Raw genomic sequence first — 56,636 nt, 5'->3', positions numbered from 1 at the left:
GGACGTCGCGGGCGCCGCGGCGAAGATCTTCGGTCCGCTCAATGAGAAGCACATCGTGGTGGACCTCATCGTTCAGAACCCGTCCAAGGATGGCCGCACGGACGTGACCTTCACCGTGGGCAAGACGGACTTCGTCACCGCGCAGGAAGTGGTGCGGAAGGTCGCCGAGGAGATTGGCGCGTCCGGCATCGAGACGGACGGGGACATCGCCAAGGTGTCCATCGTGGGCGTCGGTATGCGCAATCACTCGGGCGTGGCGGCGCGGATGTTCCAGGCGCTGTCCGCCGAGGGCATCAACATCCAGATGATCTCCACGTCGGAGATCAAGGTGTCGTGCGTGGTCCACGCCAAGTACACGGAGCTGGCCGTGCGCGCGCTGCACACCGCCTTCGGGTTGGATCAGCCGATGCCGCCGGAGGGCGTCTCCGCCGTCTCCGAGACGGCGGCCCTGATGGGCGAGAAGGTCTGAGGGCGTGGCGAGCCGCACCGCCGCGCTCGCCGCCGTGGCGCTGGGGGTGTTGGGCGTGGGCGTGATCGCACGCCTGCGCTGGCCGGATGCGGCGCCCGCGTTGGACTGCGCCGCTGCGTCAGTGCGGATCCGTCCGGATGGTGTGGCCGTCTGCGGTGACGGCGCGGTGCCGACCGGGGCGCAGGCGCTGGCCCTGGGGCGTCCGTTGGACTTGAACTCGGCGACCGAAGAGGAGCTCGCCCTGCTCCCAGGCGTCGGGCGTTCCCTGGCGCGGAGCCTCGTGGAGGCTCGCGAGGCGCAGGGCGGGTTCAAGAGCTGGGATGACGTGGATGCCGTTCGTGGCGTGGGTGCTGCCAAGTTGCAGACCCTCCGGGCGGCCGCGGCGCTTGGAGCGCCTCCGGACGCCGGGCCCGTGTGGTAAGCACGTCGGGTGCAGATCTCGTGCCCTCAGTGCTCGATGCAGTACGTCCTCGACTCCCGCCTGCTGCCACCGGGCGGCGCCTCCGTTCAGTGCACGCGCTGTGGTCACGTGTTCAAGGCCGCGCCACACGGCGCGCCGCCGCCCTCGCTTTCAACGCCGGCGGTGACGGGCGGGGCGGCGCCCGCGCGCTCGAGCATGAAGTCCACGCAGCTCTTCGGGGGGACGCCCCCTGGCGCCACGGCGGGTGCGTCCGTCACGACGACGACGCAGGTGTTCGGCGCGGGGGCCGCGGAGCGTCCGGCGCAAACACCTTTGCCGGGGGCGCCAGCGGGTACGACGCAGTCGTACGGTGCGGTGGCCTCGAAGGGGCAGGGCGCCGACAACGCGACGCAAGCGTTTGGAGCGGTGCCTCCCGTTGGAACCCCGCGGACCGTCGGGGCCGCTCCGGCAGCGAGCAACGCGACGCAAGCGTTCGGGGCGGCGCCCCCAGTGGGCAGGACGCAGGCCTTCGCCGAGGTGCCGGGCCCGCGGCATGCAAGCAACGCGACGCAGGCATTCGGCGCGGTGCCTCCGGTCGCCTCCGAGCCGCGGACGCAGGCGTTCGGGACAATCCCCTTCAGGGGACCGGCGGCCGATGCCGGCGCCTCGCCGCAGGGCGGGGCTCCCGGAGCCGGGACACAGGCGTTCGGCGCGGTGCCTCCGGTGGCACCTGCGATTCCCATTGTGGGAAGGACGCAGACCTACGGCGCGGTTCCCGGACAGCAACCTGGGTCGCCAGTGAGTGCCGGACATGGCTCCGTGGCACCAGGTCACGCGACCCAGACCTTTGGTGCGTACGCTCCCGCGCGGGCTGGCGCCTCCATGACGCCAGACCCGGGCTCTGTGCCCACGCCTCCTCCCGTGAGCCCGGTTCACGCCGCCGGGGCGCAGGTTGCATCCCAGGGCGCCGCCTCGCCGGACGGCGTCCCTGTTGGATTCGCCGCGCCTCCCGCGAGTGATTCCGTGGCGCCGCTGGGGCGCAGTCAGACGTTCAGCGCCGTTCAGCCGCCTGCCTCCGAGGCGCCTGTGGGGTCGAAGCGGGTCTTCGGCTCCGTGCCGCCCGTTCCCATGCCCGCACTCGATGCCGCCGAACCCTTCGCGGGCGTCCGGTCGACGAGCCCCTTCGGTCTGTCACCGCTGTCCGGCGCTGATGGTGGCATCCAGCTCCCTCCTGAAGCGGAGCCCGCCGCCACGCCGGGCACGGGGACAGGGGGGCCGAGCTCCCTCGACGACTCCAGAGGCTCGGACCTGGGCCCTCTGGCGGGAGCCGCGTCGCGCCGGGCCCCGCTGGAGCTCCCTCCGGACCTGATTGCGTCGACCCGCCTGTCGATGGACGGCGCGCGAGCGTTCGAGAACGGCGGCGCTCAACGAATCCGTCCCCGAGTTGTGTTGGCCAGCCTGTTCGGGCTCCTCGTGGTGGCCTCGCTGGGCTACGTCGCGCTGAAGAATCGCGGGGTGGAGATTCCCGCCACCGTGGTGGAGGCGACGGACCGAGCATCGGTGCTGCTCCGTCGGGATGACGCAGCCTCTCGCGAGCAGGCCATCGAGCGGCTGCGAGTCATCGCCATCGCGAATCCCGGCTACGTCGACGTCCAGGCCGAGCTGGCGGTGGCGCTCACCCTGAAGCTGTCCGACGTCCAGGCCGATTCCGAACGGCTGCGGCTCCGGGGCGATGCCATTGCCCGGGGGCTGGAGGCCGCGGCGAAGATGCGCGTCCTGGCCGAACAGGTGGCTCGCCGCACCTCGCTCCAGCAAGAGCAGGAGGCCAACGCGCGCGACATGGCGTCCCTGCGTGTCACCACCGATACGCTGCGCAAGGAACTGGACGTGCAGTTGTCCCAGTTGAGCAAGGCGCCGGAGTCCGAGCCGCCCAGCGCCGCGGCGGCACGGCTCAAGGCTCGCGCCCTCCATGCCGCTGTCCTGGCGGCGCCGGACTCCCTGGCCCTGGCAGAGCGTCTGCGCAACGTGGAGCGCGCACCGCATCCGTGGAGCACGCTGGTTCGGGCCGAGTACGCGATGAGCGCCGGGTCGCCGCCGGAGTCGCTCGAGGCGGTGGCCAAGGCGCTGGATGCGCTGCGCCAGGCTGACAGCACGCTGCTGCGCGCCTACCTGCTCGGCGCGCGCGTGGCGCTGAAGCTGAAGGACACGGCCACCGCTCGTTCACTCCTGGACGACGCCGTGGCGCTGAACCCGAACCACCAGGCGGCGGCTCGGCTGATCGCGCAGATTGACGCGGACGCCGCCTCGCCCTGAAACGACGACCGCGTCCTCAAGCGCGAGGGCTGGAGAAAGTCCAGTCCCGCACCCAGCGCCGAGCCCTCCGTGGCGCCACTGCGTGTGATTTCAAGTGCGTGGAGGAGGCACGCCTCTTGCTGAACCCGGACCCGTTTCGAGGACTGGGTGCTTGGGAGGCAGGGTTGATGGCGGAGGTCTTCTTCTGGAGTGCGGTGCTGCTGCTCGCGCACACTTACTTTCTCTACCCCTTGAGCCTTTTTTTGCTCGAGGGGGCCGCGCAGGTGCTCAAGAACGCCCGCGATGTACGGCGCGCGGAAACAGTCAAGCAGGGCTCCGGCGGGCAGCGGGCGTTGCCCTCGGTGAGCCTGGTGGTGGCGGCCTACAACGAGGCCTCGTGCATCCAGCAGAAGCTGGAGAACAGCCTCGCGCTGGCGTACCCGGCGGAGCGGTTCGAGGTGCTCATCGGTTCGGATGGTTCGTCGGACGGGACGGATGAGCTCGTCCGCGGCTGCTCCGACGCGCGGGTGCGGCTGTCGCCGGCGCCTCGGGCGGGCAAGACGACGGTGCTCAACCGCTGCATCCCCGTGGCGCGGGGGGACATCGTCGTCCTCTCCGACGCCAACACGATGATTGAACCCGAGGCCATCGAGCGGCTGGTGCGCCACTTCGAGGACCCGGAGGTGGGGGCTGTCTGCGGCAAGCTGCGGCTCTACAACCCCACGAAGCAGGACTACGAGGAGAGCGCGTACTGGAGCTACGAGTCGCTCATCAAGATGTACGAGGGGCGGCGCGGCGCGGTGGTGGGGGCGAACGGTGGCCTCTATGCCATCCGGCGCTCGCTGTTCACCCAACTGCCGCCGTCCACTATCGTGGACGACTTCGTGATTCCGCTGCGCATCCTGGAGCAGGGCTACAAGGTCGTCTACGAAGAGCACGCCGTGGCGCACGAGGAGACCACGGAGGATTACGGCAAGGAGTTCGGCCGCCGGGCGCGCATCGCCGCGGGCAACTTCCAGAGCATCCGCATGGTGCCCGGTCTGCTGCTGCCGACCGCGGGCTTCCCGGCCTTCGCCTTCTGGTCGCACAAGCTGCTGCGCTGGTGCGCCCCCGCGTTGATGGTGCTGGCGCTGGTGGCGAACCTGTTCCTGCTGGACCGGCACTTCTACCAGTTCACCTTGTTCAGCCAGGCGCTGTTCTACGCGCTCGCGTACCTGGGGAAGACGGGGGTGCTGAAGCGGGGCACGGCGAAGAAGGCCGCGTCGGTGGCGTACTACTTCGTGACCATGAACCTGGCCATCGTCGTGGGGTTCTGGCGCTTCCTGCGCAACTCGCAGCGCGCCGCGTGGGACCGGACGGCGCGCGCGTAGTCGGAGTCCAGGAGCCCGTTACCGCAGTGCCACGGGGACGGGCTTCTGGGCCTTGGGGTGCTTGGGCAGCACGCTGCCGTAGCCTCCGAAGAGCTGCCCGGTGAGGACGGGCGCGCGGTTGGGGCCCGGGTGCCGGAGCATGTCATTGAGCACCTCGCCCGTCTTCGGGTCCCTCCGCAGGTGCGGGCGCTCCAGGTTCATGCGGTAGCGCACGACGCCGCGGCGCACGCGGTGGATGACGGTGACTGTCCCGCTGGCGCTCACGTTCTCCACGATGCCCACGTGGGTGAGGCCGTCGTTGCGGCGCCCGTCGCGGTTCTGGTCATACGTCTCGTTGAAGAAGACGAGGTCGCCCGGGGTCGGCCGCTCTTCCGAATACACGCGGCCTCGCGAGCGGGCGAAGCGGTACATGGCGGTGACGCCGTTGTCGCCGGGCCGCACCGTCCCCCGGAAGGTGACGCCGGCCTGGGCGTAGACGCCTTCGATGAGGCCCGTGCAGTCGGACGGGTACTTCCGGCCGTTGAGCGAGACCTGCGTCTTGCCCACCAGCGAGCGCGCCGTCGTCACCACCCTGGCGCGGGCGTCACCGGCCACGGGGGTGGGGCGCGTGGCCCGGGCCGGCGTCGCGCGGGACTTTCCACCCGGCGCCCTGGCCGGGCGGGCGGCCACCTTGCCGGGACGCGCCGCGGGCGCCTCGCGGTTCGCCGTGGCCACCTGCTTGGACAGGGACTCACGCGGGAAGGCGGGCGGGGAGGCGGAGCGGTAGCGAAGACTGTAGGAGTCCAGCCATGGCTCCAGCGGCGCGCCCGTGGTGGCGCAGCCGGTCGCCAGCGTGGCGAGGATTCCCATCAGCGTGACTGTCCTCATGGTGCGACCTCCCTGTAGCGTCCTGGGGGCACATGGTCCGCCCGGGACGCTGTGTCGTCAAAAAACCTACCCAGGCAACCGTCCGTCCAGGCTCGGGTTTCCGGGTGGGCGCGGGTGCGGTATTGCTCCAGGGACATGGCCTCCTTTCGCCGAGCCCTCGCCGTCCTGTTACTGGCCACTGGCTGCCTCCCCTCGCCGTATGACCGCGCGGCGAAGAAGGACACCATCGACGGCTATCGCGCCTTCCTTCGCGAGTATCCCACGCACGCGGACACCGACGCGGCCGAGGCGCGGCTGGAGGAGCTGGAGTTCGAGGAGGCCAAACGCCTGCACACGGTGATTGCCTACAAGCGCTTCCTGGAGGCGTACCCCGACGCGTCCCAGGCGCGCACGGCGAAGACGCTGCTGGAGGGCCTGCGCTTCAACGGGGCGAAGGAGACGGACTCCGTCGCCGGCTGGCGTCAGTTCCTCCAGGAGCACCCGGAGGGCGTCCAGCGGGAGGAGGCGAAGCGCCTGCTGGCGGAGGCGGAGGCGCGCGAGCTGGCCACCACGGAGGATCCGCGCAAGCTGGCGGAGTACCTGCGCGCGTCGCCGGATGATCCCCGCCGCCAGGACGTGGAGGCGCGCCTGGATGACCAGTCGTTCGCCCAGGCGAAGGCCTCCGGCGCGACGAAGCTCTTCGCGTACCTCAAGGAGCACCCGGCCGGCGCGCACCGCGAGGAGGCGCGCGTCCTGTTGCTGCAACTGGAGGTGGAAGGCCTGCTCGTCTCCGGCCTGGTGGACGAGGCCGAGGCCCGGGTGAAGGCCCATCCCCTGGGCCCGAAGCTCACGGCCTTCCCGGAGCGGCTCGCCCGCGCCCGCGCCGAGCGCGCCGCCCTGGCCCGGCCGGAGCCCGCGGCCCAGGCGGCCCACGTGGGGCACTACCTGCGCGGGGTGGAGGACCTGAACCGCGCGCTGGTCGCGCCCGACGCGCTGGACCGTTGGCAGGCGGCGGAGGAGCTGGGCCAGCACGTGTCGGTGCGCGTGTTGGATCCGCTGCTGGAGAGCCTGCGCGCGGCGCGCAACCCGCTGATCCGCCAGCACGCCCTGGAGTCCCTGCGCACGGTGCTGGCGGCGCTGCCCAGGCCGGTGGCGGAGTACGAGGTGTCCTCGCGTCTGGACTCCCTGCGAGAGCGCGCCAACAGCGCGGAGATGTACCTCACGGTGGCGGTGCTGCTGGACCTGTCGGGGCAGCTGGCCCAGGCGTCCACGGAGTACCAGCGCGCCGCCGAGTCGGGCGTGCCGGATCCGGTCATCCTTCGGCGCTGGGTGCAGATTCGGGAGGAGCGGCGTCAGCACTTCTCCGCGGCGGTGGCGGCGCGGCAGCTGGCGCTGTGGTCGCTGGAGGTGGCGCAGGAGGAGCCGGTGACGCCCGAGGGCCGTGTTCCCCTGGCGTCGGCGCGGCAGCTGTGCGCGGCGGCCGTCAACGCGAACTTCGCCGTGGCGGCCATTGCCCGCGCCCGGGGCGCGAGCACCGAGTTCCCTGAGGACCTGGCGGAGTTCGAGCGCAAGGCGATGGACGCCAAGCGCCTGGCGGACGCGCGGCTGGCCGACGCGGAGTTGCTGCTGCGTGAGCAGACGCCCGGCGTGAAGACGTGCGCGGACCGCGGGGTGCGGGACCGCCTGGAGAACGGCGTGAAGGAGCGCACCGCCGCGCTGGACTCGGTGGCGACGAAGCTGCCGGAGGTGGGGCGGCTGCTCCTGGAGGTGGCGCGGGCGCGGGACCCGTCGCCCCAGGTCCGCGCGGCCGCGTCCGCCCGACTGACCGCGCTCAAGCCCGTCCCCTGATCCGGGTGTCCCGGGGCGCCGGGGCGGTTAGAGTCTGCGCCCCCATGGCCTCCCGCACCGATACGCTCCAGGCTCCGGCCGCGACGCCCTCGCCGCGGATCGACTACGCCGCCCTCCTCAACGAGGAGCAGCTGCGGGCGGTGGAGGCGGGGGAGGGGCCGGTGCTGGTGATTGCCGGCGCGGGCTCCGGCAAGACGCGAACGCTGACCTTCCGGGTGGCGCGCATGCTGGAGCGGGGCGTCCCCCCCGAAGGCATCCTCCTGCTCACCTTCACCAACAAGGCGGCGCGGGAGATGACGCGCCGGGTGGAGGCGCTGGCCGGCGCCTTCGTGGACGTGCGGCGCATCCTCGGTGGCACCTTCCACCATGCCGCGCACGTGCTGCTGCGCCAGTACGCGGGCGTGCTGGGCTTCTCCAGGAACTTCACCGTGCTGGACCGCGAGGACGCGCGGGACTTGATGGTGACGTGCATCGCCGAGCGCCGCCTCAAGAGCGACAAGCGCTTTCCCCGGCCAGACCTGGTGCTGGACCTGGTGTCCCTGGCGGCCAACCTCCAGCAGCCCGTGTCACATGTGCTGATGGACCGCCGGCCGCAGATGTTGCCGCTGGCGCCCGAGGTGCTCGCCGCCGCCGCGCGCTTCCAGCAGCGCAAGGCGCAGATGCACCTGATGGACTTCGATGACCTGCTGGTACACCTCAAGCGCCTGCTGACGCACCACCCGGACGTGAAGGCGCAGCTCACCGAGCGCTTCCGCTGCGTGCTCGTGGACGAGTATCAGGACACCAACCGGCTCCAGGGCGACCTGGTGGATCTGCTCGCCGGGGAGCGCAAGGACCTCACGGTGGTGGGGGACGACTGCCAGTCCATCTACAGCTTCCGGGGCGCGGACTTCACCAACATCATCGGCTTCCCCGAACGCTACCCGGGCTGCTCCGTCCACGCGCTGACGCGCAACTACCGCTCCACGCCGGAGATCCTGCGGCTGGCCAACACCTCCATCGCCCTCAACACGAACCAGTTCCCCAAGGTGCTGACGGCGGCCCGGGCTCCGGGCGTCAAGCCGCTCATCGTCCCCGCCCGGGATGCCGGGGCGCAGGCCGCCTACGTGGCCCAGCGCATCGGTGAGCTCCGGGAGCAGGGCCTGTCCCTGGAGGCCATGGCCGTGCTGTACCGGGCCCACAATCACTCGCTGGAGCTCCAGCTGGAGTTGACCCGGCGCGGCATCCCCTTCCGGGTGCGCTCCGGCGTCCGCTTCTTCGAGCAGTCCCACATCAAGGACGTGCTGGCCCACCTCCGGCTGGTGAACAACCGGGGGGATGAGCTGGCCTTCAAGCGCGTCATCCGGCGCGTCCCAGGCGTGGGACCGGCGACGGCCGAGCACCTCTGGACCGCCCTGCGCGCCTTGCCGGAGGGGACACCCCTGGCGGAGGGGCTGGCCCATGCGGACGTCCGCGCGCACCTGCCACGCAAGGCGCGGCAGGGCTTCCAGGCCTTCGGTGACCTGATGGGGCGGCTGACCCGCCCGGAGGCGCCCCCCTCACCGGGGCGGCTCATCGAGGACGTCCTCGCCGGGGGCTACGCGGACTTCCTCCGGGCGGAGTTCTCCGAGGAGGAGCACCGGGAGGACGACGTCCGCCAGCTGGCGGAGTTCGCCGGCCGCTTCGAGGACGTGGCGCGCTTCCTGTCGGAGATCGCCCTGGTGTCGGAGTTCGCGGCGGGGGAGGCCTTGAGGGAGGGGGCGCCTGAGGCGTGCCTGACGCTGTCCACCGTCCACCAGGCCAAGGGGCTGGAGTGGCGGGCCGTCTTCGTCCTCTGGCTGGCGGACGGACGGTTTCCGCTGTCCCTGGCCACGCGCCTGCCTGAGGAGGAGGAAGAGGAGCGGCGGCTGTTCTACGTGGCCCTGACCCGGGCGCGGGACACCCTGGCGCTGGTGTACCCCCAGTCCGTGCTGCCCCGGGACGGGGAGCGCATCCTCCTGCGGCCGTCCCGGTTCCTCCAGGAGCTGCCCGGCGGGGAGGACGCTCCGTTCGACCGGTGCACCCTGTCCACCCTGGAGGCGGAGCCCGAGGGAGCCATGGGGCAGCAGGGTCCCCCTCCGGGTGGATCGGACCCGGCGGACTGACACCGTCGCCCAGAAACGCGCACTCCCGTGCGCGACGTGATAGACAGTGGAATCAGGGGCGGCGTCTTCCGGCACGAGCCCCCTCACTTCATGGCGGACAGACCTCGCATCATCGGGATTGACCTCGGCACCACCAACACGCTGGTGGCGTCCGTCCGCAACCGCATCCCGAAGATCGTCCCCACCGATCGCGGCAACCTCACGCTGCCCTCCGTCGTGGCGCTGTCGGCGCGCGGCGACCTGTTGGTGGGCGGGGTGGCCAAGGATCAGATGGTCACCAACCCCAAGAACACGCTCTGGGGGACCAAGCGGCTCATCGGGCGGAAGTACAACTCCAAGGCGGTGGACGACCTCAAGGGGTACTTCCCCTACGACATCGTCGAAGGCCCCAACGGGGACGCCGCGGTGATGATGGGCGGCAAGCTGTACTCGCTGCCCCAGGTGTCCAGCTTCGTGCTGGGCCAGGTGAAGACCATCGCGGAGCAGTTCCTGGGCGGCCCCATCGAAGGGGCGGTCATCTCCGTCCCGGCCTACTACAACGACAACCAGCGCAACGCGGTGAAGGAGGCCGGCCGGCTGGCGGGCTTCGACGTGAAGCGCATCGTCAACGAGCCCACCGCCGCGGCGCTGGCCTACGGCTTCAACCGGGGGCTGGATCAGAAGGTCCTCGTCTATGACCTGGGCGGCGGCACCTTCGACGTGTCCGTGCTGCACCTGGCCGGCAACGTCTTCGAGGTCCTGGCCACGGGCGGCGACACCTTCCTGGGTGGCGCGGACTTCGACAACCGCATCATGGAGTACGTGCTGGAGCGCTTCCGGGAGGAGACCAAGTTCGACCTCGGCACGGAGAACCCCATCGCGCTCCAGCGCATCAAGAACGCGGCGGAGGCGGCGAAGATCGACCTCACGCTGATCCCCAACGTCGTCATCGACCTGCCCTTCATCGACGAGCGCAAGGGCAAGCCGCTGGATTTGCGCATCCCCCTGACGCGCGAGTTCCTCAACAGCCTCACCGGCGACCTGGTGGACCGCACCTTCGAGATCTGCGACCGCGTGCTGGAGGAGAAGGGCATCTCCCGCGCGGAGATCGACGAAATCATCCTGGTGGGCGGCCAGAGCCGCATGCCGCTGGTGCAGCAGAAGATTCAAGCGCACTTCGGCAAGGCGCCGCGCAAGGGCGTCCACCCGGACGAGTGCGTGGCCCTGGGCGCGGCGCTGCTGGGCGACTCGCTGGGCAGCATCGACGCGGTGACGCTGCTGGACGCGCTGTCCATGCCCATTGGCTACGCGATGCCCAACGGGCGCGTGAAGCGCATCATCGAGAAGAACTCGCTGATCCCCATGGTGAAGAGCTTCCGCCTGCCTCCTCCGAAGGAGCCGGGCTCGCCCTTCATCGAGCTGGACATCTACCAGGGGGACAGCGACCTGCTGGTGGACAACGAATATCTGGGCACGGTGCGCGTGCCCTCGGCCGCGGCTGGCCGGAAGATCGACTTCCGCCTCACCGAGGAGTGTCTGCTCCAGGTGACGGTGGAGGAAGCGAGCGGCATGCGCAAGGTGGACCTCGCCACCCGCGACACGCCGGAGCAGCTCAAGCGGGCGCTCCAGGAAGTCGCGTCGCGACACTCACAGCAGGTGCCCAGCTCCAGCAGCAGCGGGAGCGACGACCGGGGGCTCTTCTCCAGTATCAAGAGCATCTTCCGGAGGGGCTAGGAGTCCAGATGGCGAAGTTCCCGTCGAAGGAGTGGGTGGACGAAGCGGTCCGCCTCACCAATGAGGATCCCGAGTGCGCCATGGCCGGCAGAGGCTGGAAGGGCGACTTCGGGGCGGTGGTGGAGGCCGAGCCCGGCACGCTGGCGAAGGCTTTCGTGGTGCACGTCGTCCCCGGTGACTGCCGCATCGAAAAGGCGCGCGTCCTCGCGGATCCGGATGACCTGGAGGAGCTGGAGCCGGTGTATCTGGCGCGCGCGCCCTACAGCGTCTGGAAGCAGCTCCTCAAGGGGACGCTGGACCCGGTGGAGGCGGTGCTCAAGCGCCGCATCTCCATGAAGGGCGACCTGCAGCCGCTGATTGAGCGCATGAAGTACAAGGGCATCGCTGATCGCGTCTTCGCGCAGCTGCAGACGCAGTTCATCGACGAGCCCTGAGCGGGAGACACCTCATGGGAATCAAGGACGACCTGAAGAAGCAGGCCCTCAACGTGTCGGGCAAGGCCATGGAGAAGCTCATGGCCGACGACCGCCGCGCCATGGCCATTGCCAACGCCATTGGGAAAGCCCAGCGCGGCAAGCAGGCGCTCGACCGGGGGCAGGAGGAGCTGATGAAGGCGCTGAACTTCGCGCCTCGCAGCGAGTTCAAGAGCCTGGGCAAGCAGCTCTCCGGCCTCAAGCGCCGGCTGCGCGAACTCGATGAGAAGCTCGACGCGCTGTAGTCGAAAATGCGTTGACACCTGAGCGGGCGGATGGCATCTACACCCGCGTTCGCGGCTGGCAACACCGGCGGCGGGCAGCAGAAGGGCGTATAGCTCAGCGGTAGAGCACTGCCTTCACACGGCAGGGGTCGCAGGTTCAAACCCTGCTGCGCCCACTCAAGAAAGGCCGTGAGTCCGAATCGGGACTCACGGCCTTTCTGCTTTGCGGGCTCCGTCTCCGCCGCTGCGCCGGACGCAAGAATGCCCACCCCGCATGCTGCGCGGAGTGGGCTTCGTGAGATTGCGGCGTGAGGCCGCGGCGCGGCTCAGAGCTTGGGCACGTCAGGCACGTCGACGGCGGGCGTGTGCCGGGCCTTGATGAGCGACGCGGCGATGCTCGCGCCCAGCAGGCCGGCGATGATTACCAGGGACACCGCGGGCGGCACCTTCACGAAGTCGATGATGGCCATCTTCGTGCCCACGAAGACGAGCACCGCGGAGAGGCCCACCTTCAGGTAGCTGAACTTCTCCACCGCGCCGGCCAGCATGAAGAACATGGAGCGCAGGCCCAGGATGGCGAAGATGTTGGATGTGAAGACGATGAAGGGGTCCGTCGTCACGGCGAAGATTGCGGGGATGGAGTCGAGCGCGAAGAGGATGTCCGACGCCTCCACCAGCAGCAGCGCCATCAGCAGCGGCGTGGCCAGCTTGCGGCCGTTCTCCACGGTGAAGAAGTGGTGCCCGTCGAAGTTGGGGGTGGAGGGGATGGTCCGCCGGGCCAGCCGCATCAGCGCGCCCTCCTCCGGGTTGTCCTCCTTGTTGCGCTGGAGGAAGAGCTTCACGCCCGTGAGGATGAGGAAGCCGCCGAAGACGTAGATGAGCCAGTGGAAGCGGGCCAGCATCGCCACGCCCGCGAAGATCATGATGGCTCGCAGCACCAGCGCGCTGAGGATGCCCCAGAAGAGGACCCGGTGCTGGTACAGCGAAGGGATTCGCAGCGCCGAGAAGATGACGACGAAGACGAAGATGTTGTCGACCGAGAGCGACTTCTCGATGAGGTAGCCGGTGATGAACTGGAGGCCGGGCTCGGGCCCGAACTTCCACCAGACCCCCGCGCCGAAGACGAGCGCCAGGCTGACCCACACCGCGCTCCAGCCCAGGGCCTCCTTGAACTTCACCACGTGGGCTTTGCGGTGGAAGACGCCCAGATCGAGCGCCAGCATCGCGATGACGAAGGCGACAAAGCCGGCCCACAGGCCCGGACTGCCGACGCTTGGGAAGGTATCCATATGGTGGCGTCAGATAAGAGTCATCCGAGCCTTCCACAAATAGGAATTCCAGCCGTAATCCATCTGGAAAACCGAAGAACCCGGGCAAACTGCGGCAGTGCTCTCTCCGTGGGACAGGAGGCATACGAGCAGCCAAAAACATCCCGAATGTTTGGGAAGTGGTTTTGACGGCGATGGGTTTGGAACCGTCCCGGTTGGAAAAATCAAACACGGGGCTATGAGACCAGCCAGGCGTCACCGTCCCTGAGGGCAGCTACTCCTCCCGACGGAAGGACGCGTCGAGCGCACTCCAGGCGATAGGCGCCTGGGGGCTCGTCACCCTCATGCCTCAAGCAGTAAGGACGCTATTTTGACTCGGAATCGTTTTCTGTCCTCGACGTGTGGTGCGCTCTTCGCTCTGGCCGCCATCACGGGCTGCGGGAATGAAGCTGGCAACGAGGATTCGAACACGCCAGGGCAGACCGAGACCCCTGGTCAGTCTCCGCAGGTGCCTGCTCCCTCTCCGTCCGAGCAGCCTCCTGGACAGCAGACCCCCGGCACCCCGGCGCCTGGGGATTCTGACACGTCGCCGGATGAGCCGGTGACCACCTTGCCGCCTGACGACGAGTCCGAGCAGCCTGGTGAGCCCGAGCCGCCTGGCGAGTCGGGCGCGGACAAGTTCGGCGTGACGATGATCCACCCGTCCGTCTCCGGTGGAGAGCAGTGGTTCCTGGCCGACGACGCGATGTCCGACAGCCGCTTTGATCCGCAGGACGACCTCACGCGCAACTCGGACGGCTCCTGGAATCTCAAGAGCGACAAGGTGCGCATGAACGTCTTCACGTCCACCGGCTACAAGCCGAGTGAGATCGCCACGTATGACCGCGACGTGCTCGTCAGCCGTGGCTACATGCAGTCGCCGAATGACTGGAAGAACATCGAGATGACGGGCTTCGTGAAGCTCAACTCCGCGTCCGATGAGTCCGACAACTTCGACATGTATGCGCGTGGCGGGAAGCACAACGACGACCACGAGGGCTGCGAGGGCAGCAGCTACAAGGGCGCGCTGCACTTCGATGGCCGGGCCCGCTTCCAGAAGGAGGCGTGGCACGTCTCCTACGAGCAGGCGCCTTACGAGCAGGTGACGGAGCCGCTCACGGGCCGCTGGGTGGGCTTCAAGACGGTGATGCGGAACACGCAGGTGAACGGCAAGGAGGCCGTGCACCTGGAGATGTACCTCAACGAGAACGCGGACAAGGTCTCCTGGGAGAAGATCTACGACTTCGTGGACGCCGGTGACTGGGGCGGTGACGCCGAGCACTGTGGCGGCGCGGATGGCGCGGTTCCCCTCACGTGGGGCGGCCCCATCGCCACGTTCCGTTGGGACAGCACCGACGACGTGGACTTCAAGTGGCTGTCCGTGCGCGAAATCGCGCCGGAGCAGTGAGCCGCTGACGCCTGGCGCGCCCGCTGACCGGGGGCGCGCCTGAGCGCAAGTCCGCAGTCCCACGAGGGCGTGGGGGACCCGACGAGGTCCTCCGCGCCCTTCGTGCGTCCATGGACGGGAAGGTCCACCTCCCGGGCGGGTGGCGCGTGTGGCTTCGGCCTCCCCACCTTGCGGGCGCCGACGCGCCAGCCAGCCGCCGGCAGCCCTGTGTCGTCGGGGCTCGGCGTTCAGGCCGGCCCACTGGCTGTCAGAGAGGAAGACTTCCCATGCACATTACTTTCCTGGGCCACGCCGGGTTCATCGTGGAGACGGCGGGGGCCATTGTCGTCATGGACCCGTGGCTGTCGTCCCGCGGGGCATTCGACTCGGCGTGGATGCAGCTGCCATGCAACCACCACCTGGCGCCGCTCGTGCGGGAGAAGCTGGAGACGCCCGGCAAGGAGCGCTTCCTCTACGTCAGCCACGAACACAAGGACCACTTCGACCCGGAGTTCCTGGCCACCCTCCGGCAGCGGGACTTCACGGTGCTGGTGCCGCGCTTCCACCGCTCCGAGCTGCAGGACGTGTTCACCAGGTATGGCTGCAAGCGGGTCATCGCCTGCGAGGACGGCCACGAGGTCCCCATCAAGGGCGGCTACGTGAAGCTGTTCGTGTCGGAGCAGGGGACCAACCGCGACTCCGCGGTGATGGTGCGTGGTGATGGGCAGTGCTTCCTCAACCTCAACGACTGCAAGCTCCATGACCGGATGGGGCGCATCGCCGCGGAGGAGGGGCCCATCGACGTGTTCTCCGCGCAGTTCTCCGGGGCCATCTGGCACCCCACCTGCTACGAGTACCCGACGGAGACGTACGCGGCCATCGCGCTGAAGAAGCGGGAGAGCAAGTTCGAGGCGGTGGCGCGCACGCTCGAGGTGCTTCATCCGCGGGCGTACATCGCGGCGGCCGGGCCCGCGGCCTTCCTGGACCCGGCGCAGTTCCACCTCAACTTCGAGAAGGTGAACATCTTCCCGAACGCGACGCAGCTCTTCGCCTTCCTGCGGCAGCGCCTGCCCCAGGGGAAGACGCGCTACCTGGAGCCGATGCCCGGGGACGTGCTGGACGCGAAGTCGCTGGCGTTCGTCTCGCAGGTGGCCGAGCGGGTGACGCCGGAGAACATGAAGGCGTACCTGCACGACTACGCGAAGCGGCAGGAGTCCGTGTTCCGCGAGCGGCGGCGCAACCTGCTCGTCGCGGAGGTGGCGGAGATTCACGAGCGGCTGCGCGTGGAGCTGCAGCGCAAGCTGGACCTCCTGGACCTGCACGAGCGCGTGGGCATGCCGCTCTACGTGGAGCTGACGGAGCTCCCGGAGCAGCTCTTGCGCGTGGACTTCAAGGCGCGCCGTGTCCACGTGGTGGCGAACATCCAGGAAGAGGTCCGCTACACGCTGAAGACGAGCGCGGCCGACGTGGGGCGCGTGTTGGACCGCAAGCTCACGTGGGAGGACTTCCTGCTGTCGTTCCGCCTGCGCCTGAGCCGCAACCCGGACGTATACGAGCCGGTGCTGCACGGCTTCCTGGGGGTGGAGATCGAGGACATGCGCGAGTTCTGCGAGGGCATCCGCTCCACCGAGTCGCAGCGGGAGCGCACGGTGGTGGAGGCCGGTGGGCGGCGCTTCTCCATCCAGCGCTTCTGCCCCCACCAGGGCGCCGACCTGTCCGAGGGCTGGGTGGAGGAGGGGCGCTACCTGGTGTGCCCTCGCCACCGCTGGCAGTTCGACCTGGAGGCCGGGGGCGTGTGCACACAGAACACGTCCTCGCTCTGCGCGGAGCTGCTGCCCGAGCGTGAGCAGGAGAAGCCCCAGGCGCCGGACCCGCGGCCCCAGCTGTAATGCCACGTTCCCTGGGCGCCGCGCGGTCGACGTGGCGCTCATGGGAGGCCGTGCGCCGTGCCTGCGCGCTCGCGGCCGTGGTGGTGTTCGCGTGCTTCAAGGCTGCTGCGTGGAGAGCTGAAGGCTCAGCCGAACGTTGTCCGAGCGCAGGCCCACCGGTGCCTCCGGTGCGAGCGCCTCCTCGGGCACCTCGCCCATCCACGCGAGCGCGTCGTCCGCCCAGACGCGGAGGACCTTGCCGTCGAGCTGGGCCCGCAGCGTGTGGAGCTCGCCTGGCGCGGGCGCTTCCAGCCGGACGTGCTGCGCGGGGCGCAGGATGGCGTAGCCCCGGTTTCCGCACTCGCGGCTGGTGTGCTGTCCCGGGTTGCGCTTGAAGTTGACGACGATGCCCGGCTTGGGCGCCAGCCGCCACATCGCGTAGAGCACGTTGCACGCGTCCACCGCGAAGAGCTTGAGGCCCACCTGCTGACGTTGTTCTCCCGAGGCCAGGGCCACCTGGCGCTCGGAGGGGCCCAGGAGGGTGAAGCGCAGCGCCACGTTGCGTGTCGTGCTTCCATGTACGACCGCGCGCATGCGGGGCCCCTCGACGAGGAGCTGCTCGCCGGGCCCGGGCGCCAGGCTTCCTTCAGTGACTGTCAGCCGGGACAACGGGACGCGCGTCAGCATGTGCCTGCCTTTCTTCCGGGAAGCCCCAGGGGGGCGTGGCTCCTCCCGTTCTTTCGGCGCGAGCCGTGGCGCCACCCCGCCATCCCATCCCCCCTCCGCCGGACCGGCTCCGGCGCCCAGCAGCGCGCCCAGGACGCCGCAGCCCACGAGCAGCCGACGCGGTGTCACGGCGACCGGGCACCCAGGAAGGACTGCAGCGATTCCACGTGCGCGCGCAGATAGGCCTGCTCGGCGCGCAGGCGGACGAGCTCCATCATCAGGTAGCCGCGGAAGCGGCGAATCTCCCGCGTCTGGAGCGCGTCCAGCGATTGGAGCTGTGCCTCCAGGTCCGACACCAGGGTGCTCAATTCGCGCAGGCGGCCCTCTTCGGTGCGGTGGACGGCGCGCAGTTCGGCGACCAGCTCGTTGACCCGCTGGGGAACGCCCGACACGTCGTCAAGCGTCGCGCGGCGGCGGCCCTCCCGCGCGCGCGCGTTGGCCGAGCCCTGCCACAGGTGGCCCAGGTTGAAGGACAGCGTGAGCTGCCCGAAGAGGGGCAGGTCCTGGTCGGCGTCGATGAGCTCGTCGTACCCGCCGCGCAAGCTGACGCGCCAGGCGCGCGAGCGGCGCAGCGCGCCGTTATACGACTCGAGCTGGTCATCCGCGGCGCGCAGCTCGTTCAGCACGCTCTCCAGCCGCTGACCTTGTTGAAATCGAGGCCGCGCCGCCAGCCGCTGGCGAGCGACCTGCGTGCTGGTGGCGAGCTGTCGCAGCCCATCCAGCCGGACCTGCACCGCGTTCAGCTCCTCCAGCGTCACCTGGCCCTGCTTCATGTCGTTGCGCAGTGACGTGAGCAGCGCCTCGGCGTTGGGCAGCGCCTCCTCCAGCACGCGAGCCCGAGCCTCCAGCGCGGCCTGTTCCCCCAGGCCGGTGCCCTGGCGGATGGCGGCCTCCAGCACCACCATCGCGCGCTGCCGGCGGCAGTCCGCCTCCGCGCGCTTGTGGAGGGCGCGGCCGCGGTAGAGGCCGACGAAGTCGTACATCAAACCCGCTGTGATTCGCGGGGTGGGCTCACCCAGCGGCGTGGTACCGGTGCCACCGGTGGCTTCGCCCGCGTTGACCACGCCGAAGGCCCCGAACACCTCGGGCGCCAGCTCGAGCGCGGCCTCCGCGCTGCCCACGCCGCGCACGAAGTCGCAGTAACCGGCGGCCCGGTCCTCGCTGGACGGCGACGTGAGTTCCCCCGCGGGAGGAGGCGCCGGCTGGGCCAGCGCCAGCCGCGCGGCGATTGAAAGCAAGGCGCCACAAGTGACGGTCATCCGCATGGTCGAGTGTCTCCGGCTCCGAGGCCGTCTCCAGGCAAAGGGTGTTTGGGCTCACAGCAGCAGCGGCGGCCGGCCCAGGTGGAGCAGGTCTTCCCGGGCGGAGGGCGCGTTCGTCAGTTGGACCTCCACCATGACGCCGCGGAGCATGTACTGGCGGATGGGGTGCTTGAGGGACACCTCGCCCTCGAGCACGCGCCCGATGACGCCCACCTCGTGGCACCAGAAGACCTTGGCCGCGCACGCGTACAGCGGTGTGCCCTGCTCGGCGTTCGGGATGTTCTCGTACGGGACGAAGGCGACCGTGAGGTCCTTCTCGATGGCCTTGAGGTATGGCGACGCACGCAGCGACGCGATCAGCGTGTCGTAGCGCAGGGCCACCTCGTCCAGGGCGGCCAGGTCCGTCTGGAGGCTCTTCAGCGTCGCCTCCGCGCGGGCCTGCTCCAGGACGGAGTGCGTGTACTCGCGCTCCAGCAGCAGCACGTCGGACGTCATGCCTTGCGGCGTCTCGTCCTTGCCCATGCCGGACTGCACCGCCGAGAGGCCGGCGATCTCCCGCTGGAGCGAATCCAGCCGTGTCTCCAAATCCACCGTGGACTGCGCCAGCGACAGGTTGCTCTGCGCCAACTGCGCCAGGTGGTGGTTGATGGTGAGCTTCTCCTCCTGCTCCAGCAGGCGGGCGTTGTACAGCGCGTCGGCGCGCGTTCGCGCCAGGCCGGCGTAGGCGCGGTTGGACTGCAGGATCTCCGCCCGGGCGCTGCTGTATTCACGGCGCAGGGACGACAGGCGCCGCGCCACCCGGTCCCTGGCGTCGCGCTCGCCGCGCAGGGCGACGAGGAAGCGCTGCTGGAACGCGCGCTCCGCGCCGATGGTGCGCTCGGCATCGGAGATGCGGTTCTCCACCGATCGCCGGTCCGACAACACGTGGTCGCGCGCGGACGTCTGCGCGGCCACCTGGGTGTTGAGCGTGAGGATCTGTGGGTCCGTCGGCGAGATGACCGTGGGCGTCACCCAGCTGCGGCTCACCAGGAAGAAGCCCTGGACGGACAGGAAGGACACCAGCCCGAGCATGATGAGCGTGAGCAGCAGGGAACCGATGAACTTGTAGGCCGAGACGGCGATGCTGTTGACGCGATTGGCGACGCGTTGGTTCATGGCGTGGTGCCTTCACCAGCATGGGTGGGAGGAAAGCGGCCCCCGGAGTCGAGCGGTGACGTCTCGGGAGCGGCGTTGGCGCTGCCCCGTGTCTCCCAGCTCCCAGAGTCCAGCGTCAGCAGGGCCAGCGGTGTGAAGAGCGCGTACGTCACCGGCATCAGCATCGCCATGGGCAGGAAGCTGGCGCCGTGGACCCGGCGGTCCGCGGGAAGGTGCCGCGTTTCGATTCGATAGATGACCCCCAGCAGTCCGATGACCAGGAAGTGGAAGGCGAGGATGTCCCAGAACTCGCCGGTCAGGACGTTGTGCACGATGACCAGCGGGTAGGAGAGGAGCAGCGCGAGCTGCGACACGTAGTGGACCGTCACCACCGGATGGAGCCGCCAGGCGTGGGACAGGCCGCCCAGCAGGTCCACCAGGTTGGAGCGGCGCCACCGGAGCTGCTGGGAGAAGTACCCGGCCAGCGTCGACGGCGCGGCGGTGAAGCAGAAGGCATCCAGCGTGTAGACGGTCTCGTAGTCGTGCTTGACGATCTGCCGCGTGAGGAACCGGTCCTCGCCGTACTTGATGGGGATGCCCGCGATGGCGCGCGCCTCCAGGATGGGCTCCAGCTCCAGCAGCACGTGGCGGCGGTACGCGGTGAGGCAGCCCGACAGGCACATCACCTGGCGGAAGCTGCGCTCCAGGTCCTTGAGCCACTCCTGGGCGAAGTGGAACTTGATTTCAATCATCCGCGTCATCCAGTTCTGATGACGGTTCGTCACGTAGGTGCGGCCGCCCACCGCGGCGATGCGCGGGCTGGCGAAGCGGCGCACGAGCTGGCGGACTGCGGCCTTGTCGACGATGACGTCCGAGTCCACCGACACGATGATCTCCGCGTCCGTGGCGGCCTTCACCGCGCGGTTGATGCCCTTGCGCTTGCCCATGTTCTCCGGGTTGCGCATGACGATGACGTTGGGATTTCCCTCCGCCGCCTTCAGGGCCCAGGCGTAGCTGTCATCCTTGGAGCAGTCATCCACCACCACGATTTGCAGCAGGTGGCTGGGATAGTCCTGCTCCAGGAGACTGCGGACGCCGTGGTAGATGCCTTCGCCTTCGTTGAACAGCGGGATGACGATGGCGACTCGCGGCAGGTAGGTGTCGTCGACCCGGTCGAACTGCCGCCCCTTCAGGCGCCGTAGCAATGGCCCGAGGACATAGCGGTTCATCAGAACCACCATGAAAAGTAACTGAATTGGAAAGAGCTCCATCCGTCCCTGCCCCCCATCACGCCACCACCGCGAATCCCAACACGAGCGAGCGAAAGGTTGGCGGGGACAACGGTGTGTGCAAACTGCCTCGAGGGTCAGCGACAGTGGCCAGCAGTGGCCATGCCACGCGGAAGCACGCAGGAACCAGCATGGGGCGGTGATAGAAAGGAGGCATGCCGACCGACTTCCAGCCCCTCGCGCTGCGTCCGGATGAGGTCCATGTATGGATTGTCGAGCCCGAGCGCATCGACGACCGGCGCCTCCTGGACGCCTACTGGGCGCTACTGGACGCGAAGGAGCGCGACAAGCAGCAGCGCTTCCGCTTCGAGCGGCACCAGCGCCAGTACCTGGTGAGCCATGCGCTGGTGCGGCTGACGCTGTCGCGCTACGCGCCGGTGGCGCCAGAGGCCTGGGCCTTTGACACCAACACGTACGGCCGGCCGACGGTGCGGGGTGCGTGGGGCCCGAAGCTGCGCTTCAACCTGTCCCATACGGACGGCATGGCGCTGGTGGCGGTGGGCTGGGACGCGGAGCTGGGCGCGGACGTGGAGGACGCGCAGCGGCAGGGGGAGACGGTGGAGATCGCGGACCACTACTTCGCCGCCTCGGAAGTGGCGGCGCTGAAGGCCCTGCCGCCGGAGCGGCACCGGGAGCGCTTCTTCGAGTACTGGACGCTGAAGGAGTCCTACATCAAGGCCCGCGGCGCGGGGCTGTCCCTGCCGCTGGACCAGTTCGCCTTCCACCTGGAGCCCGGACAGGCGCCGCGCATCTCCTTCGACCCGCGGATGCAGGACGTGCCGGAGGCGTGGCAGTTCGTCCAGCTGCGCCCGTCCGAACGGCACCAGGCGGCGGTGGCGGTGAACCGGCCCCGTGGGCAGCCGCTGACGGTGCGCTGGCAGTTCACCGTGCCGCTGGCCGGGGACACGCCGCCCCGGTTCCAGGCGGCGTAGCCGGCGGGTTCAGGGCGCGTGGCCCATCCACCGGTTCAGGTCCTCGCTGACGTGCGCGAGGAGGGCGTCCCGCTGCGACTTGATGAAGAAGTGGCCGCCGGGGAAGAGGCGGACGCGGACGTCCTCGCTCCGCGTCTCGTCGCGCCAGCGCTCCAGGTTCGCGGTGGGCACGTGCTTGTCCTCGGGCGAGCCGACGACGGAGAGGGGGACCTCCAGCTTCGCGGGCTGGGGGCCGTCCTCCGTGAAGGCGATGCCGAAGTCGGCGCGCAGCATGGGCAGCACCAGCTCCAGCAGCTCGCGGTGCTGGAAGATCTCCTCGGGCGTGCCGTCGTAGCGCCGCAGCTGCGCGATGAACTCCGGTTCGGGCAGGTGGTGGATGGGCTCGCGGGCGTTGACGGACGGCGGCCCGGCGGCCCCCAGGAACAGGCCCACGGGGCGCGGGCCGTTGCGGGCCTGGAGGCGCCGCGCGAGCTCCAGGGAGATGCGCGCGCCCATGCTGTAGCCGAAGAAGGCGAAGGGCCGGTCCAGCAGCGGCGCGATGGCGGGCAGCAGCGCGTCCACCAGGGTGGGCAGGCTGCCAATGGGCTTCTCCGACAGGCGGCGCTCGCGCCCGGGGAGCTGGACGGGGCACAGCTCCACACCCGCCGGCAGGCCCTGGCTCCACTGGTTGTAGATGGCCACGCTGCCACCGGCGTACGGCAGGCAGAACAGCCGCAGCCGCGGGGCCGTCAACGGCTTGCGAGTGGGGAACCAGCGGTCGGGGGCGTGAGGGCTCGAGTTGGACGCGCTTTGCATGACGTGAAGCCTCTGTCGCATGGCCACGGAAAACGGGTCAAGTCCCGGAGGCCGCGTGGCGTGTTAGCGTTTCGGGGACGCGCAGGGGCGTCGTTCTGGAGTCACCTTGGGGCGTTCGGCGGGCTTCATACTCTGGCTGACGGGTCTGTCAGGCGCGGGCAAGAGCACCTTGTCCCGCGCCCTGCATGCGCACCTGGCCCCGTCCATGCCCGTGGAGGTGCTGGACGGTGATGAGGTGCGCACCTGGCTGTCCCGCGGCCTGGGCTTCACCCGCGAGGACCGCGAGGAGAACGCGCGCCGCATCGGTCATGTGGCCCGGCTGCTCGCGAAGCACGGGGTGGGCGTCATCGCCGCGGCCATCTCGCCCTACGCGGGCTCGCGCGCCGAGGTGCGCCGGTTGGCCGAGGAGGCGGACCTCCCCTTCGTGGAGATCTTTGTCCAGGCGCCACTGGACGTGCTCATCGCCCGGGACGTGAAGGGGCTCTACAAGAAGGCCCTGGCCGGCGAGCTGGCGCACTTCACCGGCGTGTCGGACCCCTATGAGGCCCCCGACGCGCCCGACGTCACCGTGCGCTCGGATGTGGACACCGTGGAGGTGGGCCTGCGGCGCGTGCTGGAGACGCTGCGACAGCGGGGCCTGCTCGACGCCGCCGCGGCGGCGTGAGGCGAGGCCCGAAGGTGGCGGGAGGGCCGCGCACCTCGGGAAGGCCACGGACTCAAGCGAGGATGCGCTCCATCTTCACGTAGGGGCGCTCGGCCTGGATGCCGTGGGTGCGGCAGTGCTCCAGGAACTTGTTCGACTCCACGATCTGCGGGGCCTTGTCGTCGTAGACGAGGATCATCACGTGGCGCAGCCATGGCTCCTGGCCCATGGCGTAGACGTAGACCTCCTTGGGCGACAGGGAGTTGGTGATTTCGATGGCGCGCGCGCTGTCGGAGCCGTTGAGCCGGCGGGCCTGGTCCATCTTCCGGGGCAGGGGATTGCACAGCAGCGGGCCGTACATCCAGCTCATCGGGCCGCCCTCGCACTCCATGCCGAGGAACAGCACGTCGATGGTGCCGACGATGTCGCGCAGGTGCTGGTACATGCGCGGCTCGATGGCGTTGGAGTCCGCGGCCATCAACATGGACTTGCCGCCCAGGCGCACCAGGTGCGCCGTCTTGGCCTGGATGGCCAGGTCGCTGTGCTCGCCCAGGAAGGGCAGGCCGGTGATGGAGCCTCCCGGCACGGGAATCTCCTGGAGGTCGTCAATCTCCACCACGTTCTTGAAGCCGTTGTGGTGGAGCATCAGCCGCAGCGACGGGTCCGCCAGCGAGTTGCCGTTGTTGCGCGGGACGATGATGCAGCCCACCCGGTGCCGCAGCTGGATGAGCGTCTCCATCATCAAGTGGTCGGCGTGGCCGTGCGTGAGGACCACGTAGTCGATGCGCTCGGGCAAATCCGAGTGGGTGAAGCGGGGGAGGTCCGTGGGGAACTCGTAGCTGATGACGGGGTCGGTGAGGATGCTGACGTCCTTCGTCTCCAGCAGCACGCAGGCGTGGCCGAAGTAGCGCACGCGCACGCCTTCACCGGTGTAGCGCTCCGTGCGGCGGGGCTCGACGTCGGTGAAGAGCGCGGCGAAGGCGTCCGCTGCGGAGGCGGGCACGCCGAGCATCTCCGCCACCTGACCGGGCGAGCCCGGCGTGTGGCGCATGCGGAAGAGGGCGTCCAGGCCCTCGTGCTTGTAGGGGACGCGCAGCCACAGGGGCGTGTCCTCCTCCAGGCGGGGCGTGCTGAAGATGTAGGGCCGCCAGTCGCCGTCCACCTGCATGAGCGTCACGCTCTGCGAGGACTCCTTGTGGAAGGGGCTGCGGTACAGGAGCGGCTCGATGTACCGCGCGCTGGCGCGGTTGCTCAAATCGTACGTCAGCTCCACGTAGCCGCGGAGGATGTCGGGCACCTTGGCGTAGAGGCCCTCCAGGGAGCCGCCGTTGTTGGGCGCCATGAGCTGCTCCAGCTCCGCCACCGCCTTGGTGTACGCGAGCATGTTGGCCTGCTCCTTCTGCGTCCGCTCCAGGAGCTCCTTCACGCGCGGGGCCTTCGCCGCCGGGTGGTTGATGAACGGGCCGCCCATCAACATCGGGTTCTTCAGGGCCGCCACGTGCACGTCCGGGTTCGCCACGAAGGACTGCATCAGCTTCTGGTGCAGGTTCGTCACGAACAGCGGAGCCGTCGCCGGGGACAGCAGGTACCACCACGCGTACCACTGGTTGTACAGCGGCTCGATGGCGACGTTCGGCTTGAGGTACATGGGGCGGTCCAGCATGGCGGTCTCCTCCGAGCGAGGTCCGGAAAACGTCGGGAACTTGGCAAACTTGGAGCCCGTAGATACACGGATTCGCGGGGTGATGCACGGGGGCCCCTTCAGCGCACCGCCACCGGGAGGGCGGCGGCGGCCCGCAGGCTGGCCACGGCCTTGTGGTAGTCGGTGAGGGCGTCCACCTCGCGCACGGCGGCCTCGGCGGACGTCTGCTCGCGCAGGTTGACGAAGAGGAGCGTGCTCTCGCCCAGCTCGAAGCGGGTGCGCTCGGACCGCTCGATTTCGCGAGCAAGCGTCAGCTCCCGCCGCGCCACGGTGACGCGCTCCCGAGCTGCCTCCAAGGCGGAGAGCGCGTCGCGGACCTCCACCCGTGCCCGGTCCTTCTGCAGGCGCAGCTGGGCCTCCAGCCGGGCCAGCCCCGCCTCCACCTGCAAGGCGCGGCCGGTGGCGCCCCGGTTGAAGGTGGGGATGTCCAGCAGGAGCCCCACCTCCAGCTCCGGCTTGTCTCTCTTCAGGCTGCCCGCGCCCAGGTCCTTCGCGGCCGCCACGCTCACGTCCACGGCAGGGGCGCGCTGGTTGCGGGCCAACTGGTGCTCCACGCGCTGCTGCTGGCGCGACAGCTCCAGCCGCTGCACGTCCGGCCGGCGCTCCAGCACGTCCTCCAACGCCAGCGGGCCCACCGCCTCCTCCGCGGCCACGGGGATGGGGAAGCCCGGCGGCAGCCACGCCGGCCGCGGCAGCACGGGCTGGCCCTCCGCGTCGCGCAGGAAGAGGGACAGCTCCATGGCGCTCTGCTGGAGCAGCCGCTCGGCGGCCACCACCTGGCCGTCGCGCTGAACCAGCGCCCGCTGGTTGTCCACCTGCTCGAAGGCGGCCAGGTCGCCGCTCTGCACACGCTCGATGAGCTGGGCGTCCCGGGCCTGCGCCATACGCCGCAGCTCCGTGGCGACGGCATACCGGCGGCCGGCGGCCACCCACTCCCAGTAGCGCCACGTCGCGACGCGAGCCGACTCCAGCCGCGCTTGCTCCACGGCCTGAGTGGCGGCGTTCGTGCCCAGCTCGGCGCGGGCCACGGCGGCACGCCGCCGGTCGATGGGGCCGTTGCGCCACAGCGGCACGCTGACGCCCGCGCGCACCTCGCCCAGCGCGTTCGTCTGGTACTGCTCCGCGTAGGTCGGGAACTGGCCGCTGCCCAGTCGCCAGCCGGCGAAGAGGTTGGCGCCCCACAGGGCCGTGGGCTGCTCCACCACGCCCTCCACGCGGGTGTACGGGTAGCCACCCAGCGGTGTGCTCGCCACCCGGCCCCGCAGGACCGGGTCGAACCCGCCCTGGGCCGCCAGCAGCTCCGCCCCTGCCGCCTCCACGTCCCGGCGAGCGGCTTCGATGACGGGGTAGTGGCGCTCCACCGACTCCAGCACCGCCTCCAGGGACAGCGTGTCGCTCCCGCCCTCCACGCGCGCCTGTTCCGACGCCCGCCCCGGCGCGGTCAGCAGGCTCGCCAGGAGCACGGCGCGCAGACTCACCCACGTCATCCCTTGTCCTCCTTCTTCTGCGCATGTGCCGGCTCCGCGCTGTCCACCACTGGCGGGAAGCCGTTGAAGCGGCGCCACAGCTCGAAGCCCACCGTCACCTCGTTGAGGAACACCCAGCCGTTGACGCGGACGCCCTGGCGCAGGTACGCCGCAGAGGGCCACGCGTCGCTCGCCTCGTCCGGTACCACGAGGATGCGGAACTTCCCCTTGCCGTCGTCGGTGGAGTCGATGAGCGCCACCTTGCCGCCGAAGGTGCCCACCGCCACGGACGGCCAGCCGCTGAACTGCACCGCGGGCCACCCCTCGAACTGGAGCCGCACGCGCCGGTCGTCCGCCAGCAGCGGCACGTCGTTGCCCTCCATCCACAGCTCCACCGCGCGCGACTCGGTGTCCGGCACCAGCACCACCAGCGGGTCTCCCGCCTTGAGCATCTCCCCGCCCAGGCCGCCCACCAGCCGCAACACGGTGGCGTCCATGGGGGCGCGTACCTCCTGGGTGCGCTGGCGCGCCAGGCGCACGTCCATGCGGGCCAGCTCCACCTGGGCGGACGCGACCTCGGACAGGGCCGACGCGCGCGAGGCCCGCGCGTCCGCCACGGAGGCGCCCACGTCGTTGCCCACCCGGCCCTGGTCGGCGCGCAGCGCGGCCTCCTCGCTGCGCGCGGCGCTCAGCGCCACCCGGGCCCGGTCCACCTCGGTGCCGGCGCGCACCGCCTCCAGCTCCGCCAGCTCCAGGGCGCGGGTGGCGGTGAGGCCGCCTTCCGCCAGCCGCTTCTGGCGCTCCAGGTTGAGGCTCGAGGTGCGGTGCGCCGCCTCCGTCGCCTCCAGCGCGCGCTGCGCCGCCAGCGTGCGGTCCCTGGCCATGGCCACCCGCGCCTCCGCCGCGGACGTGGCCAGGGTGCGCGAACCGGAGAGCTGCTCCGCGCGCGCCGCCAGCGCCTCCGCGCGCGCCCGCGCCGCCTCCAGCCGCTGCAGCAGCGCCGCGTGCTCCAGCTCCAGCCGCGACAGGAGCTGCGGGTCGTTGTCGGACAGCTCCACCAGCAGGTCGCCCTTCTTCACGCGGCTGCCCTCGCGCACCTCCCAGCGCACCACGCGCCCCTCGATGGGGGCCTCCACGAACTGCTGCCGCTCCACGGGGGTGAAGGCCACCACACGGCCGTGGCCCACCGCCGTCTGCTGCCAGGGCGCGAAGGCGAGCAGCACCGCGGCGCCCACCAGCGCCAGCAGCACGCGCGTGAGGACATGGGCGGCCCGGGGGGCGCGCACCAGGGTGAAGGCGGCGCGCTCGGCGCGCTCGCCCACCAGGGACTGCGTCAGGGGTGTCGTGGCCATGTTCAGCGCTCCTCCGGGCTTGAGCCCGCCATCAGCTCCGCCAGCGTGTGGCGCCGGTCGATGCGCCGCACGGCCGCGTCCTCCTCGCTGGCCAGCACCACCAGCGTCCACCGCGCCTCGGGGGCCAGCAGCGAGTCCATGACCTCCTGGCGCCCGCGCTCGCTCAGGCCTTCCAGCACTTCGTCCAGGACGATGAGCCGGGGGGCGCCCGCCAGCGCGCGTGCCACCATCAGCCGCCGCACCTGGCCGCTCGACAGCGGAGCCCCGGTGGGGCCCAGGGGCGTGTCCAGCCCGCGCGGCAGCGACAGCACGGCCTCCAGCAGCCCCACCGCCGCCAGCGCCCGCCGCGCCTCGCTCGGGCCCACCGCGGCGCGCCCCGCGCGCACGTTATCCAGCACCGAGCCCACCAGGACCTCCACGCCCCGCACCAGCGCCACCTGCGAGCGCAGCGCGGCCAGGGAGACACGCCGCGTGTCCACCCCGCCCACCGCCAGCCGGCCCCGGGTGGGCTGGCGCAGGCCGAAGAGCAGGTCCGCCAGGGTGCTCTTGCCGCCCCCGCTGGGCGCGAGGAGGGCCACCTTCTCTCCGGGCGCCAGCTCCAGCTTCAGCCCCGTCAGCGCCGCCCGCCCCCCGCCGTGCGAGAAGTGCACGCCTTCGACCCGCACCGGCAGCCCGTCCCGGTCCTCAGGCAGCGGCTCTCGGTGGGGGCCGTCCTCCTCAAGCGGCAGGTCCACCAGGTGGCCCAGCTTGTCCAGGGCGGCCTGCAAGTCATAGAAGGCCTCCACGTGCTTGCCGAACTTGACGAACGAGGTCAGCACGGTGGTGACGATGAGTTCAGCCGCCACGAGCTGGCCCAGGGTGAGCTGCCGCTGGATGACGAGCCAGCCGCCCAGGCCCAGCAGCAGCGCGCTGGCCACGACCTGCAGGCCCAGTGAGCCCACCACCTGCCGGAAGACGACGCTGAAGTGTCGGCGCCGCGCGCCCAGATAGCGGCGCGTCAGCACGTCCGCCTGCTCCTCCGCGAGCACCGCCCCGTCCCGCGAGCGGAAGGCGAGCGGGTGCCGCGCCAGCTCCTCCAGCCATGCGGCCACCGCGTACTTCGCCTTCGACTCCTCGATGGCCGTCGCCGTGCCGCGCTGGCCGAGCACCAGGATGATGAAGGCGGTGGCCGCGATGAGCACCAGGTCGAAGGCCAGCAGCACCGGGTGGTAGAAGGCCAGCACCACCATCCCAATGAGGGCCTGCAGCACGAGGCTGACGCCCTCCAGGAGGAAGATGGACAGCGTCTTCTGGAGGGTGAGCACGTCGAAGAACCGGTTGACCAGCTCCGGGCCGTAGTCGCGGTCGAACGTCTCCTGCCGCACCCGGGGGATGCGGTGCGAGGCATCCAGCGCTACGCGCGCGAACATGCGCTGCTGGATGACCTCCACGACGTGGGTGTTGAGCGCCCGCAGCGTCGCGGCGAAGGCCAGCGCCGCCATGACGAGGATGGACAGCACCACCAGCGGCTGCAGCAGGGTGCCGAACGTCACCGTGTTCACCAGCGCCTGCACGGCCACTGGCGTGGCCAACGACAGCAGGCCCGCCGCCACCGCGTAGACGAGCACCACCTTCAGGTCGTCCCGCTCCAGCCATAGCAGCGAGCGCAGCCGCTGCATGGGCGTGGGGTGGTCGCCGTGGCCGTGAGGGTCTCCGCCCCCGAGCCGCTCCAGCGGCGCGGCGGGCACCGCCACCATCCAGTCCAGCGGTTGCGCCGGAGTCTCCGCGCCCACCGCGGCGATCAGCGCGGGCCCACCCACCCAGTCCGGGAGCGCCACGCCCCGCGCGTGGACCAGCACCTGCCCGGGCCTGCGCGCGGTGACGAGGCACCAGCCCTCCGGCCCGAGCAGGGCAACCGGTAGGGGCACCTCACCCGTCATCACCTCGCGCACGGACGCGCGCCGGGCCACCGCGCGCAGGCCCACCGCCTCGCAGGCGGATGCCAGGCGCTCGGGCCAGGCCCGCGCGGCCGCCGCGCTCTCGCCGCGCGTCCACCGCTGCACGGCCTGCGCCTCCACGGTGACGCCCGCGGGCGCGCCCAGCGCCTCCAGTACCGGCAGCAGCGCCTCCAATGAGAAGCCGTCAGGCCTCGCCACGTTCGGCTCATGGGCCTGGGGCGCCGCCACCACCTCATCCCCTTCGCGCTTCCGCGGGGCGCCTGGCGCCTGGGGCTCCGTCACTGACTGAGACATGAACCGTTTCTCTCCGTCGAAAGGATTCCTGCCGGGAAGCCTCGAAAGACCTGGGGCTCTACTCCCGAACCCCCGCCGGAGCCGGGCCCGGAGGAGGTCGCGTCCGTCCCGTCCCGGTCCGCATTTCTGGAATATAAATTCGCGACGTTTGATACGCGACCGGAAATATGCGAATTTTGTGTCGCTTGTCAATCGTCGTTGATTCGAGCACTGGCGGGAGCCTCATGGACCCCTTGAAAGGGACACACCTGGAATTTCCCTCGTGGACGTTCCTCACCAACCACGCGCACGTGCTGCTGTGCATCGCGGCGGATCCGGAGGTGCGCCTGCGGGACGTGGCGTCGCGTGTGGGCATCACCGAGCGCGCGGTGCAGCGCATCGTCAGTGACCTGGAGGAAGGTGGCTACCTCCAGCGTGAGCGCGAGGGGCGGCGCAACCACTACACGGTGCGCGCCGACCTGCCCCTGCGCCACCCGGTGGAGCGGCACCGCACCGTGGCGTCGCTCATTGCGCTCGTGGAAGGCGTAGAAGGCGTGGAAGGCGTGGATGACCCAGCCTCAGCCCCGCCGCGCAAGCCCGTCCGCCCGAGGCGCTGACCGGGTGGACGGGAGCCACTGGCTCGGGGACGCCCATCGCCCACGGCAACCTCCGCCAGTTGCCGCGACGGGATGCGTCTTCCGGAGAAGGTGAGCAGACGGGCGCATCCCCGCCATCGTGCGAGTCGAGCAAGGAGCACCTCCCTGGAGCCTGCTTGGAGTGTTGTGCAGGCCTCCGTTGCTCGCGCGCCGGACCGCCGTGTCAGGGCGGGCAGGGCTGTGTCGCTACATCGCGACGCAGCCGTAGACCTTCTCGTAGTAGTAGGTCTTCGTGCCGTTGAGGACCGTCTCTGGTGTGCTGCATCCGCAGAGCAGCTCACCGACCTTGGTGACCTTCGCGGGCTCCGCGTAGTACGTGATGACGTAGTCCCGGCCGGTGATGTCACGACAGGGGATCGCCTGGGCCTCCGTGTCGAGCCCGGCGGCAGCCTCCTCTTCAATGCCGCCACAGCCCGTCAACAGCCCTGCCGCCAGCAGACCCACCATGATGCCCTTACGCATGGATTCTCCTTTTGTAGGAAAGTGATGCGTAGCCAGGATAGCTGGGGAGCCTGGCAATGACACCTGGGGGCTGGGGACTGCACGGTTCTGAACGGACAGGTGCTCCGACGGGGCCATCCGCTCGGCCGCTCCTTGCAGTCCCACTGGGGCTTGTGTTCCCGGAGGTCAGTGTCCGCTACTGAGGGACGCCCCCGGCTTGTCATGAATGCCGATGCGCCCGAGGAGCGTGGCGCTCGCATCGTTGAGTCCGATGAGCGTCACCGCCACGCCCCGGTCGCGGAACTTGAGCACCACCCGGTCCACCGCCGCCACGGCCGAGGCATCCCAGATGTGGGAGTGCGTGAGGTCGATCTCCACCGCCTTGACGGGCTCCCTGAAGTCGAAGGCGCTGGCGAAGCCCTCCACGGAGACGAAGAAGATTTCACCTGAGACGCGGTAGTGCCGCTTCTGACCGTCGGGAGTGAGCGAGCTCTCCACGCTGACGAGCTTGGCGACGGTGCGCGCGAACAGCAGCGCGCTCAGCACCACGCCCACCGCGACGCCCTTCGCCAGGTCATGCGTGAGCACGACGGTGAACACCGTCGCCACCATCACGATGGAGTCGCTCATCGGCATGCGCCGCATGGCCCCGAGCGACTTCCAGTCGAAGGTGCCGACGGAGACCATGATCATCACCGCGACGAGGACGCCCATGGGGATGCGCGCCACCCAGTCCCCCAGCACCAGGATGAGGAAGAGGAGCAGCACGCCCGCGGTGAAGGTCGAAAGCCGGCAGCGGCCACCGGAGCGCACGTTGATGACGGACTGGCCAATCATCGCGCAGCCCGCCATCGCGCCGAAGAAGCCCGCGGCGATGTTCGCGAGCCCCTGGCCGGCGGCCTCGCTGTGCTTGCAGCTGGGCGAGTCCGTCATGTCGTCCACGACGGCGGCGGTGAGCAGTGATTCGAGCAGGCCCACGAAGGTGAGGGTGAGCGCGTAGGGGAAGATGATGCGCAGGGTGTCGAGGGTGAAGGGCACCTGGGGGACGTGGAAGAAGGGCAGCGCGGTGGGCAGCGCCCCCATGTCCCCCACGGTGCGCACGGACGCGCCGCTGAGGAGGGAGATGGCGGTGATGACGACGATGGCGACCAGCGGCGACGGCACGGCCTTCGTGAGGCGTGGCAGCCCGTAGATGATGACCAGGCCCCCGGCGACCATCGCGTACATCTGCCAGTTCGCGCCGACGAACTGGGGCAACTGGGCGAGGAAGATGAGGATGGCGAGCGCGTTGACGAAGCCGGTCATCACCGCGCGTGGGACGAACTTCATGTAGCGGCTGAGCCGCAGCAGCCGGAAGGTGAGCTGCAGCACGCCGGTGAGGATGGTGGCCGCGAAGAGGTACTCGAGGCCGTGGTTCTTGACGAGCGTGACCATCAGCAGCGCCATCGCGCCCGTGGCCGCTGAAATCATCCCGGGGCGGCCTCCGAAGAAGGCCGTCATCACCGCGATGATGAAGGAGGCATAGAGGCCCACCTTCGGGTCCACGCCCGCGATGATGGAGAAGGCGATGGCCTCTGGGATGAGCGCGAGCGCCACTACGGTCCCGGCCATCAGGTCGCCGCGAACATTGGAGAACCACTCCTCTTTCAGCCGAGGAAGGTCGAGGAATCGCGAGCGGCCGTGGGGGGCCGCCTGGGAAGCTGCGGTGTTCATGGTTGAGCTGTTCTCGTGAGGAAACAGTGCCCGTGGACCCATGGGGCCCCGCGCACGCGGATGAATCGAGCAGCGCCTCGACGGACGCCGTGTGGGCGACGCCACACGCGCTCCGTCGGGACGAAGTGACAGGTCAGGGCAAAGGCCGGGCAGCCTCGCGAGCGGCAGAGCGCCGCCGTGGCAGGCCGTTTCGGTTGCTCAAAGACGCAGGGTCAGGGTGGCGTCATCGGCCCGGTCTGGCCGCTTCCGCGCCTCAGGTGCCGGCGGTCAACTTCGCTCGGCTGTTCCAGGGCGAGCCTGGGCGTCTGAGGGGAGGGGCGCATGGAGCAACGGGACAGGCAGCCCCACATGGAAGGGCTGGACGTGCCCGGCAGATCTCACATCACGCGGGAATCCGCAACCCGCCGTGCCGGATACCGCCGCGGGACGCTGCTTGCGCGGGAGGAGAGGGAGCGGGTGCGGCTCCTGGCGATGCTCGGGAGCGTCGACGTCTCGTAGCGCCTGAGCCATCCCGTCCCTGATGCCGCGCGCTTCTCGGCGCTCGGAATGGCGGTGTCATCGGCTGGACGCCACCGCGCATGGACGCGCGAAGGGGACCCGCAGCGGGCATTCTTCTCCCTCGCCTGGGAAGCGGAGTTCTCCCAGGTGGACAAGCGCCGCTCCTGGAATCCGCGTGCCAAGGGATTCGAGTGGCCCCGGCGCCTGACCGTCCCTCACTGAAGGGCTCCCTTCAGGGAGAGGTGTGCGTTTCACTTTAAAAACAGACAAGCAGACATTTTCACGGAGTGCCTTGAAGCGCACGGCAGGCGCGTGCGCGACCTGCGCCGACGGGAGGGGCGCATGGGACTGCTCGAAAGCTGGCGAGCGCGTTGCAATGCGCCGTCGCCGCCGCCGGAATCAGCCGGCCGCTCGATTGAGCATTGTCCATGAACGCTATCAAGACTGCCGTTGCCGCCGTCACCGCTGCCGCGTCCCTCGTCGCCTTTTCGCCCGCCGAGGCCGCCACCGCCACCGCCAACCTGAACGTCACCGCCAACGTCGGAGGCGCCTGCAGCATCGGCTCCGGCCTCGGCGGCGGCACGCTGAACTTCGGCACGTACGACCCCGTCGTCACCAACTCCGCAATGGGCGTCGACCTGTTCGGTACGGGCACGCTGAGCGTGCAGTGCACCCTGCTCCGTCCCGCGATCATCACCCTGGGGCAGGGGCTGCACCCGGCCTCGGGTTCAACCGACGCTGCGCCGCTGCGCCGGATGCGCAACACGGCCTCGGCGGACTACCTCGCGTACAGCCTGTACCAGGACGTCACCCGGCTCTTCGTGTGGGGCAACACCGCCGGCACGGCCCTCGCGTTCCTCGGCACGGGCCTGCCCGTCCCCGTGCTGGTCTACGGCACGGTTCCGCGTGGCCAGAACGTCCCCTCTGGCACCTATAACGACACCGTCGTTGCCACCATTACGTTCTGATTCGGAGGGCGATAACAGACGTGAGCGTCTTCTGTCCTGGACTGTCGGCCTGAGGGTCACGACAGCACTGGAATGGGTCGCCATGGGGACCGCGAGTGCCGCCGAGCTTGATGTCGGCTCGGTCCGGCATGAACTGGATTCCGGGGCCAGGCCGAAGAAGGGCGCATGTCGCTCGCGCTGACGCAGGACCTGTTCTTCTTCCCGTCCCTGTTGACGTTGGAGCCCGGGGAGTCCGCCCCATCCGGGTGGTCAGCTCCTCGGCGCTTCGGTCACGCGGGTAGCAAGCTGGCCGAGAGGGACGCTGCTGCTTGCTGGGAAGCAGCGAAGGCACGAGCTCCGGACGGGCGAAGTCGCGCGAGCGCGCGCCCGTCGAAATCCCCAGGAGGGACAGCAACTTGGGCAATGACCCCGACAGGAATCGAACCTGTGGCCTGCGGTTTAGGAAACCGCCGCTCTATCCAACTGAGCTACGGGGTCGTGCTCTCAAGTCACTGCGCTTTCTGGAGGCGGCCCGCCAGAAAGGTCCAGCCATGTTCCCCACTGCGGGGCGCATGCACAACGGCGTGCGTTATAGCAGGCGGCCCGGCGCGCGCAACGCGCCAGCGTCACCGTTTCCAACCCGCCGCCCCCTCGGGGCCCTTCCAGGCGCCCTCAGCGCGAGGCGGGAACGTCCCGGAACCGGACCATGCGGCCCCGCTCCCCGTCCCAGACGTTGAGTCGCAGACAGGCCAGCACGTCCCTGGGGCGCAGGGTGGTGGTGCGGGGATTCTGGAGCTCCGGAATGGCGGCCATGGCCTCCGGCAGCCGGTAGAAGGGGATGCGCGGGTTGAGGTGGTGGACGTGGTGGTAGCCGATGTTGCCGGTGAACCACGCCATGACCGGGCCACAGGCCAGGTAGCTCGACGCCTCCAGGGCCGCGCTCGCGTGCGTCCAGTCCTGGTCCTCACGCAGCGCGACGTCCGGGAAGTTGTGCTGGGAGAAGAAGAGGTACGCCCCCAGCGCGTAGCCGAGGGACAGCGGCAGCGCCATCGCCGTGAGATACACACCCAGGCCCCCGAAGGAGAACACCGCCACGCTGATGGCCACGTGGAGGAGCACGGCGAAGCCCGCGCTCCAGTAGCGCAGCGGGTGCTTCACGAACGGCACGATGCACAGCCCACTCAAGAACGCGAGCGGATACGCGAAGACCATCACCAGCGGATGTCGCTCCACCACGTAGGCCAGCCGCTCCAGCGCCGTGGCCTCACGCCACTGCTGCGCCGTCCACGTCGTGAACGTCCCCGACGAGGAGGCCGCCAGCCGGGCCGTGTTCGCGTGGTGGTGGTTGTGCGTCTCGCTCCAGACGCGCGGCGGCGTCAGCAACAGCACCGCGTGGGTGTGGAACAGGGCCTTTCCCAGCCGCGAGCCCGACAGCAGCGAACCGTGCAGGTAGTCGTGGACCAGGATGAAGGAGCGGATCAACACCAGCGCTTCCACCACGCTGCCCACGACACGCAGGGGCCACCAGGAGGGGAGGGTGGCGAGCGCGATGGCGCTCAGCAGGGCCACGAAGGTGGTGCCCACTTCCCACCAACTTCGCCGCGGGTCCTGCGCGGCGAAGGGCCGCGTTCGGGCGATCAGGTTCCGCTCGGCGTCTCGGGAGAGTGAGGTGAAGGCGCTGCTGCGGGTCGCGGAGTCCATTCGGAGGTCCAGGGCTGGCACGGCGGCGGCTGCCGCCGATTCGAGTCCCTGGAACCATGCCCGCCCACTGTCATGCGACCGTCATGGCCGGTGCCTTTGGCGGACACCCCCACGGATGCTGCGATGCGTCGGAGGCCGCGCCGCCCCGTCTGGCCCATGGGGCTCGACGGGGCGCGGCTCGTCACGAGCGATGCTTGTTGGCCCGGAACTCGCTGGCCCACTGCTCGACGATGGACGCCACCTGCTCGCGCTCGGAGCGCTGCGCGGTCGGAATCACCGAGGCCTGGGCCAACTGCAGGACCGGCTGGCTGTCGCCACTGGGCGTCGGGACCACGGGGCTGACGCCCTTCTTGCGGACCCAGACGCGAGGCCCCTCGCTGGGACGCACGGGCTCCGGGGTGACGGCGGTCTCCAGCGCCTCCATGGACTCGCGGCGCTTCCGCCCCAGGATGACGTCTGGAATGCTGTTCGGCGCGGCGTCTTCCGTCCACGCGTGGTGCAGGCGGCCGGATGCCACCATGAGCCGCCGCTTCTGGTAGTGGGCCGCGCAGTAGCCCAGGCTGCGCACCGGCCGCTTGCAGCCGATGACGGCGCAGGGCCGGGCTTCCGGAGCGGCTTCTTCCTCGGGCCCCGCATCGAGGGTCGCGAGCGACGAGGCCAGGACATCCAGCGCCTCGTTCGGCAGCTCACGCCGCGGCAGGCGGCGGAGGCCGCTGGGATGAGACAGGCTCTCCGCGATGCGCAGGAGCGTGTCCGTCAACGGCGACAGTTGCCCGGCGAGCTCCTCGGCCAGCACGGTGCGGAACGCGCGTTCCAGCGGCGGCAAGGATGAGGCGGGGACGCGCGTGGTTCGCGTGGAGTGATGAGGCGGGGCGGAACGAAGGCTACGGGGTCTTGGCATGTCGATGAGTGCCTGTGGTCGCTGCCGGCTGCTTCAGGGGACCGCGGAGCGGACGGCCGTGGCGTTAGCACACCTGTGGCCGACCGCCCAGGACAGCCTGTCAAAGGGCTCGTGAGTGGATGTTACGCGGCGATAACCCAAGCGGTGCGTCCCCATGTCAACACGGCCCACGTCCATTCAATCCCGAGCCGCGCCCGCGCCTTTCAGGTATGTTGAAATCCTACCTGTCGAGGGGTCGGCATGACTTCCAGGGAGCACGCTTCTTCCTGGGCTGAAACAGGCTACTGCGGCAGGATGCGCGTGTCGTGCAACTTCACTGAGAGGATTTGCCCGTGCGAAACATCTCGGCTGTCGCGGTGTCCCTGGCTGCTGCTGGTTTCCTGGTGGCATGTGGCGAGGGCGTGGACCTGAATGAAGAGGGTGCAATCCCCACCGCCCCGGAAGCCGCGCAGGAGGCTGTCTCCGCGCCCGCCGAGGTGTCCGCGCAGGCGTGCACGACGCTGTACCGTCCCCGGGTTACCACCTACTGGACGTCCTTTCCCATTGAGCGGGAGGGGCAGGTGGGTCGGTGCACGACGGCCAGTGACTGTTCCGTGACGTGTGTGGGCGAGACGTCGCAGTACGCCATCAACGGCCAGTTCTTCTACTGCACCTACTGCCCCTGACGTGACGTCTCAGCGCTCCACGCAGGAAGCACCCGGCGCGGAGGCGCCTTCCGTCTGGCGGCAGCGCGACTCGGCCGCGCGAGCGTTCGCGGCCTCGTCGCCGCGCCCGGCGGCTTCGAGCAGCGCCGCCGCGCGGGCGTAGTGTCCAGCTGCCTGCCCCTTGGGCAGCAACTGTTCGTCCGCATGCGCGGCGGCGAGCAGGAAGGGAAGGGCGCGGTCCTCCTGCCCCGCCTCCATCCAGTGGTGCGCCAGGACGATGGCGGGCGCGCCGTCCCGCTCGAAGGCGCGCGCCAGCCGGCCGTGCAGGAAGCGAGCGGCGGAGTTGGACACGCTGGCGTGGACCGCTTCCAGGACCAGGTCGTGGGTGAAGCGCTCCGCCACGAGGAGCTGCGCGGACTCCAGCTCGGACAGCGCCGCGTGCAGCTCCGCCACGCTGACCTGGAGCACCTCGGGCGCCAATGCGGCCCGGAAGTGGAGGTCTGCTCGCGCCGCCAACTGCGCCGTGAGCCGGGCCAGGGGCGTGAGGCGCTCCAGGCGGCGTTGGATGAGCGGCCCCACTCGGCCCGGCGGTGGGAGCCTGCGCGGCCAGTCCCTGTGGAGGGCATCCGTTTCGATGAGGTGCTTCAGCGTCTCCATGATGTACAGCGGGTTGCCGCCCGTGTAGCGCGTCAGCGCCTCTGCGTGAGGTTCCGCGCCCGGAAGCTCCAGGCCCGCGAGCAGCTGCCGGACCTCTTCGAGCGCGAGCGGCCCCACCTCGATGACGCGCGCGAGCCCCGTGTCCACGAGCTTGCGTACGTTGGCTTCGGAGTAGGGCGGGAGCTCTCCCTTGCGGTAGCAGTCGATGAAGACGGGCGCGCGGGCCGGCGCTTCGTACTTCCGCTCCATCATCCGGGTCAGCGCGTACATGAACAGCTTCGCGCTGGCCTGGTCCCAGTACTGGACGTCGTCGACGACGATGACCTGGTCACCCGCGTGCAGCAGGGCCAGCGCCTCCGCGTGGGCCTCGTAGAAGCGCAGCTCGTCGGCCTCGGAGGCGAGCGGTGGCAGGGCGCTCCCATTGCCCAGCTCCGGCACGATGCGCGACAGCTCCGTGCGGACCCAATCCGGCATCACGATGTCGGGGCGCCGGGCCAGGTGGGCCCGGACCGCGCGCGTCTGGGAGGCATAGGGCACCTCCTGGTCGCCCGGGCGGGCTTCGATCCGGAACCACGCCCCCACGGACGCCGCGAACTCCTCGGCGAGGCGTGTCTTTCCGCTGCCCGCGTCTCCCACCACGAAGAGCAGCTGCCCCGCCTCCAGGCCTTCCTGGAGCTGGCGCAGGGCGTGCTGTCTGCCCGCGAGGACGGGCGGGCGCAGCACGCTCACGGGCAGGAGGGCTCGGGTGGGGTGGGGGGACGCGGTCCACGCCGCGGCCTTTTCGATGTCGCGCACCAGGGTGAGCGTCTCCTGCATGGGAGCGACGCCCAGGTCGTGAGACAGCGTGCTGCGAAGCCGGTCGAAGGCCGCGAGCGCCGCGCCCCGGTCACCCCGGAGGTAGTGCAGGCGGATGAGGTGACGGCCGGCCTGTTCGGACTCCGGCTCCTGCTGCACCCAGGCCTGGGTCAGGGCCAACGCGGCGGGCCAGTCACTCGCGTCCATGCGGCGTTGGACTTCGGCCTCGCGGGCATGGCGCACCCAGCCCTCGACGGCGGCGCGGGCCCCGTCCAGCCACCGTGACAGCTCGTCGCAGTCGTCGAAGCTCACCCCCGTCAGCAGGCCAACGTCCGTGCCCCGCAGCAGCGCCTGGAGGACATCAGGGGACAGGGGCGTGCCCGCGGCGCACTTCAGCCTCGCGAGGTCCAACGCGACGTCCGGCGACAGGCTCAGCCGTTGGGAGTCCCCGTCCACCAGGTCCGCGCCGCCGCAGCTCAGCCGGAGCCGGCGCAGCAGCTGGCGCATGTTGTTGCGCACGGCGGCGGGCGGCGAGTCCGGCCATAGCAGGTTCGACACGGCGGCCTTCGACGCGGGGCCCTCCATGCCCAGGTAGGCCAGGAGGGTGGCGGCTCGGCGGTCCAGCCTCACGCGCTGTCCGTCGGGGCCTTCCAGGTGGGCGTGGCCCAGGACCCGAGCGCTCCACCCAGGCAGCTTCACCTGGGCGACTCCGTCATGCGACTCCACTTCCGGCCTGTTCGACCCCATATCGAACATACGGAGCGGTGCCGGAAGCTGGTCTTGGGATAAAAGGTTTTCTTTGAATTGGTTGTGAGCGGTGTCGCCCGTCTCGGGGCTTGGAACGCGGGAGGCTGGCCGGTACAACACGCCCCTGGGGCCGCGGGCATGTCGTCCTGGCCCCGGCCGTCATGATCGCGAACCTCCACAACGCCGACATCCCCCAGCCCGTGCTGGACGTCATCGCGCGGCTGCGCGAACTGGGCCACGCCGTCTACCTGGTGGGCGGCTGCGTCCGGGACATGGTGCGCCAGGTCCACCCCAAGGACTTCGACGTGGCCACCAGCGCGCTGCCGCAAGAAGTCCAGGGCGCCTTCCGCAAGGTCATCCCCACGGGCATCCAGCACGGCACCGTCACCGTCCTGCAGAACGGCACGCACGTGGAGGTGACGACGTTCCGCTCGGAGGGGGACTACCTCGACGGCCGCCGGCCCAGCTCGGTGGCCTTCGAGCGCGACATCATCAAGGACCTGTCCCGGCGCGACTTCACCATCAACGCGATGGCCTACAACCCGCTGGACCGCGAGCTGGTGGACCCGTTCGGCGGACAGTCGGACCTCCAGGCGCAGCTCATCCGCTGCGTGGGCTCCGCGCTGGAGCGCTTCTCCGAGGACGGCCTGCGCCCCCTGCGCGCCGTGCGCTTCGCCGCGGTGCTCGGCTTCTCGCTCGATGCCGCGACCCGGGACGCCATCCCCGCCACGCTCAGCGTCTTCCGCAAGGTCGCGCTGGAGCGGGTGCGTGAGGAGCTGGTGAAGCTGCTCCTGTCACCCCGTGCGGAGCGCGGCCTGCAACTGCTCGCGGACACCGGGCTTTTGGACGTGTTCCTGCCGGAGCTGGCGCGCGCGGAAGCCCCGGCCGCCGCGTCCGCCCGGGCCGCGGTGCAGGCCTCGCCGCTGGAGGTGGAGGTCCGTGTCGCGGTGCTGCTGGCCGACCTGGTGGACCGCGCCCAGGCGCGCGACATTGGCCTGCGGCTGAAGTTCCCCAACAAGGTGGCGGACCTGGTGGCGCTGCTCGTTGAACACGCGAAGGCGGAGGCGCGGGTGGGGGCGCCGGACGCCGCGCTTCGCCGGCTCCTGGCCCGCCTGGGACCGCCGCGGCTTCCGTTGTGGGCAGCGGTCGTTCGTGCCCGGGTCGGGGTCCGCCAGCCGGAGGCGCTTCAGGAGGTGGAGGCGCTCATCGCTCGCGTGGAGGCGCTCGCCGCCGCGAAGCCTCCGTTGACGGCGAAGGACCTGGCGCTGACGGGAGGCGATATCATGGCCGCCCTGGGCGTGGGGCCGGCTCCCATCGTGGGCGAGGCCACCCGGTTCCTCGTCGAGTCCGTCCTGGATGAGCCGGGTTTGAACACGGCCGACGCCCTGCGGCAGCGGTTGCAGGCGTGGCACGCGCAGGCTGCTCGCTGAGCGGGCGGGCTGCGCGGCGTGACGGGTGTCGGGAAAGGACGCTCCCCGCGTCCTCCCCGCGTGCGCCCGGACGCGCGGGCGTGTAGGAAGGAGCACCATGCGAGTCGTCGTTGCGATGAGCGGCGGGGTGGATTCCTCGGCCGCTGCCGCCCTGCTCAAGGAGCAGGGCCACGAGGTCATCGGTATCACCCTGCGCGTCTGGTCCTACGAGGGCAAGGCGACGTGCGGGAGCTGCTGCAGCCCGGACGACATCGATGACGCGCGGGCCGTGGCCCAGACGCTGGGGATTCCCTTCTACGTGGCCAACGCGGAGGAGATCTTCCAGGACCGGGTCATCAACCCCTTCGTCCAGTCGTACCTGGGCGGGCGCACGCCCATCCCCTGCGTCGCCTGCAACCGGGACGTGAAGTTCAACTTCCTCCTCAAGCGCGCCCGCGCGCTCGGCGCCCGGCTGGCCACGGGGCACTACGCCCGCGTGGAGGAGGCGGACGGCCGCTTCGTCCTGCGCCGCGCCGTCGACGCCGCCAAGGACCAGAGCTACTTCCTCTTCACGCTCGGCCAGGACGAGCTGCGCGACCTCCTCTTCCCCGTGGGCGGCATGACGAAGGCGGAGGTCCGCGCCGTCGCGGAGCGGCACGGCCTGGTCACCAGCCACAAGCCGGAGAGCATGGAGATCTGCTTCGTGCCGGACGGCGACTACGCGGGCTTCGTGGAGAAGGTCGCCGGGCCGCAGCCGGCCGGAGACATCGTGGACACCGAGGGCAACGTGCTCGGCACCCACCAGGGCATCCACCGCTACACCGTGGGCCAGCGCAAGGGGCTCAACCTGGGCGGCGGCGAGGTTCGCTACGTGCACCGGCTGGAGCCGGAGACGCAGCGCGTGGTGGTGGGCCCCGCCGAGGGCACCGGCCGCGACAACTTCGGTCTGCTCCAACCCCACTGGGTGAACGGGCCGCCGCCGGCCAGTCAGCCGGTGGAGGTCCGAATCCGGCATCGCCACTCGGGCGCGCAGGGGCGGGTGCATGTCTCGCCGCACGGGCTCGTCTCCGTGAAGCTGGACGCGCCCGCGCGCGCCGTCACCCCCGGGCAGGCCGCGGTGGTCTACCATCAGGACCGCGTGCTCGGCGGTGGTTGGATTGTCTGACCCCGCGGTGCCTCGGAGGGTGCGGCACATGGCGCAGCGCCTCGTGGGATGTCTGATCGCGGTCGTCACCGTCTTCGTGGCCGCTGGCTGCAAGGAGCGCTCGGACAAACCCGTCGCGGGGCTGCTCGCCGCCGGTGCGCCGGTGCTGCGCGCGGAGGGCAAGCAGTGGCGGCCCATCGCCGTCGGCTCGCAGCTCTTGGGGCATGACGAGCTGAAGGCGACCGGCCCCGCGGTGCTGGAGTTCTTCGGCGGGGGCCTGCGCTTCCTGGAGAAGGGCGACACGCTGGAGGTGGGTGACGCGGACGAGGCGAAGCTCCATGGCGTCAACCTGCCGTCCCGCCACATTGTCGAGGGCACGCTCCAGGAGGCGCCGCGCCCGCTGCGCATCATCGCCGCGCGCTACACCCAGGTGCAGGTGACGCCCGCGAGCGCCCAGCAGGAGGACGCGTACAGCTCCAACGGCTACTTCGCCGCCTTCTTCACGCCCAACGGGCTGTCGCCCAACAAGGCCACCGACGAACCGCCGCGTGATGGCCCTCGCAAGCCGTTGCCGCCTCCGCCACTCCGCCCCCGCGTGCCCCACATCCACGCAGGCAACCTGGGCGAGGGCGGGCTGGTGGCCACCGTGGAGGACGGCTTCATCGTGGCGGAGACGGACGACCTGGCCTCCGCCGTGCTGCTGGAAGGGGGCGAGGTGCCCCTGGGCCGCACGGTGCGTCTGGTGGTGCCCGCCGGCGCGGAGGTCGTCCTTCGCACGCAGCAGGGGCGTGAAATTGAAGTCGAAGGCCCCGCGGACGTCCGGCTGCGGTGAGGGACGGGGAGGGCGGTTTGTCCTTCGGGGGCCCGCTTCGGTAGAGTCCGCGGTCGCCCAGCGGGAGGTGTGCATGACGCGCAGTGAGCTCATCGAGCGCATCGTGGAGCGTGCACCGCATGTTCCACGGCGTGAGGTAGAGGCCATCGTCCACGCCGTCTTCGAGCAGATGTCCCAGGCGCTGATCGCCGGAAGGCGAATCGAGCTGCGGGGCTTCGGCGTCTTCTGCGTCCGCGCGCGCCGGGCTCGCACGGGCCGCAACCCCAAGACGGGCCAGCGCGTGTCGGTGCCCGCGCGGCGCACGTTGTCCTTCGCCGCCGGCAAGGAGCTGCGGGAGCGGCTCAATGCCCCACCCGCCACGGCGGCTTCCCCCGCTTCGGACACACCCCCCGGCGAGGCGCTGTCGTCGCTGCCGCACGCCGCGGGGCCCCCGCTCTCCGTGCCCGTCACGGGTTGACGGTGCGGCCTGGAGTCGTTCCGCGAATTTGACCGACCCAGGGGTGGGGCGTACTTTGCCCTCCATGCCGTCGCTACAGGCCGCAACACGGATTTCGTGTGGCCGTCGCGACCGCGCCCGAGGACTTTCAAGCCATGCGTGATGCTCACCGGATGAAGGAGAAGTTCGACGTCTCGCTGGACAACCGGCAGATCGTCAGCCTGCTCATCGCCGGCATTGTCGTGATGGGCGCTGTCTTCGTGCTGGGGGTCGTCGTCGGCAAGAAGCTCGCGGGCAACGCGGATGCCGTGGCCGCGCCGGACCTGCTCTCCGCGTTGGATGCCAACGCGCAGGCGCTCCAGAATGTGCAGCAGGAGCAGCCGCTCACCTTCCCGGATGAGCTGACCCGCAAGGCCGTTGCCGAGCCGGTGGCGCCGCCGCCCCCCAAGCCCGCCGTCGCCAAGGCCCCGCCGCCGGCGGAGAAGCCGAAGCCGCCCGAGCCGAAGCCGGCCACCGCGCAGCGCCCGTCACTGGCGCCCACGCCGGACCCGGACACGGGGGAGCTGCCGCCAGAGGAGCCCGAGGCCGAGCCGGAGCGCGTCGTCGTCGCCGAGGCGCCCACGGCGCCGGTCCCCGCGAAGGCGGTCCCGGTGTCGGGCAAGGTGGAGGCGTCCGCCGTTCCCACGCGCACCACCACCACGGAGGGCGGCGGCTTGAAGGAGGCCATCGCCCGCGCCACCCAGCGGCCGGCGCAGCCCGCCTCGCCGCCCGCGCAGGCCGTGAAGGGTGGGGCGTTCACGCTCCAACTCTCAGCGTTCCAGGACCGGCAGGAAGCCGACCGCTTCGCCGCCCGGTTGCGTGATCGGGGCTATGCCCCCTATATCCTGACGGCCGAAGTGGCTGGCAAGGGGACGTGGTACCGCGTCCGCATGGGAAGCTTCGCCTCGCGGGATGCGGCCACCCGGTATCTGTCAGACTTCAAGCGTGAGACTTCGCTCGACGCATTCGTGGCCGGCACGAACTAGAGCGGGACGAGGAAGACGGAAAGCGCCATGACGACGACGAAGCGGGTGGAGAAGCCCTGGGGATATGAACTCATCTGGGCTCACACCGAACGCTACGTGGGCAAGCTGCTGCACGTGAAGCAGGGCCACAAGCTCAGCCTGCAGTTCCACAACCGCAAGGATGAGACCATCCACGTGCAGAGCGGCAAGCTGCTCTTCGTCGTCGACGAGGGCCAGGGGCTCATCGAGAAGGAGATGAACCCCGGTGAGAGCTACCACATCAAGCCGCTCACCAAGCACCGCATGGTGGCGCTGACCGACTGCGACATCCTCGAGGTCAGCACCCCGGAGCTGGACGACGTGGTCCGGCTCGAGGACGCCTACGGGCGCACCGGCACCAGCAACCCGTAGCCGCCGTCCACCGCGGCGGCCCGCCTACTCGCGGGCCGTGTTGTTCGGGTTGCGGGTCCACTTGTCCACCGCGCCGTCCCCGTCCAGGTCCTCGCCGATGCGGTCCACCTGGCCGCCCTCCCAGTACTCCCAGTAGTCGATGCGGCCGGCGCCGCGCGTGTCGCGCTCCTTGCGCACCAGCTTGCCGCCTTCGTAGTAGGTGAAGCTGTCCACGCGGCCGTCACCGTTGGTGTCGCGCTCGCGGCGCGTGTTGACGCCCTTCTCGTAGAAGTAGGTGGAGTCCACGCGGCCGTCGAAGTCCAGGTCCAGCGCCTCGCGCGCCTTGACGCCGCTCGCGTCGAAGTAGCGCGTCAGGTCCACGCGGCCGTCCCAGTTCAGGTCCAGCTCCTGGCGCACCTTCCGTCCGTCCACCGTGTAGGTCCACACGTCCGGGCGGCCGTCGCCGTTGGCGTCCTGCGGGGTGACCTCCTCGTTGGCCGCGCCTTCCGGGCGGATGGCCTCGCCGGCCTGCCGGCCCCTGGCCGCGCCGTCCTGCTCCGCCGACTTGCTGCTGGCACAGCCGGCCAGGGCACCCGAGGCCATGAAGCCCAGGAAAATCAACTGCTTGTAGCGTGGCATGGAGAACTCCCAGCGTCCGGGGCCGCCTGGCGACGTCATTCGCACGAGATGCTTTCGCGCGACACGTCATTTCATATATTTTCACATATCGCCATGGCCCGAAAGAAAGTCAGCACCACCATCTACATCACCCCGGAGCAGAACGAGCTCCTCAAGGCGCTGAACCAGAAGACGAAGGTGCCCGTGGCCGAGTACATCCGCCAAGGCATCGACCTGGTCCTGGAGAAGTACAAGGCGCAGCTGCCGGGGCAGTCGACGTTCGACGAGCTGTGAGAGAGAGGCGTGACGTGAAGAGCATGCGTGGCAAGCGGGTAGCGGTCCTGGGCGGCGCCGGCTTCGTCGGGTCGCACCTGTGTGAGCGTCTTCTGGATGACGGCGCGGCGGGGGTCATCGCCGTGGACAACCTCATCACCGGCAACGAAGAGAACCTGCGCACGCTGAACGGGCGGCCGGGCTTCTCCTTCGTGAAGGCGGACATCACCGAGCGCATCCCGGTGGAGGGGCCGCTGGACTACGTCTTCAACATGGCCTCGCCGGCCTCGCCCATCGACTACGCGCAGCTCCCGCTGGAGACGCTGCGCGTGGGCTCCATCGGCACGGAGAACGGGCTGAAGCTGGCGGAGGCGAACCAGGCGGTGTTCCTGATGGCCTCCACGTCGGAGGTGTACGGGGACCCGCTGGTGCATCCGCAGCGCGAGGACTACTGGGGCAACGTGAACCCCATCGGCCCCCGGTCCGTGTACGACGAGGCCAAGCGCTATTCGGAGGCCATCACCGCGGCCTACGGGCGCACCAAGGGCGTGCAGGTCCGCATCGTCCGCATCTTCAACACCTACGGCCCGCGCATGCGCCTCAATGACGGCCGCGTGGTGCCGGCCTTCGTGGGCCAGGCCCTCAAGGGCGAGGACTTCACCGTCTTCGGGGACGGCAGCCAGACGCGCTCGTTCTGTTACGTGAAGGACCTGGTGGACGGGCTGGTCCGGCTGATGCTGTCGGACGAGCCGAACCCGGTGAACATCGGCAACCCCCGGGAGATGACCATCCGTCAGTTCGCGGAGGCGGTGCGCACGGCGGCGGGCGGGGGGGGCACCATCATCGAGAAGCCGCTGCCCAAGGATGATCCGAAGCAGCGTCAGCCGGACATCACCCGGGCTCGGACGCTGCTGGGCTGGGAGCCGAAGGTGCCGCTGGAAGAGGGTCTTCGGGAGACCATTGCGTGGTTCCGAGAGGTTGCCGGCACGAAGCCCGCGGCATAGTTTGCCGGCGCGTCGTTGCTGCAAGCCCTGCAGGTGGGAGGTTGCGTGAAGGTCCTGGTGACAGGTGGCGCGGGCTTCATTGGCTCGCATGTGTGCGATGAGTTCCTGCGCGGTGGACACGAGGTCATCGCGTTGGATGACCTGTCCGGTGGCAAGCGGGAGAACCTGGACCCGCGCGTGCGCCTGGCGGTCCACGACATCCGCAGCCGCGAGGCGTCGGAGCTCATCAAGTCCGAGAAGCCCGACGTGCTCTGCCACCTGGCGGCGCAGATGGACGTGCGCCGCAGCGTGGATGACCCGAGCTTCGACGCGGACGTGAACATCCGCGGCATGCTCAACCTGCTGGAGGCCGCCCGCGTCTCCGGGGTGAGGAAGGTCATCTTCAGCTCCACCGGCGGCGCCATCTACGGCGAGCAGGACGTGTTCCCCGCGCCGGAGAGCCACCCCACGCGGCCCATCTCGCCCTACGGCGTCTCCAAGGCGTCCGGTGAGCTGTACCTGGGCTACTACCGGGCGCAGTACGGCCTGCCCTACGTGGCGCTCCGCTACGCCAACGTCTACGGCCCGCGGCAGAACCCGCACGGCGAGGCGGGCGTGGTGGCCATCTTCAGCCAGCGGCTCATCGCCAATCAGGGCTGCACCATCTTCGGCGAGGGCAAGCAGACCCGCGACTTCGTCTTCGGTCCGGACGTCGCCCGCGCCAACCGGCTGGCGTTCGAAAAGGACTACGTGGGCGCCATCAACATCGGCACGGGCGTGGAGACGGACATCAACCGCCTCTACGCGCTGCTGGCCGAGGCGGCGGGCTCCAGCGCCTCCGTCGCCCACGCGCCCGGCAAGCCGGGGGAGCAGCTGCGCTCCTGCATCGACCACGCGCTCGCCAGGCAGGTGCTTGGCTGGGAGCCGAGCGTCGACGTGCGCGAGGGCCTGCGCCGCACCATCGAGTACTTCCGTCAGAAGGCTGGCGCGCCCGCTCGCGCCCACGGCTGAGCGGCGTCCGGTGCCCCCGCTTCCATCCGAGGCGGGGGAGGGGGGGCTCCCTCCCACGAGCGTACCCGGGCCGGCCCTGAGGGCCCGGGACCGGGTGTGCCGGGAGGGGGCTCAGGGCTTGTTCCAGGGGCGTTCGCCCGGGACGGGCGCTGATGACTGGGGAACAAACAAGCTCCCCGGGTGGGTTGCTCATCGGGCGGACGCGTGCGCGTAGATTTTCGCGCGATTCCCTGTTACGCACGCCCGCTTCTTCCGACGAGCGCCCTGAACATGCCGGCTGAAAACGCGCACATTCGCAACTTCTGCATCATCGCCCACATCGACCATGGAAAGTCGACGCTGGCGGATCGTCTCCTCGACAAGACGGGGACCCTGACCAAGCGCGAGGCGCAAGCCCAGTTCCTCGACAACATGGACATCGAGCGCGAACGGGGCATCACCATCAAGGCCCAGTCCGTGCGGATGAACTACACCGCGAAGGACGGCAAGCAGTACGTCCTCAACCTCATCGACACGCCAGGACACGTCGACTTCGCTTACGAGGTCAGCCGCAGCCTGGCCGCGTGCGAAGGCGCGCTCCTGGTGGTGGATGCGACGCAGGGCGTGGAGGCCCAGACGCTGTCCAACGTCTACATGGCGCTGGACCACAACCTCGAAATCATCCCGGTCATCAACAAGATCGACCTGCCGAGCGCGGACGTGGACCGCACCCGCTCGGAGATTGAAGACGTCATCGGCATCGATGCGTCCGTCGCGGTGCCGTGCTCCGCCAAGGAGGGCATCGGCATCCAGGACATCCTGGAGTCCGTCGTCAAGACGGTGCCGCCGCCAAGCGGGTCCGCGGACGCGCCGCTCAAGGCGCTCATCTTCGACTCCTGGTACGACAACTACCGGGGCGTGGTGACGCTGGTGCGCGTGCTGGAAGGCACGCTCAAGCTGCGGCAGAAGATCAAGCTGTTCAGCAACAACAAGGTCTTCGAGGTCCAGGAGCTGGGCGTGTTCAGCCCGTTCTCCCGCCCGGTGACGCAGCTCATCGCGGGCGAGGTGGGCGTGCTCGTGGCCAACGTGAAGGAGCTGCAGGACGCCAAGGTCGGTGACACCGTCACCGAGGAGGCGCGTCCCACGTCCGAGCCCTTCCCTGGCTTCAAGGAAGTGAAGCCCATGGTGTTCTCCGGCATCTTCCCGGTGGACTCCGCGGACTACGAGAACCTGCGCGACGCGCTGGCGAAGCTGGTGCTCAACGACTCGGCGTTCACCTATGAGCCGGAGTCGTCCACCGCGCTGGGCTTCGGCTTCCGCTGCGGCTACCTGGGCCTGCTGCACATGGAGATCGTCCAGGAGCGCCTGGAGCGCGAGTACAACCTGAACCTCATCACCACCGCGCCCAGCGTGGTGTACCGCATCACCACCAGCAAGGGTGACACGCTGCTGGTGGACAACCCGGCCAAGCTGCCGCCGGTGCAGCACATCGAGAAGTTCGAGGAGCCCATCCTCACCTGCCACATCCACGTCCCCAACGACCACCTCGGCGCCATCCTCAAGCTGTGCCAGGAGCGCCGCGGCGTGCAGAAGGACATGAAGTACCTGGGCAGCAGCGGCCAGCGCGTGCAAGTGACGTACGAGATGCCGCTGGCGGAGGTCGTGTTCGACTTCTTCGACAAGCTCAAGAGCGTGTCGCGCGGCTACGCCAGCCTCGACTACGAGCTGGCCGGCTACATTGAATCTGACCTGGCCCGGCTGGACATCCTCATCAACGGGGACCCGGTGGACGCCCTCAGCGTCATCGTGCACCGCGAGCGCGCGTACCTGCGTGGCCGCGAGGTGTGCCAGAAGCTGAAGGAGGTCATCCCGAAGCAGATGTACGAGGTGGCCATCCAGGCGGCGATTGGCGCGAAGATCATCTCGCGTGAGACCATCTCCGCCATGCGCAAGAACGTGCTCGCCAAGTGCTACGGTGGTGACATCAGCCGCAAGCGCAAGCTCCTGGAGAAGCAGAAGGAGGGCAAGAAGCGCATGAAGCAGGTCGGAACGGTGGAGATTCCGCAGGAAGCCTTCCTCGCGGTCCTCAAGTCGGAGCAGTAGCCCATGAACGCGGCCATGCCTTCCGCCACCCCTCCCGCGAAGCTCTCCGAGGCGATGGCGGCCCGCCGCACGCCGGAGATGCTTCGCGCCCACCGTGGGCTGGTGTGGCGCGAGCGCCTCACCAGCCTCTGGGCGCCGCTGATCATCCTCGCGGTGTTGTACGTGCCGTACACGGTGCTCATCGAGTACTCGCGCGCCTCCGCCGCGTGGGCCCAGCCGGTGATGAAGGGGCTTGGGCTGCTGCTGGTCCTCTACTTCGTGGCCCTGCTGGTGTGGCGCAACGTCTCCCCCCGGGAGAAGGCGCTGCGCGGCGTGCGCCACGAGGCGAACGAGCTGCTGGAGGAGAACGAGCGCATCCTCCGCAAGCCCGGCGTGAGCGCGAAGGTGGCGGGGCCGGTGCTGGAGCGCATCGCCGAGCAGGCGCTGCGCGTGGAGCAGGCCTCCGCCGCGGGTGACGCGGAAGCGCTGCGCACCGAGGTGAAGGGACTGGAGGCGCTGACCGCGCAGCACCTGGGCGCGTTCCGCAAGCAGTCCGCCATGGACTTCCTGGGTGGGTTCGGCAAGGCGCTGCTGGTGGCGCTGGTGTTCCGCACCTTCATCGTGGAGCCGTACCGCATCCCCTCCGGCTCCATGCTGCCCACGCTGGAGATTGGCGACCAGGTCTTCGTCAACAAGTTCATCTACGGTGTGCGCGTCCCGTTCCTCAACTTCGTGCCGTTCGTCATCGTCCGGCCGCCGGAGCGTGGGGACGTCATCGTCTTCAACAACCCGGTGAACGAGTCGGTGGACTACATCAAGCGCGTGGTCGGCGTGCCGGGCGACGTGGTGGAGTTCATCAACGGCGTCATCCACATCAACGGCCAGCCGCAGCGGCGCGAGCTCGTCGCCAACGCGTTCACCGTCCACAACATCACCGACGACGGGCGCTGGTACGACCAGCAGGAGACCCTCTACGAGGAGGACCTGTCCGGCGTGGCGCACGCCGCGCTGCAGACGCTGCCGCGCATGCCGCGCCGGGAAGGCCCCTACGAGGTCCCTCCGGGGCACGTCTTCGCCGTGGGTGACAACCGGGACAACAGCGCGGACAGCCGCCACGGCCTGGGCGTCACGGGCTACGGCAAGGCGGAGTACGTCCCCTACGGCCACATCAAGGGCAAGGCCATGGTGGTGTGGCTGTCGCTGGGCTACCGCGGGCTGCTGCACGGCCTGTTCGGCGGCACGGGCCTGCGCGTGGATCGGTTCTTCGAACCGGTCCGTTGAGGCGCTCGCTGGGAGCAGGCAGGCGGCCGCGCCGCGCACGACGCTTGACGTGCCGCACGGCCCGGGGTACGCGGCGCCCCCGGCCATGAGACACCTGCTTGGAATCGAAGGCTGGCGCCGGGACGAGCTGGAGTCACTGCTCGACCGGGCGAAGGCACACCTCCCCGGCGCTCCCGACACCACCCACCTGCTTCGCGGCAAGGTGGTGGCGAACCTCTTCTTCGAAGACTCCACCCGGACCCGGACGTCGTTCCACATGGCGGCGAAGGGGCTGGGCGCCAGTGTGCTCAACTGGACGCACACCGGCTCCTCGGTGTCCAAGGGTGAGACGCTGCTGGACACCGCCCGCAACATCGAGGCGACGGGACCGGTGGCCATCGTCATGCGTCACCGCTCGTCCGGAGCGCCGCACCTGGTGGCGAAGCACGTGAAGTGCGCCGTCATCAACGCGGGGGACGGCACGCACGAGCACCCCTCCCAGGCGCTGCTGGACGCCTTCACGCTGCGCCAGCGCTGGGGCTCGCTGGACGGGCGCACGGTGCTCATCGTGGGGGACGTGCTGCACAGCCGCGTGGCCCGCTCCAACCTGCACTGCCTCAAGGCGCTGGGCGCCCGGGTGGTGATGTGTGGACCGCCCACGCTGATGCCGCCGGGGCTGGCGTCGCTGGGCGCGGAGGTGACGCACAACCTGGACGCGGCGCTCCCGCACGCGGACGCGGTGATGTGCCTGCGCATCCAACTGGAGCGGCAGGGGCAGGCGTTCCTGCCGTCCACGCGTGAATATGCACGGCTGTTCGGCCTCAGCGCGGCCCGCGAGGAGCGGATGAAGGCGGACGCGGTGGTGATGCATCCGGGCCCCATCAACCGGGGCGTGGAGCTGGCGCCAGCGGTGGCGGACGGGCCCCGCAGCGTCATCCTGGAGCAGGTGTCCAACGGCGTCGCCGTGCGGCGGGCCATCCTGGAGGTGTGTGCGGCATGAGCTCCACGGTGCTCTTCAGGCGGGGGCGTGTCATCGACCCGCGCAACGGAGTGGACGGCGTCCGCGACGTGCTGGTCCGCGACGGCAAGGTGGTGGAGGTGTCGGAGGCCCCGCTGCCGGTGCCCTCCAGCGCCGACGTGGTGGATGCCACCGGCAAGTGGGTGCTGCCGGGCTTCATCGACCTGCACGTCCACCTGCGCGAGCCGGGCGAGGAGGGCAAGGAGACGGTCCTCACCGGCTGCCGCGCCGCGGTGGCGGGCGGCTTCACCGCCGTGGTGGCCATGCCCAACACCAAGGTGGTCAACGACAACGCCATGGTGACGGAGCTGGTGCTGAACCGCGCCCGCGCCGCGGGCCTGTGCCACGTCTATCCCGCCGGGGCCATCACCAAGGGCCTCAAGGGCGAGGAGCTGGCGGAGATGGGCGAGCTGGTGTCCGCCGGCTGCGTGGCCATCACCGACGACGGCCGCCCGGTGATGAACGCGTCGCTGATGCGGCGCACGCTCCAGTACGCCACCCAGTTCGACGTGCCCGTCATGGTCCACGAGGAGGACCTGTCGCTGTCCGCGGGCGGCGCCATGCATGAGGGCACCACCTCCACGCGGCTGGGGCTGCGCGGCATCCCCGCTTCGGCGGAGGTGGCCATGGTGGCCAGGGATTTGGTGCTGCTGGAGGAGACGAAGGGGCGGCTGCACGTGGCGCACGTGTCCTGCGAGGGCAGCGTGCGGCTCATCCGCGAGGCGAAGCGGAGTGGCCTGCGCGTCACCTGCGAGGTGGCGCCGCACCACTTCATCCTGGATGACCGGGCAGTCGGGGACTACGACACCCACGCGAAGATGGCCCCGCCGCTGCGCGCGGACACCGACGTGCAGGCCCTGCGCGAGGCGCTGGTGGACGGGACGGTGGACGCCATCGCCACGGACCACGCGCCGCACGGGGTGCTGGACAAGCTGGTGGAGTTCGAGAAGGGCATCAACGGCATCGTGGGGCTGGAGACGGCGCTGGGGCTGACGCTGGAGCTGGTGCACGCGGGCGTGCTCACCGCGAACCGCGCGGTGGAGCTGCTGACGCACGGGCCGGCGAAGGCGTTCGGCCTGCCGGGCGGTCACCTGGCGCCTGGAGCGCCGGCGGACATCACGGTGGTGGACCCCGACGCGGAGTGGACGGTGGATGCGCACCAGTTTCATTCCCGCAGCCGGAACACACCGTTCCATGGCCGGCAGCAGAAGGGGCGCGTTATCCAGACGTGGGTCTCGGGCCACAAGGTGTTCGACACGGGCCAGGTCGGCCAGAGCAAGGAGTCGCGGTGATGACGAAGCGGGCAGTGCTCGCCCTGGCGGATGGCACCACGTTCGAAGGCCGCGCGTTTGGCGCGGTGGGCGAAACGGTGGGTGAAGTGGTGTTCAACACGACCATGTACGGCTACCAGGAGGTCCTCACGGACCCCTCGTACGTGGGCCAGATTGTCACCATGTCGTACCCGGAGATGGGCAACGTCGGCGCCAACCCGGAGGACGAGGAGGGCGCCCGGGTGCACGCGGTGGGCATGGTGGTGCGCGCCCTCAGCGAGCAGCCGTCCAACTGGCGCGCGAAGGAGTCGCTGGACGCGTACCTGAAGCGCAACGGCGTGGCGGGCATCGAGGGCATCGACACCCGCCGCCTGGTGCGTCACCTGCGCGAGCACGGCGCGCAGATGGGCGTCATCTCCAGCGAGGGCCTGTCTCCCGCTGCCCTGGTGGAGCGCGCCCGCACCGCGCGTGGCATGGAGGGCCTGGACCTGGCCACGGGCGTGTCCACGAAGGAGGCCTACACCTTCACCCAGCCCTCGCCGGACGTCTTCACCGGCCTGGGCGAGGTGCAGGCGCCAGCCGAGCCTCGCTTCGACGTGGTGGCCTACGACTACGGCCTGAAGAAGTCGATGCTGCACTTCCTGGTGGACGTGGGCTGCCGCGTGACGGTGGTGCCGGCCAACACCACGGCGGAGGAGGTGCTGGCGCGCAAGCCGAACGGCGTCTTCCTGGCCAACGGCCCTGGAGACCCGGCGGCGGTGAAGGGCGCGGACCGCACCGTGGCGGCGCTGCTGGGCAAGGTGCCGGTGTTCGGCATCTGCCTGGGGCACCAGATCATGGCGCTGGCCCTGGGGGGCCGGACGTACAAGATGAAGTTTGGCCACCGGGGCGGAAATCAGCCGGTGAAGGACCTCACGACGGGCAAGGTGGAAATCACCGCGCAGAACCACGGCTTCGCCGTGGATGACGCCAGCCTCAAGGGCCTGGCCGTCGTGACGCACATCAACCTCAACGACGGCACGGTGGAGGGCCTGGGTGTCCCGGACGCGCGGGCCTTCAGCGTGCAGTACCACCCCGAGGCCTCGCCCGGCCCCCATGACGCGCGCTATCTCTTCGGCAGGTTCGCGAAGCTGATGGCGGAGTAGGATGGCGCCACCGAATATGACCTCGTCGCTGTCACCGCTCTCCTATCAGCCGTATCTGGATCAGCTCATCGCCTTTGGCAGCGCCGAGTCGCGCAAGGAGGACCTGCTCCAGGCCAAGGCGGAGTACTTCCGTCTGACGGGCGAGGTCTTCGAGGACGACAAGCTCTTCGAGCTGCGGATGGCGTCCTTCCTGGACTACTACCTCTATGACCGCGTCTCGTCGCTGACGAACAAGACGCCGGCCACGGAGTTCTACGAGCAGCGCCTGGCCGGCTCCGCGCCCGAGGAGGCCAACGCCTTCCGGAGCTTCACGGAGACGGTCCACGGCCTCTTCGAGGTCCGCAAGCTGGGCAAGGGCGAGGTCCGTCTGCGCGAGCTGTACTCCGGCAAGGACTTCGACGTGACGGAGCGCCGCCACGTCGCGGGCCTGGAGACGGGGGACATCATCGAGGCGCGCCTCATCCCCTTCGGTGGGCACCTGCTGTTCTCCGCCGCGTTCTGCTACCACCCCCGCATGGCCGTGAAGGCCATCAAGGCGGAGGTGAAGCGCCGCAAGAAGAAGGAGCCGGACCGCACGCCCAACGAGCTGGTGTGGGAGTGCTCCCGCCGCGCGCTCAACGTGGAGCGCTACCGGCAGCTCGCCGTCGAGAAGATCTACGACTTCGAGCAGAAGGTCCTCTGAGCCCGCTGGCCGCGGCGCCCCGGTGACGGCACGTCCCGGGGCCCGTCGCTGGCCCGCTCAGACGCGGTGGATGCTCATCAGGTTGGTGTTGCCCGGGACGTTGAGCGGGACGCCGGCCACCACCACCACGGGCGTGCCGGGCGCGCAGAGCTTCTCCTTCCGGCACAGCTGCCGCACCTGGGTGAGCATGGCGTCGGTGGTGGAGACACGCGCCACCCGCAGGCCCGTCACGCCCCAGTAGAGCGCCATGCGATTCACGGCCGTCTCGCTCGGCGTGAGGGCGACGATGCGCGCGTGGGGCCGGAACTCGGAGATGATGCGCGCGGTGTGGCCGCTCTCCGTGTAGGCGACGATGGTGCCAATGCCCAGCTGCGTCGCCGCCGCCACGGCCGCCGCGGCCACGCCCGTGCCCAGATCTTCAGAGCGCTCGAAGGGGGAGGGGTGTTGGTGCTTCACCACGCCGCGCTCCGTCTCCTCCACGATGCACGCCATGGTGGACGCCGCCTCAATCGGGTACTTGCCCGCGGCCGTCTCGCCCGACAGCATGACGGCGTCCGCGCCGTCGAGGATGGCGTTGGCCACGTCGGACACCTCGGCGCGGGTGGGGCGCGCGTTGGCCACCATGCTCTCCAGCATCTCCGTGGCGACGATGACGATCCCGCCCATGCGGTTCACCGCGCTCACCATGTGCTTCTGGATGGCGGGCAGGCGCTCCAGCGGCATCTCCACGCCCAAATCGCCGCGCGCCACCATGATGCCGTCCGCTACGGCGGCGATCTCCTCCACGCGCTCCACCGCCTGGGGCTTTTCAATCTTCGCGATGAGGGGCGTCTTCAGCTTCGCCACGTGCGCGCGCGCCTTCTTGATGTCCTCGGGCGTGCGGACGAAGGACAGCGCCACGTAGTCCACGCCCACCTCCTGTCCGAAGGCCAGGTCCGCCGCGTCCTTTCGGGTAATCGTGGGCACCGACATGGGCGAGCCGGGCAGGTTGAGGCCCTTGTGATTCTTGAGCACCCCGCCCACCTCCACCCGGCACTGCACGTCCTGCCCGTGGACGCGCAGCACCCGCAGCCGCACGCGCCCGTCGTCCAGGAGGATTTCATGGCCCTTGGCCACGTCCTTCACCAGCGTCTTGATGGGGGTGGGGATGACGCCGTCCTGGCCCAGGACGTTGCGCGTCGTCACCGTGACGTCCTGGCCCTGCTTCACCAGCAGCTGCCCGCCTTCGAAGCGGCCCAGGCGAATCTTGGGCCCCTGGATGTCCTGGAGGATGGCCACCGGCGTGCCCAGGCGCTTGGCGACCTTGCGGATGATCTCCACCCGGCGTCGGTGCTCCTCGTGCGTGCCGTGTGAGAAGTTCAGCCGCGCCATGTTCATGCCCGCGCGGATCAACCCTTCGATGACCTCGGGCGTGTCCGAAGCGGGGCCCAGGGTGCAGATGATTTTCGCCTTGCGCATAGGGCCGCGCATCCTAGGCGGCCGGGGGCCCGGCTTGACAGCCTCGCGCCCGCGGGACTAACTCTTCTGCCGACGATGGCAGAGAGAGAAAGCCCGGCATCCCTGGGAGG

Annotated in this window: 49 protein-coding genes, 2 tRNA genes and 1 pseudogene (1 of these 52 running past the window's edge); 32 read left to right on the top strand and 20 right to left on the bottom strand. The window is 69.8% G+C overall.

Going from position 1 to position 56,636, the window contains the following annotated elements; all coding sequences use genetic code 11:
* Both HV824_RS03335 and HV824_RS03330 read left to right on the top strand, forming a co-directional pair.
* A protein-coding gene (locus HV824_RS03335; RefSeq protein WP_176422635.1) for an aspartate kinase crosses the window boundary here: on the top strand, positions 1–469 show its end. 809 nt of this gene lie to the left of the window's left edge; only the last 469 of its 1,278 coding nucleotides appear in the window; the start codon falls outside the window, past its left edge; the stop codon is at positions 467–469.
* A 4-nt stretch (positions 470–473) separates the two neighbouring features.
* Positions 474–890: a helix-hairpin-helix domain-containing protein gene (locus HV824_RS03330; RefSeq protein WP_176415460.1), complete on the top strand. Its 417-nt coding sequence runs from the start codon at positions 474–476 to the stop codon at positions 888–890.
* 104 nt (positions 891–994) lie between these two features.
* Here the strand turns inward: HV824_RS03330 and HV824_RS37125 are convergent, their stop codons facing one another.
* The gene (locus HV824_RS37125; protein ID WP_255207723.1) at positions 995–1,147 is read right to left on the bottom strand and encodes a hypothetical protein; all 153 of its coding nucleotides are present in this window, start codon (positions 1,145–1,147) and stop codon (positions 995–997) included.
* Positions 1,148–1,997: 850 nt separating this feature from the next.
* Here HV824_RS37125 and HV824_RS03315 point away from each other — a divergent pair.
* A complete protein-coding gene (locus tag HV824_RS03315; RefSeq protein WP_255207722.1) occupies positions 1,998–3,182 on the top strand; it encodes a lipopolysaccharide assembly protein LapB in 1,185 nt (394 codons plus the stop codon).
* Between the two features lie 167 nt (positions 3,183–3,349).
* Positions 3,350–4,531 carry a glycosyltransferase family 2 protein gene (locus tag HV824_RS03310; RefSeq protein ID WP_176422634.1) on the top strand — a complete coding sequence of 394 codons (1,182 nt, stop codon included), beginning with the start codon at positions 3,350–3,352 and terminating at the stop codon, positions 4,529–4,531.
* A gap of 18 nt (positions 4,532–4,549) precedes the next feature.
* Here the strand turns inward: HV824_RS03310 and HV824_RS03305 are convergent, their stop codons facing one another.
* On the bottom strand, positions 4,550–5,398 hold the full coding sequence (locus HV824_RS03305; RefSeq protein ID WP_176422633.1) for a CHAP domain-containing protein: 849 nt from the start codon (positions 5,396–5,398) through the stop codon (positions 4,550–4,552).
* Between the two features lie 135 nt (positions 5,399–5,533).
* On the opposite strand from HV824_RS03305, the gene HV824_RS03300 reads away from it, so the two are divergent.
* The 6 genes from HV824_RS03300 to HV824_RS03275 all read left to right on the top strand — a co-directional run bounded on the left by HV824_RS03300 (position 5,534) and on the right by HV824_RS03275 (position 11,934).
* Positions 5,534–7,225: a HEAT repeat domain-containing protein gene (locus tag HV824_RS03300; RefSeq protein WP_217917049.1), complete on the top strand. Its 1,692-nt coding sequence runs from the start codon at positions 5,534–5,536 to the stop codon at positions 7,223–7,225.
* Between the two features lie 44 nt (positions 7,226–7,269).
* Entirely contained in the window at positions 7,270–9,348 is a 2,079-nt protein-coding gene (locus tag HV824_RS03295) for an ATP-dependent helicase (protein WP_176422631.1), read from the top strand.
* Between the two features lie 90 nt (positions 9,349–9,438).
* Complete coding sequence (locus tag HV824_RS03290) at positions 9,439–11,061, top strand: Hsp70 family protein (protein ID WP_176415465.1); 1,623 nt, start codon at positions 9,439–9,441, stop codon at positions 11,059–11,061.
* An 8-nt stretch (positions 11,062–11,069) separates the two neighbouring features.
* Positions 11,070–11,495 carry a hypothetical protein gene (locus tag HV824_RS03285; RefSeq protein ID WP_176422630.1) on the top strand — a complete coding sequence of 142 codons (426 nt, stop codon included), beginning with the start codon at positions 11,070–11,072 and terminating at the stop codon, positions 11,493–11,495.
* 14 nt (positions 11,496–11,509) lie between these two features.
* On the top strand, positions 11,510–11,779 hold the full coding sequence (locus HV824_RS03280; protein WP_176415467.1) for a hypothetical protein: 270 nt from the start codon (positions 11,510–11,512) through the stop codon (positions 11,777–11,779).
* An 83-nt stretch (positions 11,780–11,862) separates the two neighbouring features.
* Positions 11,863–11,934, top strand: a tRNA-Val gene (locus tag HV824_RS03275).
* Between the two features lie 150 nt (positions 11,935–12,084).
* Here the strand turns inward: HV824_RS03275 and HV824_RS03270 are convergent.
* Positions 12,085–13,047, bottom strand: coding sequence for a TerC family protein (locus tag HV824_RS03270; protein ID WP_176415468.1), 963 nt, complete (start codon positions 13,045–13,047; stop codon positions 12,085–12,087).
* 349 nt (positions 13,048–13,396) lie between these two features.
* Between HV824_RS03270 and HV824_RS03265 the strand changes: the two genes are divergently transcribed.
* Positions 13,397–14,473: a carbohydrate-binding protein gene (locus HV824_RS03265; protein ID WP_176422629.1), complete on the top strand. Its 1,077-nt coding sequence runs from the start codon at positions 13,397–13,399 to the stop codon at positions 14,471–14,473.
* 266 nt (positions 14,474–14,739) lie between these two features.
* Positions 14,740–16,341, top strand: coding sequence for a Rieske 2Fe-2S domain-containing protein (locus tag HV824_RS03260; RefSeq protein ID WP_176415470.1), 1,602 nt, complete (start codon positions 14,740–14,742; stop codon positions 16,339–16,341).
* A gap of 96 nt (positions 16,342–16,437) precedes the next feature.
* Here HV824_RS03260 and HV824_RS03255 read toward each other — a convergent pair whose 3' ends face one another.
* From HV824_RS03255 to HV824_RS03240, 4 genes are all read right to left on the bottom strand, one after another.
* Positions 16,438–17,007: a hypothetical protein gene (locus HV824_RS03255; RefSeq protein ID WP_255207721.1), complete on the bottom strand. Its 570-nt coding sequence runs from the start codon at positions 17,005–17,007 to the stop codon at positions 16,438–16,440.
* 164 nt (positions 17,008–17,171) lie between these two features.
* Entirely contained in the window at positions 17,172–18,311 is a 1,140-nt protein-coding gene (locus HV824_RS03250; RefSeq protein ID WP_176415472.1) for a hypothetical protein, read from the bottom strand.
* 51 nt (positions 18,312–18,362) lie between these two features.
* The gene (locus HV824_RS03245) at positions 18,363–19,463 is read right to left on the bottom strand and encodes a hypothetical protein (RefSeq protein ID WP_176415473.1); all 1,101 of its coding nucleotides are present in this window, start codon (positions 19,461–19,463) and stop codon (positions 18,363–18,365) included.
* Positions 19,460–20,713 (bottom strand): glycosyltransferase family 2 protein, encoded by a 1,254-nt coding sequence (locus HV824_RS03240; protein WP_176415474.1) that lies wholly within the window; start codon positions 20,711–20,713, stop codon positions 19,460–19,462. The genes HV824_RS03245 and HV824_RS03240 overlap by 4 nt, the downstream gene beginning before the upstream one ends.
* 173 nt (positions 20,714–20,886) lie before the next feature.
* On the opposite strand from HV824_RS03240, the gene HV824_RS03235 reads away from it, so the two are divergent.
* The gene (locus HV824_RS03235) at positions 20,887–21,663 is read left to right on the top strand and encodes a 4'-phosphopantetheinyl transferase superfamily protein (RefSeq protein ID WP_176415475.1); all 777 of its coding nucleotides are present in this window, start codon (positions 20,887–20,889) and stop codon (positions 21,661–21,663) included.
* Between the two features lie 9 nt (positions 21,664–21,672).
* Here HV824_RS03235 and HV824_RS03230 read toward each other — a convergent pair whose 3' ends face one another.
* The gene (locus HV824_RS03230) at positions 21,673–22,458 is read right to left on the bottom strand and encodes a thioesterase II family protein (protein WP_217917048.1); all 786 of its coding nucleotides are present in this window, start codon (positions 22,456–22,458) and stop codon (positions 21,673–21,675) included.
* A 106-nt stretch (positions 22,459–22,564) separates the two neighbouring features.
* Between HV824_RS03230 and cysC the strand changes: the two genes are divergently transcribed.
* A complete protein-coding gene (gene cysC / locus HV824_RS03225; protein WP_176415477.1) occupies positions 22,565–23,122 on the top strand; it encodes an adenylyl-sulfate kinase in 558 nt (185 codons plus the stop codon).
* A 52-nt stretch (positions 23,123–23,174) separates the two neighbouring features.
* On the opposite strand, the gene HV824_RS03220 is transcribed toward cysC, so the two are convergent.
* The 4 genes from HV824_RS03220 to HV824_RS03205 all read right to left on the bottom strand — a co-directional run bounded on the left by HV824_RS03220 (position 23,175) and on the right by HV824_RS03205 (position 29,852).
* Entirely contained in the window at positions 23,175–24,764 is a 1,590-nt protein-coding gene (locus HV824_RS03220) for an MBL fold metallo-hydrolase (RefSeq protein ID WP_176415478.1), read from the bottom strand.
* 98 nt (positions 24,765–24,862) lie between these two features.
* Complete coding sequence (locus HV824_RS03215; protein ID WP_176415479.1) at positions 24,863–26,290, bottom strand: TolC family protein; 1,428 nt, start codon at positions 26,288–26,290, stop codon at positions 24,863–24,865.
* Positions 26,287–27,621, bottom strand: a complete 1,335-nt coding sequence (locus HV824_RS03210; protein WP_176415480.1) for an HlyD family secretion protein — start codon at positions 27,619–27,621, stop codon at positions 26,287–26,289. Before HV824_RS03210 ends, HV824_RS03215 begins: the two co-directional genes overlap by 4 nt.
* Before the next feature lie 2 nt (positions 27,622–27,623).
* On the bottom strand, positions 27,624–29,852 hold the full coding sequence (locus HV824_RS03205; protein ID WP_176422627.1) for a peptidase domain-containing ABC transporter: 2,229 nt from the start codon (positions 29,850–29,852) through the stop codon (positions 27,624–27,626).
* Between the two features lie 224 nt (positions 29,853–30,076).
* Between HV824_RS03205 and HV824_RS03200 the strand changes: the two genes are divergently transcribed.
* Positions 30,077–30,448 (top strand): MarR family transcriptional regulator, encoded by a 372-nt coding sequence (locus HV824_RS03200; RefSeq protein ID WP_255207720.1) that lies wholly within the window; start codon positions 30,077–30,079, stop codon positions 30,446–30,448.
* Positions 30,449–30,673: 225 nt separating this feature from the next.
* Here HV824_RS03200 and HV824_RS03195 read toward each other — a convergent pair whose 3' ends face one another.
* Positions 30,674–30,949, bottom strand: a complete 276-nt coding sequence (locus HV824_RS03195; RefSeq protein WP_176422626.1) for a hypothetical protein — start codon at positions 30,947–30,949, stop codon at positions 30,674–30,676.
* Positions 30,950–31,114: 165 nt separating this feature from the next.
* Positions 31,115–32,539 carry a SulP family inorganic anion transporter gene (locus HV824_RS03190; protein WP_217917056.1) on the bottom strand — a complete coding sequence of 475 codons (1,425 nt, stop codon included), beginning with the start codon at positions 32,537–32,539 and terminating at the stop codon, positions 31,115–31,117.
* Between the two features lie 1,028 nt (positions 32,540–33,567).
* Between HV824_RS03190 and pru the strand changes: the two genes are divergently transcribed.
* Positions 33,568–34,107, top strand: a complete 540-nt coding sequence (gene pru / locus HV824_RS03185) for a fruiting body spore coat protein U (protein ID WP_176415485.1) — start codon at positions 33,568–33,570, stop codon at positions 34,105–34,107.
* 403 nt (positions 34,108–34,510) lie between these two features.
* On the opposite strand, the gene HV824_RS03180 is transcribed toward pru, so the two are convergent.
* The 3 genes from HV824_RS03180 to HV824_RS03170 form a co-directional block, all read right to left on the bottom strand.
* A tRNA-Arg gene (locus HV824_RS03180) sits at positions 34,511–34,584 on the bottom strand.
* Positions 34,585–34,758: 174 nt separating this feature from the next.
* A complete protein-coding gene (locus tag HV824_RS03175) occupies positions 34,759–35,787 on the bottom strand; it encodes a fatty acid desaturase (RefSeq protein ID WP_176415530.1) in 1,029 nt (342 codons plus the stop codon).
* Between the two features lie 181 nt (positions 35,788–35,968).
* Positions 35,969–36,583, bottom strand: a complete 615-nt coding sequence (locus HV824_RS03170) for a cell wall protein (protein WP_368670827.1) — start codon at positions 36,581–36,583, stop codon at positions 35,969–35,971.
* 437 nt (positions 36,584–37,020) lie between these two features.
* Between HV824_RS03170 and HV824_RS03165 the strand changes: the two genes are divergently transcribed.
* Positions 37,021–37,353: a hypothetical protein gene (locus HV824_RS03165; protein WP_176415532.1), complete on the top strand. Its 333-nt coding sequence runs from the start codon at positions 37,021–37,023 to the stop codon at positions 37,351–37,353.
* A gap of 9 nt (positions 37,354–37,362) precedes the next feature.
* On the opposite strand, the gene HV824_RS03160 is transcribed toward HV824_RS03165, so the two are convergent.
* A complete protein-coding gene (locus tag HV824_RS03160) occupies positions 37,363–39,540 on the bottom strand; it encodes an AAA family ATPase (RefSeq protein ID WP_176415533.1) in 2,178 nt (725 codons plus the stop codon).
* Positions 39,541–39,692: 152 nt separating this feature from the next.
* Here HV824_RS03160 and HV824_RS03155 point away from each other — a divergent pair, with 152 nt between their 5' ends.
* The 6 genes and pseudogenes from HV824_RS03155 to HV824_RS03130 all read left to right on the top strand — a co-directional run.
* A complete protein-coding gene (locus tag HV824_RS03155; protein WP_176415534.1) occupies positions 39,693–40,961 on the top strand; it encodes a CCA tRNA nucleotidyltransferase in 1,269 nt (422 codons plus the stop codon).
* A gap of 97 nt (positions 40,962–41,058) precedes the next feature.
* Positions 41,059–42,105, top strand: coding sequence for a tRNA 2-thiouridine(34) synthase MnmA (gene mnmA / locus HV824_RS03150; protein ID WP_176415535.1), 1,047 nt, complete (start codon positions 41,059–41,061; stop codon positions 42,103–42,105).
* Positions 42,106–42,133: 28 nt separating this feature from the next.
* Complete coding sequence (locus HV824_RS03145; RefSeq protein ID WP_176415536.1) at positions 42,134–42,916, top strand: hypothetical protein; 783 nt, start codon at positions 42,134–42,136, stop codon at positions 42,914–42,916.
* Positions 42,873–43,373 (top strand): HU family DNA-binding protein, encoded by a 501-nt coding sequence (locus tag HV824_RS03140; RefSeq protein ID WP_368738012.1) that lies wholly within the window; start codon positions 42,873–42,875, stop codon positions 43,371–43,373. Before HV824_RS03145 ends, HV824_RS03140 begins: the two co-directional genes overlap by 44 nt.
* A gap of 134 nt (positions 43,374–43,507) precedes the next feature.
* Positions 43,508–44,377, top strand: a complete 870-nt coding sequence (locus tag HV824_RS03135; RefSeq protein ID WP_176415538.1) for an SPOR domain-containing protein — start codon at positions 43,508–43,510, stop codon at positions 44,375–44,377.
* A gap of 24 nt (positions 44,378–44,401) precedes the next feature.
* Positions 44,402–44,767 (top strand): annotated as a pseudogene (locus tag HV824_RS03130) (cupin domain-containing protein); the annotation flags it as partial.
* Positions 44,768–44,791: 24 nt separating this feature from the next.
* Here the strand turns inward: HV824_RS03130 and HV824_RS03125 are convergent.
* Entirely contained in the window at positions 44,792–45,385 is a 594-nt protein-coding gene (locus HV824_RS03125) for a hypothetical protein (protein WP_176415539.1), read from the bottom strand.
* Positions 45,386–45,478: 93 nt separating this feature from the next.
* Here HV824_RS03125 and HV824_RS03120 point away from each other — a divergent pair, with 93 nt between their 5' ends.
* From HV824_RS03120 to HV824_RS03080, 9 genes are all read left to right on the top strand, one after another.
* A complete protein-coding gene (locus HV824_RS03120) occupies positions 45,479–45,658 on the top strand; it encodes a ribbon-helix-helix domain-containing protein (protein WP_002640579.1) in 180 nt (59 codons plus the stop codon).
* A gap of 23 nt (positions 45,659–45,681) precedes the next feature.
* Complete coding sequence (locus HV824_RS03115) at positions 45,682–46,641, top strand: UDP-glucuronic acid decarboxylase family protein (RefSeq protein WP_176415582.1); 960 nt, start codon at positions 45,682–45,684, stop codon at positions 46,639–46,641.
* 45 nt (positions 46,642–46,686) lie between these two features.
* Positions 46,687–47,631, top strand: a complete 945-nt coding sequence (locus HV824_RS03110; protein ID WP_176415540.1) for an NAD-dependent epimerase/dehydratase family protein — start codon at positions 46,687–46,689, stop codon at positions 47,629–47,631.
* Positions 47,632–47,901: 270 nt separating this feature from the next.
* Complete coding sequence (gene lepA / locus HV824_RS03105) at positions 47,902–49,713, top strand: translation elongation factor 4 (protein WP_176415541.1); 1,812 nt, start codon at positions 47,902–47,904, stop codon at positions 49,711–49,713.
* Between the two features lie 3 nt (positions 49,714–49,716).
* The gene (gene lepB, locus HV824_RS03100; RefSeq protein ID WP_176422624.1) at positions 49,717–50,973 is read left to right on the top strand and encodes a signal peptidase I; all 1,257 of its coding nucleotides are present in this window, start codon (positions 49,717–49,719) and stop codon (positions 50,971–50,973) included.
* Between the two features lie 85 nt (positions 50,974–51,058).
* Positions 51,059–51,952 (top strand): aspartate carbamoyltransferase catalytic subunit, encoded by an 894-nt coding sequence (locus HV824_RS03095; protein WP_176415543.1) that lies wholly within the window; start codon positions 51,059–51,061, stop codon positions 51,950–51,952.
* Positions 51,949–53,262 (top strand): dihydroorotase, encoded by a 1,314-nt coding sequence (locus HV824_RS03090; RefSeq protein WP_176415544.1) that lies wholly within the window; start codon positions 51,949–51,951, stop codon positions 53,260–53,262. The genes HV824_RS03095 and HV824_RS03090 overlap by 4 nt, the downstream gene beginning before the upstream one ends.
* Positions 53,262–54,386, top strand: coding sequence for a glutamine-hydrolyzing carbamoyl-phosphate synthase small subunit (gene carA, locus HV824_RS03085; protein WP_176422623.1), 1,125 nt, complete (start codon positions 53,262–53,264; stop codon positions 54,384–54,386). Before HV824_RS03090 ends, carA begins: the two co-directional genes overlap by 1 nt.
* A 16-nt stretch (positions 54,387–54,402) precedes the next feature.
* Positions 54,403–55,068, top strand: a complete 666-nt coding sequence (locus HV824_RS03080; RefSeq protein WP_176415583.1) for a hypothetical protein — start codon at positions 54,403–54,405, stop codon at positions 55,066–55,068.
* Positions 55,069–55,125: 57 nt separating this feature from the next.
* On the opposite strand, the gene pyk is transcribed toward HV824_RS03080, so the two are convergent.
* On the bottom strand, positions 55,126–56,526 hold the full coding sequence (gene pyk, locus HV824_RS03075; RefSeq protein ID WP_176415546.1) for a pyruvate kinase: 1,401 nt from the start codon (positions 56,524–56,526) through the stop codon (positions 55,126–55,128).
* Between the last annotated feature and the right edge of the window lie 110 nt (positions 56,527–56,636).

It is taken from the genome of Myxococcus sp. AM009, assembly GCF_013372605.1.
In the GTDB taxonomy this organism is placed as follows: Bacteria; Myxococcota; Myxococcia; order Myxococcales; family Myxococcaceae; genus Myxococcus; species Myxococcus vastator.
This window is presented reverse-complemented; position numbering and strand designations above follow the sequence as displayed.

Bases quoted from the DNA above. Each gene is read 5' to 3' on its own strand.
- HV824_RS03315 (WP_255207722.1), top strand. From the start codon at position 1,998: ATGCCCGCACTCGATGCCGCCGAACCCTTCGCGGGCGTCCGGTCGACG.
- HV824_RS03310 (WP_176422634.1), top strand. From the start codon at position 3,350: ATGGCGGAGGTCTTCTTCTGGAGTGCGGTGCTGCTGCTCGCGCACACT.
- HV824_RS03305 (WP_176422633.1), bottom strand. From the start codon at position 5,398: ATGAGGACAGTCACGCTGATGGGAATCCTCGCCACGCTGGCGACCGGC.
- HV824_RS03300 (WP_217917049.1), top strand. From the start codon at position 5,534: ATGGCCTCCTTTCGCCGAGCCCTCGCCGTCCTGTTACTGGCCACTGGC.
- HV824_RS03295 (WP_176422631.1), top strand. From the start codon at position 7,270: ATGGCCTCCCGCACCGATACGCTCCAGGCTCCGGCCGCGACGCCCTCG.
- HV824_RS03290 (WP_176415465.1), top strand. From the start codon at position 9,439: ATGGCGGACAGACCTCGCATCATCGGGATTGACCTCGGCACCACCAAC.
- HV824_RS03285 (WP_176422630.1), top strand. From the start codon at position 11,070: ATGGCGAAGTTCCCGTCGAAGGAGTGGGTGGACGAAGCGGTCCGCCTC.
- HV824_RS03280 (WP_176415467.1), top strand. From the start codon at position 11,510: ATGGGAATCAAGGACGACCTGAAGAAGCAGGCCCTCAACGTGTCGGGC.
- HV824_RS03270 (WP_176415468.1), bottom strand. From the start codon at position 13,047: ATGGATACCTTCCCAAGCGTCGGCAGTCCGGGCCTGTGGGCCGGCTTT.
- HV824_RS03260 (WP_176415470.1), top strand. From the start codon at position 14,740: ATGCACATTACTTTCCTGGGCCACGCCGGGTTCATCGTGGAGACGGCG.
- HV824_RS03255 (WP_255207721.1), bottom strand. From the start codon at position 17,007: ATGCTGACGCGCGTCCCGTTGTCCCGGCTGACAGTCACTGAAGGAAGC.
- HV824_RS03250 (WP_176415472.1), bottom strand. From the start codon at position 18,311: ATGCGGATGACCGTCACTTGTGGCGCCTTGCTTTCAATCGCCGCGCGG.
- HV824_RS03245 (WP_176415473.1), bottom strand. From the start codon at position 19,463: ATGAACCAACGCGTCGCCAATCGCGTCAACAGCATCGCCGTCTCGGCC.
- HV824_RS03240 (WP_176415474.1), bottom strand. From the start codon at position 20,713: ATGGAGCTCTTTCCAATTCAGTTACTTTTCATGGTGGTTCTGATGAAC.
- HV824_RS03235 (WP_176415475.1), top strand. From the start codon at position 20,887: ATGCCGACCGACTTCCAGCCCCTCGCGCTGCGTCCGGATGAGGTCCAT.
- HV824_RS03230 (WP_217917048.1), bottom strand. From the start codon at position 22,458: ATGCAAAGCGCGTCCAACTCGAGCCCTCACGCCCCCGACCGCTGGTTC.
- HV824_RS03220 (WP_176415478.1), bottom strand. From the start codon at position 24,764: ATGCTGGACCGCCCCATGTACCTCAAGCCGAACGTCGCCATCGAGCCG.
- HV824_RS03215 (WP_176415479.1), bottom strand. From the start codon at position 26,290: ATGACGTGGGTGAGTCTGCGCGCCGTGCTCCTGGCGAGCCTGCTGACC.
- HV824_RS03210 (WP_176415480.1), bottom strand. From the start codon at position 27,621: ATGGCCACGACACCCCTGACGCAGTCCCTGGTGGGCGAGCGCGCCGAG.
- HV824_RS03205 (WP_176422627.1), bottom strand. From the start codon at position 29,852: ATGTCTCAGTCAGTGACGGAGCCCCAGGCGCCAGGCGCCCCGCGGAAG.
- HV824_RS03200 (WP_255207720.1), top strand. From the start codon at position 30,077: ATGGACCCCTTGAAAGGGACACACCTGGAATTTCCCTCGTGGACGTTC.
- HV824_RS03195 (WP_176422626.1), bottom strand. From the start codon at position 30,949: ATGCGTAAGGGCATCATGGTGGGTCTGCTGGCGGCAGGGCTGTTGACG.
- HV824_RS03190 (WP_217917056.1), bottom strand. From the start codon at position 32,539: ATGGCCGGGACCGTAGTGGCGCTCGCGCTCATCCCAGAGGCCATCGCC.
- pru (WP_176415485.1), top strand. From the start codon at position 33,568: ATGAACGCTATCAAGACTGCCGTTGCCGCCGTCACCGCTGCCGCGTCC.
- HV824_RS03175 (WP_176415530.1), bottom strand. From the start codon at position 35,787: ATGGACTCCGCGACCCGCAGCAGCGCCTTCACCTCACTCTCCCGAGAC.
- HV824_RS03160 (WP_176415533.1), bottom strand. From the start codon at position 39,540: ATGTTCGATATGGGGTCGAACAGGCCGGAAGTGGAGTCGCATGACGGA.
- HV824_RS03155 (WP_176415534.1), top strand. From the start codon at position 39,693: ATGATCGCGAACCTCCACAACGCCGACATCCCCCAGCCCGTGCTGGAC.
- mnmA (WP_176415535.1), top strand. From the start codon at position 41,059: ATGCGAGTCGTCGTTGCGATGAGCGGCGGGGTGGATTCCTCGGCCGCT.
- HV824_RS03145 (WP_176415536.1), top strand. From the start codon at position 42,134: ATGGCGCAGCGCCTCGTGGGATGTCTGATCGCGGTCGTCACCGTCTTC.
- HV824_RS03135 (WP_176415538.1), top strand. From the start codon at position 43,508: ATGCGTGATGCTCACCGGATGAAGGAGAAGTTCGACGTCTCGCTGGAC.
- HV824_RS03125 (WP_176415539.1), bottom strand. From the start codon at position 45,385: ATGCCACGCTACAAGCAGTTGATTTTCCTGGGCTTCATGGCCTCGGGT.
- HV824_RS03120 (WP_002640579.1), top strand. From the start codon at position 45,479: ATGGCCCGAAAGAAAGTCAGCACCACCATCTACATCACCCCGGAGCAG.
- HV824_RS03115 (WP_176415582.1), top strand. From the start codon at position 45,682: ATGCGTGGCAAGCGGGTAGCGGTCCTGGGCGGCGCCGGCTTCGTCGGG.
- lepA (WP_176415541.1), top strand. From the start codon at position 47,902: ATGCCGGCTGAAAACGCGCACATTCGCAACTTCTGCATCATCGCCCAC.
- lepB (WP_176422624.1), top strand. From the start codon at position 49,717: ATGAACGCGGCCATGCCTTCCGCCACCCCTCCCGCGAAGCTCTCCGAG.
- HV824_RS03095 (WP_176415543.1), top strand. From the start codon at position 51,059: ATGAGACACCTGCTTGGAATCGAAGGCTGGCGCCGGGACGAGCTGGAG.
- HV824_RS03090 (WP_176415544.1), top strand. From the start codon at position 51,949: ATGAGCTCCACGGTGCTCTTCAGGCGGGGGCGTGTCATCGACCCGCGC.
- carA (WP_176422623.1), top strand. From the start codon at position 53,262: ATGACGAAGCGGGCAGTGCTCGCCCTGGCGGATGGCACCACGTTCGAA.
- HV824_RS03080 (WP_176415583.1), top strand. From the start codon at position 54,403: ATGACCTCGTCGCTGTCACCGCTCTCCTATCAGCCGTATCTGGATCAG.
- pyk (WP_176415546.1), bottom strand. From the start codon at position 56,526: ATGCGCAAGGCGAAAATCATCTGCACCCTGGGCCCCGCTTCGGACACG.